Genomic DNA, 57123 nt, shown 5'->3' on the forward strand with positions numbered 1-57123 from the left:
AACCGGCAAGATCGTCGCGCCGCAGCTGTATATCGCGGTGGGCATCTCGGGTGCGATCCAGCATCTCGCTGGCATGAAGGACTCGAAGGTCATCGTCGCGATCAACAAGGACGAGGAAGCGCCGATCTTTGGCGTCGCCGATTACGGCCTCGTCGGCGATCTGTTTACCGTTGCGCCGGAGATGGTCGCCGCGCTCGGCTAAACCACGCAGCAAGGCGCAAGCCGCCTGCTCTATCCGCCCCGCCGCGCCGGCTGAACGCCCGCGCCGCGGGGCGTTTTTGATGGGTTCTGACACCGCACCGCACGCACATCGCCGCACCCGGTTATATTGCGCGTGGTACGTCGCGCAGCCTCGAGCGCGCCGCGCCTCATTCAATCGACACCACGCCGCACGAACCGCCCTCGCGATGGAGCACGCCTACGTCCAGTTGCTGCACCTGCTCGCCGATTACCCCGGCTGGACGCTCGCGTTCGTGGTGGTCGCCGCGTTCCTCGAATCGCTCGCGCTGATCGGCACGTTCTTCCCCGGCAGCACCGCCATGTTCATCGCGGGCGCCTTCGCGGGCACGGGCACGCTCAATCTGGGCTGGCTGTTCGTCTGCGCCATCGCGGGCGCGGTCGCCGGCGATGCATTGAGCTTCTGGATCGGCCATCGTTACCGCGACTCCATCGCACGCGTCTGGCCGTTCAGCAAACACCCCGCCATCCTCGAAAAAGCCCAGGCGTATTTCAAAAGCCACGGCACGCGCAGCGTGATCCTCGCGCGCTTCGTCGCGCCGCTGCGCGCCGTGGTGCCGCTCGTCGCAGGCATGGCGGGCATGGCGCCGTGGCGCTTCTTCGTGATGAACGTGATCTCCGCGCTGGTCTGGGCCCCGGCGCATATCCTGCCGGGCGTGGTGTTCGGCGCGTCGTTGCAACTGGCGGGCGCGGTGTCGTTCCGGCTCGTGGTCGCCATCGCCATCATCGTGCTGGTGTTCTGGCTCGTCTGGCGCTTCACGCACGTGCTGCTGGTCCATCTGGACAACTGGGCTGGCGACTCGCGGCGTGGCCTCGCGCGCTGGGCCGCGCAGCACGAAGGCCGGGCGGCGCGGCGTCTGGTGCGCCTGCTCGATCCGCAGCAGCCCGCGCTGGGCGCGGTGCTCGCGATCACGGCGCTGGTGCCGATGTGCGCGGCCGTATTCTCGTATGTGCTCGGCAATCTGCTGCGCGGCGATCCGCTCGTGCAGATCGACCAGTCGGTGCGCCAGTTCCTCCAGTCGATCCACACGACCTGGGCCGATACGGTGCTCGCGCACGTCGAAACCCTCGGCAGCAACTACACGCTGGCCGCGCTGGTGCTCACCATGACGGCGTGGATGGCGTTCGAGCGGCGCTGGCGCACCATCACTTACTGGATGCTCGCGGCGGCGCTCTCGCAGGTGCTCATTCTGGCGCTGCGCGTGGCGATCCACCACGGTTCGCCCGCTGCGGCGCACGTGGGCGCGTATGTGTTCCCGAGCGACCGCGTGGCGTCGATGGTGATCGTCTACGGCTTCGCAATGTTCCTGCTGGTGCGCCGCGTGACGATGATCGAGGCGGCCATCGTAGCGACGGTCGGCAATGGCATCGTCGTGGCGGTCACGTTTGCGGGGCTGTATTTCGATCGTTTCCTGTTCTCGGACGCCATCGGCGGCGCAGCCTTCGCGTCGATCTGGGTGGCGGCGGTCGTGCTGCTCTCGCTGTGGCGCTATCCCGCGCGGCCTTTGCAGCGCAACGTCATGCCCGCGATCGTGTTCGCCGTGCTGGCGCTCGCATTCGTGTTGCAGCGCGGCAGCGCCGAGCGCGAAGCGCAATACGAATCGCGCGCGACCGAAGCGCCCACGGTCGTCGCGCAGATGACGTGGACCGACACGCTCTGGCGCAACTTCGCCTGCTACCGCGTGGACATGAAGGGCGAACGGCGCGAGCCGATGACGCTGCAGTGGGCCGCCAGCGCCAACGACCTGAGCGCCGCGCTGCACGCTGCCGGCTGGACCGAGGGTGAGCAATTCTCGGCGAAAAGCGTGCTCTCGCTGATCGCGCCCAACGTGGACGCGCTCGCGCTGCCGCTCCTGCCCAAGCTGAACAACGGACTGCCCTCCCCGCTGGTGTTCGCGCGCGCGCATATCCCCGACGATCCCGAGCGGCCCGGCAGCCGCCGCGACGTGCTGCGCTTCTGGCCGACCGGCTACGCACTGCCCGCGCGCGCCGACTCCACGGCGGGGCAAGACGCGCGCAACGACTTGCAGGCGGATGCGCTCACGCCCGAGAACAAGGCGACCAGCGCCACCGCACCGAAAGGCCCGGAACTCACGCCGATCTGGGTAGGCTCGCTCGTGCACGAACGCCTGCGGCGCGCGTCCTGGCCGTTCAATGTACTCACCACCTACGTCGATCGCGACCGCAGAACGCCGCTCCTGCTCGACGAAAAAAACGGTGCCAAGGACGGCGAACCCGCGGGCTGGCGTGTCATCACGATGCCGGGCAGCGAAGGCTGCGAAGGCCGGCCCGTGTCGCTGGTGGTTTCCGGCGGCCGCTGAACGCCGCCGCAGGCAACCCGCGTCAGCCTTCCGGCCCGTCGCCCCAGCTTCCCGTCGTATGAAAGCGGTCGATGCGCTTGCGGGCGTCGGTATAGGCCGCGTCGAGCGCCGCATCGGGGCCGACATAGTTACGCATCAGATCGTGAAAGCGCACGCTGCGCCCTTCCAGATGGGCATCCGCGCCGTGGCGGCAGATATAGCCGCTGTAGTGAAACAACGGCTCAGGCGAGCGCGGCCCGAACGCCGCAATCGGCAACACCCAGATTTCGAAGCCCTCGTGCTCGGTGTGATCCCACATGGTGCGTCTCCTCTCTCGTCAGCACTCAACGCCGGTTTCGTATAAAGCTGCTTCCAGGGTAACGACTACAGCAACTATCCTCGCACGCCGTGACACTCGCCTGCAAACCGCTCGCTTTTACAAGTTTGGCTACACTATGCGGGCACACGGCCAGCCAAGGCCGCGCCTGCGGCACCCCGGCGAGATTTTTCAAAGCGAAAGTTTCGCGCCGCACGCGCCGGGCGACGTGCAACGCGCCAGCAACCCGCACACGACTATTCGAGCGATACCCCACATCATGACGCCGGCCTCATCTACGCAGGAACCGCAGTCCGTCTCCAGCGCCGTCACGCGCAGCGCCTTTTTCATCGTCGCAACCGTCAACGAAGATGCCACCAGCCGCGCCACCGTGCGCGCCTGGTGCGCCGACGTCGCCAATCTCGTGCGCGCAGTCGGCAAGCGCGTGCCAGGCGGCAATCTCTCGTGCGTGGTGGGCTTTTCGTCCGACGCATGGGACAAGCTGTTCGGCGAGCCGCGCCCCGCGGCGCTGCACCCGTTCCGCGAATTCGGCGCGGGCGAGCGCAAGGCCATCGCCACGCCCGGCGATCTGATCCTGCACATTCGCGCCGATCAGACCGACCTCTGTTTCGAACTGGCCACGCAGTTGATGAACCGCCTCGAAGGCGCGGTCAAGACCGTGGACGAAGTGCACGGTTTCCGCAACTTCGACATGCGCGCGATGATCGGCTTCGTGGACGGTACGGAAAATCCCGAAGGCAGCGAAGCCGTCCATTTCACGGTGATCCAGGACGAAGACCCCGAATTCGTGGGCGGCAGCTACGTGCTGGTGCAGAAGTACCTGCACGACATGAAGGGCTGGAACGCGCTGCCCGTGGAAGCCCAGGAACACATCATCGGCCGCACCAAGCTGCAGGACATCGAACTCGACGAAAGCGTGAAGCCGAGCTGGTCGCACAGCTCGCTCACCACGCTCGAAGACGCCGATGGCGACGAGATCAAGATCCTGCGCGACAACATGCCGTTCGGCCGCCCAGGCCAGGGCGAATTCGGCACCTACTTCATCGGCTACGCACGCACGCCGCAGCCCATCGAGCAGATGCTGGAGAACATGTTCGTCGGCCTGCCGCCGGGCAACTACGACCGCCTGCTCGACTTCAGCCGCGCCGTCACCGGCGGCCTGTTCTTCGTGCCGTCGCAGCCGCTGCTCGAAGCGCTCGCGCAACGCGTGCCGGGCGCCGCCACCACGGTCACCGTGGACAGCCACGACCAACCAGAATCCGAGCCCGCCGCCGCGCTCGCCACGGACGGCTCGCTCGCCATCGGATCACTCAAAGGAGCACCCCGGTATGAATAATCTCCATCGCGAACTCGCGCCCATTTCCACGGCGGCGTGGTCGCAGATCGAAGAGGAAGTCGCGCGCACTTTCAAGCGCTCGCTCGCGGGCCGTCGTGTCGTGGACGTGAAGGGCCCCGGCGGCGCGGATCTCGCCGGCATCGGCACTGGTCATCAGAACGGTATCGAAGCGCCGCTCGATGGTATTCGCGCGCGTCAGCGCCAGGTGAAGGCGCTAGTCGAATTGCGTGTGCCGTTCGAACTGTCGCGCGAGGGTATCGACGACGTGGAGCGCGGCGCGGAAGATTCCGACTGGCAGCCCGCCAAGGACGCCGCGACGCGTCTCGCCTTTGCCGAAGACCGCGCTATCTTCGACGGCTACAAGGCCGCGCAGATCACCGGCATCCGCGAAGGCACGTCGAACCCCGTTCTTCCGCTGCCCGCCGATATCGCCGATTACCCCACGGTAATCGCCAAGGCGCTCGAGCAACTGCGCCTGCAAGGCGTGGACGGTCCCTATGCGGTGCTGCTCGGCTCGGACGCTTATACGGCGGTGAGCGAAGCAAGCGATCAGGGCTACCCGATCCTCGAGCACATTCGCCGCCTCGTGAATGGCGAGATCATCTGGGCTCCGGCCATCGAAGGCGGCGCGATCGTCAGCACGCGCGGCGGCGATTTTGCGTTCCACCTCGGCCAGGATGTGTCGATCGGTTATTCCTCGCATGACGATAAGAGCGTGAAGCTCTATCTTCAGGAGAGCTTCACGTTTATGTTGTTGACCGCCGAGGCTTCGGTTGCGGTGACGGGCGAGGTTGCGGGCGAATAAACGCGCATCGACTCCGATCGCAAGTAAAAAGGGGCGTCCGACTCATCATCGGGCGCCCCTTGTGCGTTTACCGCAATTCCTGCTCGATCACTGATAGAAGTTCAACGTCACCACCGCCGAGCGACCCGGCGCCCACGTTGCGTAGATCGGATACGCGCTCTGGTAGTACTCCTTGTCGAAGATATTGTTCACGTTGAGCTGCAAATCAACCTTCTTCGAAACACGCCACGTAGCCGACGCATCGAAGCGCGCATACCCCGGCGTCCACTTGCGCGTGGTCGACGACACCGACGCATAAGTCAGGCTCGACACCGTCGCGCCCGCACCCAACGTGAGCTTGGGCAACACGTCATAGCTCGTCCACAGCGTGAAATTGTGCTTGGGCACCATCACCATCGGCAGGCCCGAGTTCTGCGGCGTGGTCGGACCCGCGTTGGTGGTAATCGCATCCAGATACGAATAGCCGCCGAACACCGCCCACTTGTTCGTCACGTTGCCCGCGAAGCCAAACTCGAAGCCGCGCACGCGCTGCGAACCCGCATTGATCATGCCGCCCAGGCCATCGCTCACACGCGCATTGGTCTTGTCGGTCTGGAACAGCGCCGTGGTGAGCGAAAGACGCTGGTCGAGCACGTCCCACTTCGCGCCCACCTCGATATTGCGCGAACGCTCCGGCGCGAGATCCTGGTTGGTTGCCGTGATCTGATCAGTGCCGCCGCCGAGGCCCGAGTTCGAACCCGGCGGATTCGACGAAGTTCCGTACGACGCGTACAGGCTCACCGTGCGGATCGGCTTGAATACAAGGCCGAACTGATAGCTGAAGAGGTTCGAAGTGTTGCTCAGATCGGCGACGCCGGCCTGCTCGGCGTTCACGTCATAGCGATCGAAGCGCATGCCCGCATTGAAGATCCAGCGCTCGGAGAGTTGCACGCTATCGAACAGGTACGCCGAGGCGATATTCGTGCGCGTATGCGTAGCCGCTCCCGGGAAGCTCTTGTCGCCGTTGAGCAGGATGCTGCCGGTCCACGGGTTATTCGGGTTCCAGCCGTTGACGGTGGTGCAGTTGTACGCGATCGAGCAAGGACCACCCGAGCGGATGTTGTTGCCCGCCGAATCCGTCACGAGATAGCCCTCGTAAAGATCCTGCTCGTGGCTGAACTCCACGCCTGCGGTCAAAGTGTGGCGCATGCCGTAGAGGTCGAACTTGCCATTCGCCTCGGTCTGGTTCGAGACGCTGTTGGTCGCGTACTTACCGCTCTTCGCCTGCAGGCTGAGGATGTTCGAGGTCGCGCTCGTGAGCTGCGGATTGGTCGCGATGTAGTCGAGCGTCGAGCGGCCGAACATCGTCGTGTTCTTGATCTTCCACGCGTCGTTGATGCGGTGCTCGACCTTCACTTCGCCGGTGTCGTTCTGGCCGCGGCGATAGTCGCGCGAATTCAGGCCGTAAAACTGGCTGCGATTGGACGAGATCGGCGTGCCGCCCGTCGAGCGGAACGGCACGCTGAAGTCGGGCATGTCGTAGCTGTTCAGGTGGTAGTAACTGAGCGTCACCGTGGTCGGCGAGTTCAGACCGAACGCGATCGACGGCGCCACGCCCCAGCGCTTGCTGTAGACGTTGGTGCGGCCCGCCACATCGGAATCGTGGCCCATCGCGTTCAGGCGGAATGCGGTGGTGTCGTTGAGCTTCTGGTTCCAGTCGATGGTCGCGCGGCGATAGCTGTCCGTGCCCAGGCCGACGCTGCCGTTGATGAAGTTATCGGCGGTGGGCGTCTTGGTGGTGATGTCAATGCTGCCGCCCACCGAGCCGCGCCCGGCGTACACCGAGTCCGGGCCCTTCACGACGCTGATGTTCTCCACGTCGAAGGTCTCGCGGTTCTGCACGCCCGAGTCGCGCATGCCGTCCACGAAGATCGAGTTGCGCGATTCGAAGCCGCGAATCACGGGACGATCCGCCGACGGGTTGGCCGCCGCATCGCCGCCGAGGAAAGTGATGCCGGGCACGGTGCGCAGCGCGTCCTCGAAGGTCGAGACGTTCTTCTCCTTGAGCACTTCCTGCGGGATCACGGTGACCGAGCGCGGCGTGTCGATCAGCGGCGAGGTGAACTTGTACGAGGACAGCGACTTCGTCTGCATGTCGGACGGCGCCGAGGAACTCACCTTCACGGCGGGCAACGTGGCATCGGCAGCGCCTTGCGACGCGGCGCTCGACGAGGCCGGCACAGCGGGAATAGCGGGCGCAGCTTGCGCGTGGGCCGCTGGAAAGGCGAAGAAACCGGAGCAATACAGGGCGGCTACGGACGCGACTGTGCGCATCCGCGTCGGGATGATGACGGACATGGTTGGGCGGCTTGATCGAAGGCGGACGCCTACACGCAGCTGTAAAACGGGCATCACACACCCGCCGCCGCGCCAGGGGAATCCATTGTTTTATCGTTTTTGCGAATGCGAATGTTTCTCATTCGCTTCAGCAATTGTAATTAATCGTCATATTTGTGTAAACACTGAATTTGCAATACGTAGGCTTTCGCTGACAGAATTCGGGGCTACGAAGCGGCGGTATCGGTGTTCCGGCGATATTGAGCGCTACGCCGCGCGAGCGCGGGCCGGTATGATGCTGGGCTCGCATTCATTCATGAACGACCCAGAGGAAGACAGCCATGACGGCCGCAACGCAATTCGACCAGGTTTCCGTGATCAAACGCGCCAACGTCTATTTCGACGGCAAGTGCGTGTCGCACACTGTGCTGTTCGCGGACGGCAGCCGCAAGACGCTGGGCGTGATCCTGCCGTGCCAGCTGAACTTCGGCACCGACGCGCCCGAACTGATGGAAGTGCAGGCGGGCAAGTGCCGCATCCGCCTCGACGGTAGCGACGAATGGCAAAGCTACGGCGCAGGCGAATCGTTCTCGGTGCCGGGCAAGAGCCGCTTCGACATCGAAGTGACCGAGACGCTCGACTACGTCTGCACGTACCTCTAAGCATTCGCTGACTCAAGCACGAACGTGCTGACGCGCCCGCCGTGCCCTGCGCACGGCGGGCGTTTTCTTTGGCGCTGCGCCAACCCTCGGCAACCTGGCCGCGACGCAGCGCGAACGCGTCTGAAAGGCGTCGTCGCTACAATAAACGCCTTGTTTCCCGCCTCTCCCATCGTTCCCGCCGTGCTGCCCATCGACCCTACTCCGCGCCCTCGCGCCCGTCCCGATTCCGAACGCCCGCCCGCGCGCAGTCCGCTCGTCACGCTTGCTGTGGTGACCGTGCTAACGGGCATTGGCGCGGGGCTGGGCGGCATGCTGCTCGCTCTTCTGCTGCATGCAATCCAGCATGTCGCCTATGGCTACAGCCAGGCGCATCTGATCAGCAGCGAGAGCTTTCTGCAGGGCGTGACCGGCACCGCGCCGCTGCGGCGCGTGGCCGTGCTGGTTGTGTGCGGGCTGATCGGCGGCGGCGGCTGGTGGGCGCTCTATCGCTACGGGCGGCCGCTCGTGAGCATCAACGCGGCGCTCAAACCCGGCGGGCCGCGCATGCCGATCGTCTCCACCACGGTGCATGCGTTGCTACAGATCGTGACCGTGGCGATGGGCTCGCCGCTCGGGCGCGAAGTCGCGCCGCGCGAGATCGGCGCCGTGGTCGCCAGCTGGCTGTCGCGACGCACCGGCCTGACCGCCGCCGAACGCCGCGTGATGGTCGCGTGCGGCGCGGGCGCGGGGCTTGCCGCCGTGTACAACGTGCCGCTGGGCGGCACCGTATTCGTGCTCGAAGTGCTGCTTGGCACCTTCGGCTGGTCGGCGGTAGTGCCGGCGCTCACGACGTCGGCGATTGGCGCCGTCATCGCGTGGATCGGTCTGGGCGACGAGCAGCAGTATCACGTGCCCGCCTACACGATCAATGCACAACTCGTGGTGTGTTCGGTGCTGTGCGGGCCGCTGTTCGGCGCGGCGGCGCACTTTTTCACACGCGTGACGAGCCGCGCGCGCGATGCATCGCCCAAGGACTGGCGACTGCCGCTCTACTCGCTTGTGAATTTTGCGGCCATCGGCGTGCTGGCCATGTGGTTTCCGCAGTTGCTCGGCAACGGCAAGGGACCGGCGGGATTGAGCTTCGACGACAACCTCGGCATCGGCCTCGCGGCCACGCTGCTCGTGCTCAAGGTGCTGATCACGACGACGACGCTGCGCGCGGGCGCCAAGGGCGGCTTGCTCACACCGGGGCTTGCGAATGGCGCATTGCTCTCGATCGTGATCGCGGGCCTGGTCAATCATGTGTGGCCGGGGCTCGCGGCGGGCGCGTTCGCGATCGTGGGGGCGGCGGCTTTTCTGGCCGCCTCGATGCAGATGCCGCTGACCGCCACGGTGCTGATGCTGGAGTTCACGCACGTGAACCACGACATCGCCATTCCTATGCTGCTGGCCGTGGCCGGTTCGGTGTCGACGCTGCGACTGCTCGCGCGTGCGCAGCGGCCCGCGCGCTCGGCGGCGGGCGGGCTGTCGGAGGAAGAACGTGCACGCCGCCTTGCGGCCCTGCGAGACCCAACGGCGGCACGCGAGGCGTCGGACTGACGCCTCAGGCCTTCAGACCGTCAAGCGCCGAGATCGGCAAGTGGGTGCGCCTGAGCACGCCACGGCGAACACAGGAAATGCTTGACGCGTTCCTCGCGCAGCTCGGCGAGCGACGCGGGCGCCCAACGCGGCTTGCGGTCCTTGTCGATCAGGTGCGCACGCACGCCTTCGCAGAAATCGCCCTCTTCGATTGCGCGCGCAACGATCCCGAGTTCCATGCGGAAACTCTCCGCGAGCGTCATCTGGCGGCCGCGCAGCAGGGCTTCCCGCGTGACTTCCAGCATCGTCGGCGAATAGTGCGTAAGCGCCTCGAGCGTCGCTTCGAGCCAGGCGCGCGCGGCGTCAGACGGATCGCGCTCAAGGTCTGCGCGCAGCGTATCGACGATCTCGCTCACCTGCATGCGGCGTTCGAAATGCCTCGCGATCAACGCATCGTGCGTTTCCAGCATGCCCGCAGTCGCTTCATGGCAAGGCGCATCGAACACGCGGCGCAGCGTACCCAGGACATTGCCATCGAAATGCGCCTGCGCGAGCCGCGTTTCGTAGCCATCGAGCCACTCGGCGGGCACGCATAGATCGGCCAGATTGCAGTGCAGCGCGTCCGCACCGCTGAGCATCGCGCCCGTGAGGCCCACGTAAAGCTCAGTGTGGACCGGCATCTTTGCCAGAAAATGCGTCGCGCCCACATCGGGCAGCAAGCCGATGCGCGTTTCCGGCATCGCGATCTTCGTGCGCGAGGTCGCCACACGCAGCGCCGCCGCCTGACCGAGCCCCATGCCGCCGCCCATCGTCACGCCATCGAGCAACGCCACGATCGGCTTCTCGAAGGTGTGCAACGCATAGTCGAGCCGGTATTCGTCGACGAAGAACTGCTGCCAGCCGTTATCGCCCAGGCGCTCGCCCACACGCGCGAGACGGTCGATGGCGCGCACGTCGCCGCCCGCGCAAAAGCCCTTCGGCCCCGCGCCTTCGAGCACGAGCGCGACGATTGCGTCGTCGCGGCGCACGCGTTCGAGCAAGGTGGCGATCTCGCGCACCATCGCGTGCGACAGCGCGTTGAGCGCGGCGGGACGGTTCAGCGTGATGATCCCGACGCGGTTGACCACGCGAAACAGCACATCCTGATCGGCTTGCGCTACAGGTTGCAGCGCAGCGGGTGTTGCATTCATTACTTAGCTCTCCGTTTCAATATGCCAGCGCGGTTTACGTTTTTCCAGAAACGCATTGACGCCTTCGCGCTGGTTAGGCGAATCGAACAGATCGACGAAGCGCTCGCGCTCCAGCGCCAGCGCCGCGCCGCGCGGCACGCCATTGCGCGCCTGATGGATCAGTGTCTTGCTCGATGTCACGGCCTGCGGGCTGAGCGTGGCCACGCGCGCGGCCATGACGAGCGCCGCTTCGCGCGCGCCGCCCTGCGGCACCATTTCCTCGACGAGACCAATGCGCAGCGCCGTGGCGGCATCCACGCGCTCGCCGGTGAGGATGATGCGCTTGGCCCAGCCTTCGCCAACGAGCCACGGCAAGGTCTGCGTGCCGCAGCCGCACGGCAGCAGGCCCACGGCGGGTTCGGGCAAGGCCATTTGCGCCTGTTCTTCCGCGATGCGGATATCGCAGGCGAGCGCGCATTCGAGGCCGCCGCCCATCGCATAGCCGTTGATCGCCGCGATCACCACTGGACGCGCGTTCTGCACGGCTTCGAACGCCGCGCCAAAGGCGCTGGCCGCCGTACGCGCCACTGCGCGGTCGCCTTCGGCGAAGGCGTTGAGGTCCGCCCCCGCGCTGAAAAACTTCGGTCCGCTGCCGGTGATGACGATGGCGCGCACCTGCGCTTCGCGGTCGAAGGCTTCGATCACCTGTTGGAGCTGGCGCAGGCCATCGACGGTAAATGCATTCGCGGACGGACGTGCAAGCGTGATGAGCGCCACTGCGCCTTCATGCATGTACTCGAATTCGATCATTCCGGACTCCATGAGAATATCAGCGCAGTTCCGGGAAATCTTCTTCCCAGTATTCGTCGGGCTGGCGCGCGGGTTCGGCCGTGCGCTCCATCTCGCGGCGGCGCAGTTCCACGCGGCGGATCTTGCCCGAGATCGTCTTGGGGAGATCGCTGAATTGCAGGCGGCGAATGCGCTTGTACGGCGCGAGCTTTTCGCGCGAGAAGCGGAACACTTCACGCGCAAGATCGGGCCCGGCCTCAAAGCCCTGGCGCACGATTACGAAGGCCTTGGGCACCGAGAGGCGCAACTCGTCAGGGCTCGGCACGACGGCGGCCTCGGCGATGGCCTCATGCTCGATCAGCACGCTTTCCAGTTCGAACGGGCTCAGGCGATAGTCGGACGACTTGAAGACGTCGTCGGCGCGGCCCACGTAGACGAAGTAGCCGTCGTCGCGACGCAGCGCCACATCGGAGGTGTGGTAGTAGCCGTTGCGCGTGGCGTATTCGCTGGCCTTCGCGTTGTTCGCGTAGCCCGTCATCAGACCGAGCGGGCGCTGCGCGAGCGGCAAGGCGATTTCGCCTTCACTCACGGGCTGATCGTCGGGATCGACGAGTTCGACGCGATAGCCCGGCAATGCCCGGCCCATCGACCCAGCCACCACGGGTTGCCCCGGCGAGTTGCCAATCTGGCAGGTGGTTTCGGTCTGACCATAACCATCGCGTATCGTGATGTCCCACGCGTGGCGCACGCGCTCGATAATCTCGGGATTGAGCGGCTCGCCCGCGCCGACGATCTCGCGCAGTTTCACCGCGTGACTCGCAAGCGGCTCCTGTACGAGCATGCGCCAAACCGTGGGCGGCGCGCACAGCGTGGTCACGCCGCATTGCACGAGCGCGGCGAGCGTGTCCTTCGGCACGAAACGCGCATAGTTGTAGACGAACACGCAGGCCTGCGCGTTCCACGGCGCGAAAAAGCAGCTCCACGCATGCTTGGCCCAGCCCGGCGAGCTGATGTTCCAGTGGATATCGCCAGGCATGAGGCCGATCCAGTACATCGTCGAGAGATGGCCGACCGGGTAGCTTTGATGCGTATGCTCGACCAGCTTGGGCTTCGACGTCGTGCCGGAGGTGAAGTACAGCAGCAGCGTGTCGGTCGCGCGCGTGGGGCCATCGGGCTCGAACGTGGCGCTGGCTTCATAGGCGCGCGACAGATCGATCCAGCCTTCGCGCGATGCGCCCACGGCGATACGCGTCACGTCTGCATCGAGCGCGTCGAACTTCGACAGTTCCGCCGCATCGACGACGACAAACCGCGCGCCGCCCGCTTCCACGCGCTCGCGCACGTCATCGGGCGAGAGTTGGGTGGTGGCGGGCAGCACCACCGCGCCCAGCTTCATCGCCGCCAGCATCACGTCCCAGAGTTCGACGCGGTTCGGCAGCATCAGCAGCAGACGGTCGCCGCGCCCCACGCCCTGCTCGCGCAGGAAGTTCGCCATGCGAGACGAACGTTCGGACATCTGAGCATACGAATACTTCGTGCCGCCGTGCGCGAGATCGTCGACGATCCAGAGCGCCGGCTGATCGTTGCCGCGTGCGATCACGTCGAAATAGTCGAGCGCCCAGTTGAACGTATCGAGCTGCGGCCACGCGAATTCGGCATAAGCGCGTTCGTAGTCGGTACGGTGGCGCTGCAGCAGATCGCGTGCGTCGATGAAGGCCTGCGCAGAAGCGGTAAACGTTGTCATTGCCGATGTCTCCTGTCGATCGGAGTTAGCGCTTCAGCGCTGACTCCGATCCCATGCAGTGCACGTGGGCCGCGCCAGGCGCGGCCCACGTGCGGAGCTGATATACGGCGCGATTGCGCCTTCGTTTTTATTCACTTCAAAGCTGCCGCGCAATCACCATCCGCTGCACTTCGCTCGTGCCTTCGTAAATCTGCGTAATACGCGCGTCGCGGTAATGCCGCTCGACCGGATAGTCGTTGAGGAAACCGTAGCCGCCGTGAATCTGGATGGCGTGCGAGCACACTTCCTCGGCCATTTCCGAGGCATAGAGCTTGGCCTGCGACGCCTCAGAAAGACAGGGCTTGCCGAGCGAGCGCAAGCGCGCCGCGTGATGCACCAGATGGCGCGCGGCATTGATGCACGTGTGCATATCCGCCAGCATGTTCGCCACGCTCTGATGGCCGATGATCGCCTCGCCGAATTGCACGCGCTCATGCGCATAGGTACGCGCCGCATCGAAAGCCGCGCGCGCGATACCCAGCGCCTGCGCGGCGATGCCGATGCGCCCGCCCTCCAGATTCGAGAGCGCGATCTTGAGGCCTTCGCCGCGCTGGCCGAGCAGATTCGCCTCGGGAATCGCGCAATCGACCAGCGAGATAGGACAGGTGTCCGAGGCGCGAATCCCCATCTTCTTTTCGGGCGGCCCGACGTTGAAGCCCGGCGTGTCGGTCGGCACCACGAAGGCCGAGAGGCCGCGCTTGCCTGCATCGGCATCGGTCACGGCGAACACGATCGCGAGACTCGCGCGCGAGCCGTTGGTCACGAACTGCTTGTTGCCGTTGAGCACCCACTTGCCGTCGCGCAGTTCGGCGCGGGTGCGCAGATTGTTGGCCTCGGAGCCCGCCTGCGGTTCAGTCAGGCAGAACGCGCCGATCATCTCGCCGCTCGCGAGCTTCGCGAGCCAGCGGTCCTTCTGCGCATCGGTGCCGTACTGGAGAATCGGGCCGCAGCCCACCGAGTTATGCACGCTCACGAGCGTCGCGCACGAGGCGCAGCCCGCGGCGATCTCTTCCATCGCGAGCGCATAGGCCACGTAATCGGTATAGGAGCCGCCCTGCTCCTGCGGCACGATCATGCCGAGAAAACCCAATTCGCCCAGCTGCGCGACGACCTCGTCGGGCAGTTTGCCCTCGCGGTCCCATTGCGCCGCGTTGGGCGCGAGGCGCTCAGTCGCGAAGTCGCGCGCGGCGTCGCGGATCATGCGCTGATCGTCGGTGTAGAACTCGTCCATCTCTGTCTCCCTCCTGACTGCCCTGGCTGTCGGCTTGCTGTCTGACTGCGCGCTCGCGGCGCTGCGACGTTCGAAGCGCGACCCGACTTCCACTGTCGCGCGGCGCGGCCGTCACCGCAAGGCTCATGAAAAGCGCCTGAAAAGTGTAGGCATGAGCGCGCCTGCATTCGATGCCCGCCACGCTCAAAAGCGCTGAGCGGATTTACCATAGTGGCTTCGACAAGCGCTACAGAGGCCGATCCGTGCAGCCAGGGAAAACCAGCAAGGTGAGCGAAAAAGGCACGATTGCCATGAGTCTCGTGCACGAGACGATTGCGCTCGCGCATGCGCGGGGCCTCGACGTCACGCCGATCGTGGAGGCTGCGGGCATCGCCCTCGACGCCCAGGCGCGCGTGAGCGCCGCGCAATACGGCGCGCTCTGGGCGGGCATCGCCCGCGCGCTCGACGACGAGTTCTTCGGCCAGGACTCGCACGCAATGAAGAGCGGCAGCTTCGTCGCCATGACGCACGCGGCGCTTGGCGCACGCACGGGCCGCCAGGCCTTGCAGCGCGCGGTGCACTTCATGCGGCTCGTGCTCGACGACATGGCGGGCGAGATCGACATCGACGCCACGCGCGTGCGCGTTGCGCTGCATCATCGCGCAGGCAAGCCAACGCCGACGATGTTCGCCTACGCAACCTGGTTCATCCTCGTCTACGGGCTGCTGAGCTGGCTCGTGGGGCGTCGCATTCCGGTGATCGGGGCGCGCTTTCGCTGCGCCGCGCCGGCCGCTGCGCAGGACTACCACTTGATGATTTGCGACGATCTCGCCTTCGCTCAGGACGATTCGTGGTTCGACCTCGCGCCTGCGTTTCTGGATCTGCCCGTGATTCAGACGGCTAGCTCGGCGCGTACTTTTCTGCGTAACGCGCCGGGGAATTTCGTCGTGAAGTATCGCAACCCCGGCTCGTTCGCGGCGCGCGTGCGGCGCGTGTTGCGCCCACTGCCCGCGCACGCGTGGCCAGACGCCGATGCCCTCGCGCAGAGCCTGAACGTCGCGCCCGCGACGCTGCGCCGGCGCCTGCATCAGGAGGGCCATAGCTGTCAGTCGATCAAGGACGAACTGCGTCGCGATCTGGCCGTGGCGGCCCTACAGGACACGCAGCGTTCGGTTGCCGATGTGGCGGCGGCCGTCGGGTTCGCGGAGCCTAGCGCGTTCCATCGCGCGTTCCGTAAGTGGACGGGACTGCGGCCAACCGAGTATCGCCAGATGCGCGAGCGGGCGGCGGCGAAGGTGCGCTGAATCGGCATTGACGCACCCGTAAGCGCGGCGCGGCGACGAAAACGCCTCATGCGTAATAAATCAAACCTTACCTTTTAGTTATCGAGATAGCGTCTATACTTTTAAGGGTTATCCCTAATACGAAAGGTCATGTCATGACTTCCCTTTCACGTATCGCGCTTGGCCTGTTCGCAGCGACTTGCTGCGTGGCATCGGTCTCGGCAGTGGCGCAGCCGTACGATCCCTCGGCCCCGATGACGCGCGCCCAGGTACGCGCCGATCTCGCCGAATGGCGCGCGGCGGGCTACGATCCGCTCGACTGGATCGACTACCCCGAAAACGCCCAGCGCGCCGGCGCGATCGTCGCAGCGCGACGCGCGGCCCACGCCGCGGGCGGCATGCCGCAGCCGATGCAGTAGCCGGGGCGCGCTCTCGCGCGCCATCTCCGCAGGAAGCGGAGGCAACGGTCTGCGCACTAAACCAGACCGCTTGCCCCGCTTTGCGACTTTTTCACTTGCTGATTAGATAGGCCCCTGGCGTGTCGCAAGGGCACTTGCTACGTCAAGCCGCCGCCACTTCTGCGGGCGCGCGCTTTACCTTCTTCGGGCCGTGCTGTCGCGCTTGCCACAGGTCGTAATCCATCTGCATGCCCAGCCAAAGGTCGGCACGACCTCCGCGTTCTACACCCAGCCACTGCTCGATGCGTAGCGCCATCTCAGGCGAGATACTCGCCCGTTCGTTGAGAATACGGGACAACTGGACGCGCGAAACACCCAGTTGCTCCGCCGCTTCCGTCACCGTCAGGTTCAGGGCGGGGAGTACATCTTCCCGAAGAATCGCCGCGGGATGCGGCGGATTGAACATCCTGGACATAGCTTTCGTCATTAGGAAGAAGCCTGCGAAACACAGTGGGACCCCTCAATGGTAGTCCCGATAATCGACGAGGATTGCGTCTTCGCCCTCAAACGCGAACGTCAACCGCCAGTTGCCGCTCACTTGCACCGACCAGATGCCGGCCTCATCCCCCTTCAACGGATGCAGACTCCATCCTGGTTGCCCCATATCGCCCGGATTCGTCGCCCGGTTCAGCGCCGTCAACTGTCGCTCCAATCGCCCCTTGTGGGCACTTTGAATACCCGATGTCGATCCTGTTTCGAAGAACCGCTCGATTCCTTTGTGGCGAAAGCTCTTGATCATAGAGAGTGCTCATATTTACGCCCCCAACCCGAACGTAAGTTAAACCTCGAAGCGAAATGTATCATGTAACGATACACGTTACATGCAAAAATCCGCGGAGCCATCGCTCACTAATTTGATCCAAAACCAAGTTTGCTAAAGCCTCTGTGGATAGCCCACCTTACTTTTCTTACATCATCTACTGTTGCGGCCCTTCCACGCGCTCACCCCGGCATTTCTGCGCTTGCCGGACAATTGTTTACAATCCCGCCCGTAGCGGCGTGAACCGGCATCCGCGACGCCTTCCGTCGCCCGCCCTCCGACGCCGATATCAACAACAAATCAACCCGCTCGACTCTCAAGGGCCCGATCTTCATGGACGCCATCAAACGCTATTTCGGCTTCGAGGAAGCAGGTACCAACCTGCGCACCGAAGTCCTCGCCGGTTTCACGACCTTCCTGACGATGGCCTACATCATCTTCGTGAATCCGTCGATTCTCGGCGATGCCGGCATGCCGAAGGAATCCGTCTTCGTCGCCACCTGTCTCGTCGCCGCACTGGCCTCGATCATCATGGGCCTCTACGCGAACTACCCGATCGCGCTCGCGCCCGGCATGGGCCTGAACGCGTACTTCGCGTACGCCGTGGTCAAGGGCATGGGCTTCACGTGGCAGGCAGCGCTTGGCGCGGTCTTCATCTCGGGCTGCCTGTTCTTCGTCGTCACGCTGCTGCGCGTGCGCGAGGCCATCATCAACGGCATTCCGCATTCGTTGCGGGTGGCGATCACGTCAGGTATCGGCCTGTTCCTCGCGATCATCTCGCTCAAGACCTCGGGCGTGATCGTCGGTAGCCCGGCCACGCTCGTCGAACTCGGCAATCTGCACGATCCGCACACGATCCTCGCGATCATCGGCTTCTTCGCGATCGTCACGCTCGACGTGCTGAAGGTGCGCGGCGCGATCCTGATCGGCATCGTGGCCGTCACCGTCCTGTCGTTCTTCTTCGGCGGCAACCAGTTCCACGGCATCTTCGCCGCCCCGCCGTCGATCGCGCCGACCTTCGGCCAACTCGACATCAAGGGCGCGCTCTCGGGCGGCATTCTGAACGTCGTGCTGGTGTTCTTCCTCGTCGAACTGTTCGACGCGACGGGCACGCTGATGGGCGTCGCGAACCGTGCGGGCCTGCTCGTGCACGGCAAGATGCACCGCCTGAACCGCGCCCTGCTGGCCGACAGCACCGCGATTCTCGCGGGCTCGGTGCTCGGCACCTCGTCGACCACGGCGTATATCGAAAGCGCCTCGGGCGTGCAGGCGGGCGGCCGCACCGGCATGACCGCGCTGACGGTTGCCGTGCTGTTCCTCGCGTGCCTGTTCATCGCGCCGCTCGCGGGCGTGGTGCCCGCCTACGCGACCGCGCCGGCGCTGCTGTACGTCTCGTGCCTGATGCTGCGCGAACTCGCCGATCTGCCCTGGGACGACGCCACCGAAGTCGTGCCCGCCGCGCTCACCGCGCTGGCGATGCCCTTCACGTACTCGATCGCCAACGGCGTGGCGTTCGGCTTCATCTCGTACGCAGGCCTGAAGCTGCTGACGGGCCGCGTGCGCCAGGTGCGCCTGATCGTCTGGATCATCGCGGCCGTGTTCCTGTTCCGCTACTTCTATCTGGGCGGCGGCTAAGCCTCGCGCAACGAATTGCGATCCGATGCAAAAGCGAACGGGCGACCTGCGGGTCGCCCGTTTTTTTTACTGAATCGTGGGTGCTGCGCGAGCGAGGTCAAGATTCCGCTCACGCGCACGCACAATGTCGCACGCGCTCCCTATCATACGAACACGCACAACAATTCCGAGCCAAGGAGCCGCCCAGTGGCCACATTCCCCGCCGCTTCAGAACGCTATTCGAAGCCTGCCATCTTTTTTCACTGGGCGATCTTTCTGCTCGTTGCGCTCGCGTATCTGGCGATCGAAGTACGCGGGCCGAAAGGAACCGACAGCCGCGCGTTCTGGAGCAACGTGCACTTCTGGGCCGGAACGCTGGTGCTCGCGCTGGCTGTGTTGCGTTTGATCTGGCGTCTCTGGCAAGGCGCGCCGCATGAGATCGATTCGAATCGCGTGCTCACCTTCCTCTCGCGGCTCGTCCATCTCGCGCTCTATGTGTTTATTTTCGTGCAGCCGCTGCTCGGCATCCTGATGATCAATACGGGCGGGCATCCCGTCACGCTCGCGGGACTCGATCTGCAAATCGTGATCGCGGACGCCGACCCGCTCGCGCGCAAGGTCCTCAAGGACGTGCACGAATTGATCGGCAATGCGTTCTATTGGGTGATCGGCATTCATGCGCTCGCGGCCATCGCACACCATCTGATCTTCCGCGACAACACGCTGCGGCGCATGATCTGAGTCTGGATCGCGCGCGAATCACATGCCGCGCATCCAATGAAACCGCCCCGCAGCGCATTGCGCGTTGCGGGGAATCGCAGGTCAATTCACGCGAAGAAAGCGACAGACAGGCTCAGGACGCCACGCCGTGCGCCTGCACGAAGCGCACATAGCCGCTGCGCAGCGTGAGGCACTGCGCGCGCGTCTCGAATAGCAGGCGGCGCGCAACCGCCTCGATGCGCTCGCGATGATGATCGAAGGCGTCGAGCATGTCTTCGGCGCGCGGCGACGCCGCACCGAAATGGTCCTCTAGCGCAGCCGCTGTGATCGTACACTCCACCCTCTCTCCATCGATCATCGCCGGGAACGCCAAGGTCAGTTCGCGCCCTGAGTATTCAGGGACTTCGTTCGGAAACAGGATCTGCATGGGAGTGGCCTTTGGGTAGAGGGGTGAACGGGCCGCGCCTTTCGATGCACCTCCTTCGGCATGCGCGCGGTTCAAAACACCGACCGCCGCACGTCTCGCTTCGCGAATACGTTGCAGCGGTCGATTGGATTCACTTTAGGACACTTCGCGCGGCTGGCAAGGGCGAGTTTGTCACACGGGCGAAATGATCTTCGCGTCCCTCTTTTTCAGCGTCTGTTGAAGCAGCCGTTGCGCGCACACGCGCAGTCGAGGCGGCTGCATGGGTGTCATCGCCTGCAAAAGCATGACGCAGTGCAGCGACGATCGAACGCGCCGCTGACGCAAGTGGACTCAGGATTCGCGATGCTGGTGATGTTCGATTTCGACGTCCTTAGGATGGACAGTCAGCATCAAGACGAATGACGCGATACCGCCCGCCACGATCGCAAGGCCATAGTCCACATAGTTCTGCTCATCGAAGAGCAAGCCGTGGATCGCTAGCGCGAGACCCGCCAGCGCGGCAAAGACGGCGATCGCCGCCACGAGGATCCTCAATTCGCCATGAACCATGATGCACTCCACCAGGGAGCCGCGACGGCCCTGAAAACCCCGTGCTGCCTGCGCCGCCGCCAGCGCGCACATGCCGTGCGCGCCTGACTCCATCCTGGCACTCGCGCCTGGAAAGGCAAGGCGTACTTGTTCGATGCGAGGCCCACGCTTGCCACGTACTTGCCCCGCAGTTGCCCGAATGCAGCGCGCGCCTGGCTTCCTGTACCATGATCCGACACCTGCGAGGGACGAGTCGCGAGTTCGCCATGCTGCAACGCAGCGGCAAACCGCACGCCTGCAAGCAGATACGAGCAGCCGGCGCGCGAATCTGCGCCAGCCGGCCCGAACCGGAGACACGTGTGACCCGACGCCCTTCCGTCACCGTCAAGGCACCCGACGCGGCCCGTGCGGACGCCATCGCGCAGGCGCATGCCCGTTCGCGCGCTCTCGGCCTGCGCGCCTCGGCGACGCCCGAATTCGACGCACTCGCGGCCACCGACCTGCGCGAGCTGATCGACGCGAACCGCACGCTCTACCATCAGGCGCGGCCGGTGATGGACGCGCTGCACGCGCAGATCGTCGATACCGAAAGCATGGTCCTCCTCACCGACCGCAACGGCGTGATCCTGCACAGCCTGGGCGACACCGATTTCGTCGAGAAGGCGCGCCGCGTGGCGCTGCGTCCCGGCGTTTCGTGGGCCGAGCGCGACCGCGGCACCAATGCGATCGGCACCGCGCTCGTCGAGGGGCAGCCCACCACCATCCACGCTGGCGAACACTTCCTGCGCGCCAATCACATCCTCACCTGCTCGTGCGCGCCGATCGCCGATCCGTGGGGCCGCCCACTCGGCGCGCTCGACGTGAGCGGCGAATCGCACGGCTTTCACAAGCACACGCTCGCGCTCGTGCGCATGTCCGCGCAGATGATCGAGAACCATCTGTTCAACACCGAATTCGCCGATGCCGTGCGCCTGCAATTTCACGCGCGCGCGGAGTTTATCGGTACGCTCTACGAAGGACTCGCGGCGTTCGCACCCGATGGCACGCTGCTGTGCGCGAACCGCAGCGCGCTGTTCCAGTTCGGCGCGCCGCTCGCGACCTTGCAGCAGCGCGGTTTCGATGCGCTGTTCGGCGTGCCGTTCGCGGCCTTCATGCAACGGCTCATGCAGGCACAGGCGAATCCCGGCTCGCCGTTCACCCTCACGCTGCCGAGCGGCGTGCGCGTGGTCGCGCGCGCCACGCCAGGCGCGGTCGTGACGGGTGCGCAGGCGGCGTGGCCCGCACCTGCGTCAGCGCCAAAGGCAACGGAACGCAGCGAGCGCAAAAGCCCGCGCGAGAGCGCGTCGGCCAACTGGCAGCCGACGCTCGCCGATCTCGACACCGGCGACGCGCGCGTGAGCGCCGTGCTGGAGCGCGTCGCGCGTGTGCGTGGGCGCGACATCCCCGTGCTCGTGCTGGGCCGCACCGGCACCGGCAAGGAATGGCTCGCGCGCGCGCTGCACCAGGATTCGCCGCGCCGCGATGCACCCTTCATCGCACTCAACTGCGCAGCGCTGCCCGACTCCCTGATCGAAGCCGAATTGTTCGGTTATGAAGACGGCGCGTTCACGGGCGCCAAGCGGCGCGGCAGCCCCGGCAAGATTCAGCAGGCGCACGGCGGCACGCTCTTTCTCGACGAGATCGGCGATATGCCGCTCGCGCAGCAGGTCAGACTCATGCGCGTGCTACAGGAACGCGCGGTGATGCCGCTTGGCGGCGCGCGCGCCGTGCCGGTCGATTTGCGTATCGTGTGTGCGACGCACCGCGATCTGCGCGCGATGATCGCCGAAGGCACGTTCCGCGAAGACCTCTATTACCGCATCAACGGGCTCGCCGTGACGCTGCCGCCGCTGGCCGCGCGCACCGACCTGGATGCGCTCGTCGAGCGCGTGCTGGCGCTGGTGCGGCGCGAGATTCCGGACGCGCCCATGCGCATCGCTCCCGCGGTGCGCGCCTGCTTCATGCGTTGCCGCTGGCCCGGCAATCTGCGTCAGTTGGCCAACGTATTGCGCACCGCGGCAATCATGGCCGAAGGCGAAGATGCCATCGAACTGGCGCATCTGCCCGAGGATCTGATGCAGGACTGCGAGAATGCCGACGTCGAGGGCGACATCGACGCGACGCCGGAACTCGCCGCCGCTGCAACGTCGCTCGCGCAAGACACTTCGCCCGCGCGCCTCGCCGACTGGCAGGCGCGTCTGATCGACGACACGCTCACGCGCCACGGCGGCAATGTTTCGGCGGCCGCCCGCGAGCTGGGCCTCGCGCGCAATACGGTGTATCGGCATCTGCGGCGGCGATGAACGGCACGGCGCGAGCGTCGCCAGGTTAAGCTTCGCGGCGACGCTTCACTGACCTTGCCGCCCATGCCGTTTGCCCATAATCCGTTGCGCTGCCACTGCCTCTTCACCAGGCGGCTGGCCCATGCGCGCGCAACAACGCGAAGCGCCACGCGCACATGACAACCGACGCACCCGATCATCTCCCCGAAGACGCGGGCTCCAGCGTGCCCATCGTGCGCGTGGAACCGCTCGGCCGCAGCTTCGAGGCGCCGCCCGAACTCACGCTGCTCGAAGCCGCCGCATTCGCCGGCATCCGCCTGCCGCGGCTATGCCGTAACGGCACCTGCCGCACCTGTCTGTGCCGCGTCGTGAGCGGTGAAACCCGCTTCACAATCGAATGGCCAGGCCTCTCGCGCGAAGAAAAAGCAGAAGGGTACGTGCTGACCTGCGTGGCCGTCGCGCGCACGGATCTCGTGCTCGACGTGCCCGACGCGGAGTTGTCCTGACGCGGAAAACACCAAGGCCCGCGATCAGGGATCGCGGGCCTTGGTGGTGCGAGGACGGGCGTTCGACGCCCGCCCTGGAGCCTGCAGGGTGCTTATTGACCGCCGAAGTACACCGACTGCGGACCCTTGCGGGCGGCTTCGGACACGAAGCCGGCGCCAGCCGCCGACGTGCTGCTCACGCCGCCGTAGGCGCTGTCACCCTGAGTGACGGCCGCGCCTGCGCCTGCTGCGCTGACGTTCTGGTTACGACTCGATTGCTGGAATTCGACGAGTTGGGCACGCACCTGGTCACGCGTGAGACCCTGGTCGGACTGGGCGAAAGCGGCCAGCGGCGCGGCGCAAACGGTGGCGATGACAACGGCTTGAACGAGCGACTTCATGATGGTGACCTCCGGAATTGTTGGAATCGCCAGCCATGCAGCATCGCGATGCGCATGTGTGGCGTTGACTGAATTTTAGGCAAGCCCTTCATCCGGATATATGCCGAAGTCGGCGAATTCCAGTTGCGGATTTCGCAATAATCGCCGGCGTAGCAACTTCGAATAGTTTCACTTAAACGCCCCCGCGGAAGTTTCACTTAAGGCTTTGTAACCTCCCGCTCAACCAAGCTCAGTAAGGCTTAAGTGAAACTATTCAATCTGCCCCTCGCGCGCCTCAGAGCTCGGAATTTGTTGTGATTTTTCCCTCCGATTTCGCCTCTCGCGCGCCCCCTCGCGCACCCTCCTACCAGCCTTAAATCGCGCCCCATTTTTCGTCTAATCGCACCCTAAAATTCCTCGCTCCTCCCCTCCCGCGTCCGCCGTACTTTTGCAGAAACCTGGTTGATATCCCTCAAATACTGTATATATATACAGCATTCGTTCATCGTCGCGCCAAGCCCTCGAGGAGCGTCACTGTCCGCCTCGCGTTATCGAGCGCCCCTTCGATGCCGACTTCGGCGCTGCCGGGGTCGCTAAGTGTCTCGGCAAGCCTAGCCAGGCAGTAATTGATGAGCGAAACCGGCGCGCCCAGTTTTTCGTTCTCGTACCGCGAAAGTGTTGATTTGCTGACACCCGTGGCCTTAGCGAAGTCTGCTTGCGTATTGGTTCCGCGGGCCCAGCGGAGAAGCTCGCCCTGAGTTCGAGGTGGAAACATATGTCAAAAAATGCGTTAGTCGCAACAAAGTTGCCATAGTAGCAACTTTACGGCGGCTCGAAGTCTATACTTCGCTTTAAGACTTTTGAGGTTCAAATGGCCCGTTCAGACCAACTAAAAGCACTACTGCGCGCCTATGCTGGTGATAACCACGAGCATTTCTTCGCGGTGGCTATGCAGATGGCAGCGGATGAGGCGCATCGAGGGCACACCAAATTGGCGGCTGAGTTGCGCGACCTTGTCGACGCGGCGAAAGCTGGCAAGCCTGCTCTTAAAATCGGGGCACGAAGCAAGGCTTCTGCTCGCCCCATCCCTCTTGCCCAGCCGAAAGGCGAACTGTCCGAGCTGCTCACCGTGCAGTATCCAGAGGAGCACCTGCAACACATGGTGCTATCTGATGCTGTGCGGCAAAAACTCGACCGTGTCCTGCGCGAGCAACGACACCACGAGCAGTTGCGTCTTCACGGATTGAGCCCGCGGAGAAAGCTTCTTCTTGTGGGGCCGCCCGGAACGGGCAAGACCATGACGGCCGCGGCACTTGCTGGCGAGCTTCGCCTGCCGCTGTTCACTGCGCGGTTTGACAGCCTGATTACGAAGTTTATGGGTGAGAGCGCGTCTAAGCTGCGCCTCGTGTTTGAAGCGCTGAAAACCACGCGCGGCGTTTATTTCTTCGACGAGTTTGACTCGTTAGGCTTGCAGCGCGGCAGCCAGCATGACGTCGCAGAAATGCGCCGTACGCTGAACATGTTCCTACAGCTCATTGAGCAGGACACGTCCGACAGTCTGCTGATTGCGGCAACCAATCACGGAAAGGATTTGGATACGGCGTTGTTCCGCCGGTTCGACGACGTCATCAAGTACGACGCACCTGATGAGATTCAGATTGAAGCGTTGCTGAAAAACAGCCTCGGCACTTTTGTTACGTCGGAAATCAACTTTACAGCCCTTGCCAAAATTGCCCGAGGCGAGTCCCACGCCGATATTGTCAAGGCCTGCCTAGACTCTCTGAAAGACGCGATTATGGAAGGCGAGAAAGTGGTCAGCCACAATAGCGTAGCCCGCCATCTGGAAGAACGTACCCAAGGACGAGATTTAAGGTCGTAAATTACGGTAAAAACTGCTGTAGACTCTCAAGCTAATAAAACTAAACGCAGAACTTGAGAGCATGGCAGACGAACTGAAAGGTCACCTGTCTATCAACGGGCACGTGACAACGACCGAATTTCGTTCACCACTGACTGTTCATCGCGAGAAGGCACCACAAAGAGACCGGGGAGCACATGCGCGCCGGCTTCTTGGCCAGCTAAAAGCGCTGACGGACAGCATCGTTGACCTGGAACAAGCACGACGCGAATTGGGCCTCCCAGAGCGAAGGGGGATGACCATAGCGTTGGAATTCAAGCCTCGCGGTGCGTACGACTACACAAAGGTCGAGTGGAAACGCGAAGGTATTGAATTAGCCGCGGTTCACGAACATCCAGCCCATGATGTCGCGGTGCTTTACGTTCCCGACGGCAAATTAGCGGCTTTTGTGAAGCGCGTCACGGAGTACATGCGCGAAAACAATCCACAAGGAACGGGACCCAAACATGCTTCCCTTGTGAACGCGATTGAGAACATTCGCCGCGCTGCGTTCTCGGAATTGTGGAGCGATACGGCGAAGCCACCAGAAGACAATCGACCACGCTGGTTTCAAATTTGGCTGCGCCATACATCCGGTCAAATCAACGAACTGGTTGAAGAGTTCACAGCGCACGCAAAGCAGGTCGACATCGAGGTCGAACCTGGATATGTGAGATTCCCCGGGCGCGTTGTAGTAGCGGCGTACGGCACGCGCGAGAAGCTTGAGCTGACAGCTGAATTGCTGGACCTCGTTGCTGAAATTAGGCTTGTAGAGCCGAATGCAGAGTTTTACCTCAGCGACCTCACGCCGGCAGAGAGGGCGGAATGGGTCAATGAACTGCTCGACCGGACTACATACGTCGTTGGAGACGAGCCTCACGTATGCATATTGGATACCGGCGTAAATCTGGGGCATCCCCTTCTTGAACCCTCTCTGCATGTCGATGACGCACACACATATGACCCGGGCTGGGGCGAGCACGACCACGATGGCCACGGTAGCGAAATGGCCGGGATTGCGCTCTTCGGTGACCTCACTACCGCGCTGAACTCAGAAAATGAAATTGAGATTCCCCACCGGCTCGAATCAGTAAAGATTCTCCCGCCGCAGGGGAGCACTCCGCCGCACCTTTGGGGCTCTGTCACAAGCGAAGCCGTAAGTCGGGTAGAAGTCGACAACCCTGAGCGGAACCGGCTGTTCGCAATGATGACGACGTCAGTTGGCCATCTGGAAGGAAATCCATCAGAATGGTCAGCCTCAATTGACCAACTGGCCTTCGGAAAGCCGCCAATCGATGTCACGTCCATTGACGAAGCGGATGACACACCATGGATTCCTCGACTGTTCGTGCTGTCGGCAGGCAACGTACAGTGGACAGAGTGGACAGAATATCCCCGAAAGAATTTCCAGAGTCCGGTCCAGAACCCTGGACAATCGTGGAATGCGCTCACCGTTGGCGCTGCAACCAACCTTACTCATATCGACAGGCGCAAGCACCGGAGTCTTGAACCGATTGCGGAATCGGGTCAGCTTTCCCCAGCGTCTACCACATCAATTCTATGGGCAAAGTCGCAGTGGCCGTTTAAACCCGACGTGGTCGCGGAGGGTGGCAACGGCTCTCTCGACGATGGTGCCTTTCCCACTGTGGGGCCCGAGTCACTTCGCGTGCTTACCACCTCGAATGACCCCACCGGCGAACTCCTCGCGGCCTCTGGTGACACCAGCGGCGCTGCGGCCGAAGCAGCGCGCATTTGTGCGCACCTGCAGGCCCGCTACCCCTCCTACTGGCCGGAAACGATTCGGGCTTTGATTGTGCACGGCGCCGAATATACCGACGCAATGTACGCGACACTGCCCGAGCCCGCGCGCAAGAAAGAGAAAGAAGAACTCTTGCGGACTTACGGCTACGGCATGGTGATGCACGCCCAGTCCGAATATTCCACTGCTCATCGCCCGACGCTCGTTGTAGAGCGCGAATTCAAGCCGTACCGGAAAAGCGACGCTGGCGGCATCGTTCTCGGTGACATGCAACTCCATGACCTTCCCTGGCCCGCCGACGAGCTTGAACGCTTGGGCGGTGCCCGGGTTGAAATGCGGGTAACGCTTTCATACTTCGTCGAACCCAACCCAAGCTCCCGCGGCTGGCAGAGCAAATTCCGCTATCAGTCCTACGCATTGCGCTTCGCCGTGAGAGGTGCCTCTGAGGAGGAAGACCATTTCATGCGCCGAATCAATAAGCTTGAGCGGGATGAAGATGAGGATGCAGACTATGGCGACCCCGACAAGGACCAGTGGCGTTACGGCGCCCAGTTACGCACGCGTGGCTCACTGCATTCAGACACATGGTCAGGTACCGCCGCTCAGCTTGCTGCAAAAGCTCAGATTGCTGTGTTCCCGGTAGGCGGCTGGTGGAAGGACTGGAAGGAACTGCACCAATGGGACGAGACAGCGCGATACGCCCTACTCATCTCGCTTCGTGTGAGCGAAGACATCGATGCTGATATCTACACGCCCATCGCGACCATCATCGAACAAGACCTCGAAATCGACGTCGATACGAGTGATTTATAACGCGAACTTTCTTGAATGGACGCGGGATAGTGCATTCACTACCCCGCAGAAGCCTTCCATAAAGCTTTGCTTAAGTTATTTTTGCATCACCTGCAAATAGACCCGAAATCTGATAAGTTGGACAACCTGTGATTCTCGATTACCAATGCTCATTGGGGCACTACAAGTTAGTTGCCTCACGTCCTCGTCGCCCGAAAGGTGAGAACACATTCACTGTCATTGTTGGCAAGAATGGAACGGGAAAGAGCCGATTACTGAGAAGCATTGTTCAGTATCTTTTGCGACAAAGTGATAGAGATACGTTCGTAGTCGGCGACCGTGATAGGTTTGATTTGACGTCCAGCATTAATACGCTCATCGACTTCGAAAAGGTTATCTGCGTCTCCAGCAGCCCCTTCGACAGATTTCCGCTACCACGGCGTTCATCTGTTACCGAAGAGTACAACTATCTCGGAATTCGCGGTCTTTCCAGCACGAATCTCAGCTACGCCTATCTTTCGAAGACAGTTGCAACTCTGGTCGAATCGGCGGTGAAACACCGAGAGCGAACGCACGCTATTGCGGATGTGCTCGGGTATCTTGGTTACAAGCCTAAGATTACAATTGTGCTTCAAACGCTCCCCCTCTCGTTGCTGAAGGACCTTGCCTCGCACAGCAACCCACATGAAGTCTTGCACGCTAGGTTGACCGGCACACCAACAATTTTTGGGAGCGAAAGTGCCAATGCTATAAGGAGAATGTTGGGATTCCAGTCTTCTTTCATTAGAAAGATAGCGGAAAAACTCGTGAAACTCCCTCGCAACGCTCAGCTTCGAACAGCTCACATAACCATAGAACCTGGCGACTTGCTTATTCAATCTGCAGTCGAATTGAATGAGGGACCAGAGATACTCACTTATCTCGATTCTGGATTTTTGCGCCTAAAAGATGTAACTTTTCAGAAACATGGAAGTTCAGAAAATATCAAAATTAATGATGCAAGCTCTGGGGAACAGTCTGTGGTATTGAGCTTGCTCGGCATCGCCAGCCAGATTCGAGACAAGTCTGCCGTGTGCATCGACGAGCCAGAGCTATGTTTGCATCCTGAATGGCAAGAAAAATACATTCATCTCTTGCACAGTACATTTCGCCATGTCAAGGATTGTCATTTTTTGATTGCAACTCATTCACCTCAAATCGTTGCTCAGTTGCCGAGCGATAATTGCCACGTGATGTCGATGGAGACACGCGTCGCGACTACTGCAGCACGCTATTCGCGCAGGTCCATCGACTATCAGCTTGCCGAAGTGTTTGGGGCACCAGGCTATCGTAACGAGTATCTCAGTCGCACTGCGCTAAGCCTCTTTTCATCCGTCTCCAAGAACCGAGCCTTTGACTCCGAATCACTCGTCACACTCAAATCTCTCGAAGAAAAGATTGATTTACTGAACTTGGATGACCCTGTGCGTGACCTCATCCTTGCCTTGCAAGACCTCCGAATTCGCTATGAGTGATATTACTGAGCCCGTCATCTTCAGGGAGGAGCATCAAGCACTCATAGAGACGCGGATGAGTGTCCCTGGATATTCTCATGGCGACTGGAGCCATGCCGACCTTGAGCCGCTGCGCAGCTACGTTCGAGCACACTATCGGAAACAGCAAAGAGGGATTTGCGCGTTTTGTAGAGAACCCGTGTCACTCTACTCGGCCGAGAACTGTCAAGTCGAACATATCGCACCGAAGTCGCTGCATTTGCGATTCATGTTCGAACCCAAAAACTTGTGTGTTATATGCGCCGACTGCAATTTCATAAAACGGAATCAGGAGGTTACCGTAGAGGTACCTGATACGGTAGCGAAATCACGTGGACGACAACGGTATCCTCGAGCATCAAAGAGCTTCCTAATCGTTCACCCTCATTTCGACCGCTACGACGAGCACATTGTAGTCTACCGTGGTTTCTACTTTGACCGGACCGACAAGGGACACTTCACAATTGGAGCTTGCAAGCTGAATAGACGGCTTCGGCAGTTTGGATGGGACGAAGAAGCTATCGAAAATCCCGACTTGTTTGCAGCAGCAAAGCTATTACTAGAGGCAAAAGACCGGCCCGCTAAACTTGCCGCCCTTCAGGCTCTTAGGGAAGCGTGCCTACCCTAACTCAAAGCGAGATGGATGAAAGAAAACGCGACAGCATTGTCGCGTACCTGCAGCGCAGGATGAACGAATTTGGAATCACGCCGGAAGCGATTGCTGCGTCAGTCGCCGCGGACCAGCAGCGCCTCCTCGCGGTGAAGTATCGCGACGCCTTCGACAACAGCTGGGATGGCAAGGGCGCCGCCCTGCAGTGGGTCATTCAGGCGACCAGCGCCGGGCAATCCCTTGAGCACTTCTCGGTTCGCCAGGCGGGTGTCGCGCCGGCAAGTAAGCAATCCGGCGTCGATTGGCGCAATGACCCGTTCGCGGGTAGCCGTCTAGCGGCCATCAAGCCCGAGCATCAACAGGCTGCTTAAGGCCGGTGCTGCATACCCGATGCAGCAATGTTCCGTTAGTTAGTCGCCAACTGGCAACTATCGCGCAAGAGCACCATCGCACAATTAAAAGACAGCACTCTCACGCCTATCGCTTGCTGACGCGCACCCGCGCCTGCTGACTGAAGATGGTCATGATGACAAAGACGCAAACACGTCGAAGAGCGCGTCGGTGCGATTAGGATTTCATTTTCACATTATTTGACGTACTTTTCTCAGGAATTTTCCAACTCAGTTTTGGATATTTTTTCGCTGACACGTTGTTAAATTCTGGATTCGTCTGGAGAAACTCTTGGAGCAGTGCGGAGATGTGAGCGATGTCCGTCATGTCTGCGCATGGCCAAATGAATTTTTCGTTGCCCAACGCAAAGAGCCCTTTGAATGGCACTGAAACCAGCTTGCCACCACTTTCACTGCCCTCCCCTCCGCCACTCTTGCCTTCAGTTTCGATTTCTATAACGGCGTTCTGATAGTTCTCGACTAGATACTCTAGGTAGTGAGCCATTTGGCTCAAAGACAAACCATATTCAGCCCCACCCGAGTAAAGCAGCGATACAATGTCCGGGCCTGAATCCGACAACCTGTACGAGGCATTCTCCATGCTCTGAACAGCCGTAACGTACGGGGTCGTCTTGATTGTCGTGACCTTGACGGGAAGTGTCCATTTTTCATTCTCTTGCTTGCGTTCAGAGGCGGAAAATGCAAAATGGTGCCCCGCCCTCGAGTCATTTTCGAAATGTGACTTGGCGGTCCCATCCGTCGACTCACCAACTTTTTTCATCACCCTGGCCAGCGCTTTCTCGAACTCAGTGCCTCCTTCAGCCGCTGTGCTCTTGAATTCGAAAAGGAACAGACGGTCTTCGACGCTGAGAATTGCGTCGCCGAGGGCAGACTCTGCATTGCCTTCAAATACTGCTAGTCCTTGAGGAGCAGGGTGTTTCATTTCCATGGCTTTGTGCCATTGCAGGTCTCGAAGCGCAAGCAACATCGAGTTTTCCCAAAGCCCCCGGAAATGGGTTATCGATTTTTCGCACACGTCCATGTTCTATCCAATTGAAGTTGACGCAGATACATTATGCTCATCGTATAACGGAAGAAAAAACAACCCACAGCAAGATTCTTGAGAGTGCATCGGCGTTTTATCGCCCAGGAAAGCGCTCGAGCAAATCGAATGCACGGTTGATTTCCTTCGACTTAGCCTCAGCAAGTTCACGGAATTCGGGTGCCAGACTACTGACCTTATCTGGATGGTATTGCGACATCCGTTGACGGTAGGCGGCCCGCAATTGCTCGGTCGTGAACGGCCGAGTCAACTGGAGCACACTACATGCTTCTTCGATTGGGTCGACATCTGCCGGCTCCGACTGCGGATTGAATTCAGCTCCTTTCCCTGTATCGCGAGATGCAGTCGATGGCGCCGGCTTCTTCTGGAACTGTTCAACTATCGCTCCTACGACCCAAAATCCGATGAGCGCGGCAATAACGAGAATCGCGATTTTCATTCCAGATATCCCGCGAGGCGTGCATCTACTAGTGTCCTGAGATTTGCGAGGAAATGCAGCTTATCGGCGTCATCCGTCATGTCGACAACGTCATTGATATGCATCAGCAGACTGTGCAAATCCTCTGAAGCTAACACCACTTCGGACCGAAGGACGTCCACGAGCGGGACCGATAAGTTATAGCGTTCACTGAGCTTTCGACAAAGGTGCCCTCCGTACGGCAAGCAAAATAACGGCTCCAAAAGCGACTTCCATTGCCCGCGCAGACGCTCCCGGTCTCCGTGGTTTGCGGCGAACCACAGCACGACTACACCCAGCGAATAGAGAACGTACGCAATTGCAGCCAAAGCGAGGAACGTGATGTCTGCGCCTCGCAACATAACCCATGCGGGGATGACGAGAACGACAATGGCTGTCACCGCAAATAGAAAGGGCCGTGCCCCGCGCATCGGTCGGGCGAGTTGTTGAGCGGACGCAGCAAGTTCAGCCATGGCCCCATCACGGCTTTCTGCCAGCAGTTCTACTTCGGCCATGGGCCAGAATACGTGTATCGGCGAAACCACCATCGCGAGGCGCCGACCAAACGCTGCTCGCCAGGATGGGAAGCGCAATCGGGTCTTACCTGGCCCAAGATACGCCACCCCACTTCCTGGAGTCTTCAGTACCAATAGCCCACTCGCGAAGAAGAGCCAAATTGCAATCACGAGCAGGCGGTTGTAATCACCGAGGAATGTACTCACGCGCGGCGCCGCTTGAAAAGAGATTTCAAGCCGGCGAGCACAGCTACCACGCCCGCAGCAACGACCTTCCATCCAGCAGCGAGAATGCCGAGAATCCATTTCCACGCGCCGGTCTTGATTGCAGCAGCAGCGGCGCCACCGACAATCAATCCCGTCAGCCCATACTCAGCAATTTTGTCGCCATCACGAAACTCTGCGTATTGCTGGTCCGGATTGAAGGCAAATCCATCGAGCTGGGCCTTCAATTCAGCAACTGACTGGTCGAGCTTGTCCGGGTCTGTCACCAGAATTACCGTTGCCACTCCCGTTCTCGACAGGACTTTCGTGGTGTAGTTGACAACTTTCTCGCCATTGCTTTCGTTGAGGGTCGCCCACGAAAGCCGCCTCGTGTCAGGCTCGTAGTGAGGTTCAATCTGCCAACCTATTAGATGCAGCTCCGGCCAACCACGCTTGCGGCGTTCTTCGTTCGATAATTCTCCGCTCTTCTTCAGTTCTTCAAGGATTGCTGAAGGGTCGATTTTCTCATCGTCTTTGACGTGCCCCGTGTTGTCGTAGCTGATGACCGAGAACCACCGCTCCATCCCATCGGGTGCGTATAACCAGGTGTCTTCTACCCCTGGGTTCTGCATCTTCTCCATCAAGCGCGTCGTGTCAGCGGGGTCAAGAGACACATAACCTTTACCGACCTTCCAAGCCCCCACGGACGCAATTTGCTGAACGTAGGGACCGTAGTGCGGGTCTTTTACAACAGTCTCATCTGCTTGCGCCGCTGACAATACTATCGCTGCTGCTGCGGCCACCAGCGCGCGACGACCGAATCGTGCACGCGTAGCTTTCTGAGATGCGTTAACTGGTCTCTTCATCGCCCTCTCCCCTTTAATATTCTCAAACTTTTTATCAGGCAAACTTAAATAGAATCATCTTGAATCTATACATTTTTATCTTTTCAGACAAATGACGACATGCTGCCGTATGCGCAATGAATGTCGTCAACTGAAGAATCGCAGATAAAACGGAGTATGCACGAAACGCAATGGGCCGAAAAAGCACTGGATGGCCACTTTATGCGTGGTGGGTTAATATTGAATTAACAATGGTCTTGGACTGACCCCCTACTTCCCGCGGGTGAGCATCATGCCGAATGAAGGAAAAATTGCGACGCCATCAGTTGCCGATGCATTGGCACTCGCACATGAGCGGATGGAAGAATTATTCAAGGGTTTGGGAGCCAGTCTGCCCGCCGAGGTTCAACGGGAGGTCACCAACGGCGTGGAGGCAATACTCGTTGAAGTTCTGAGCCGATATACCGACTGGCAGCGAGTTGCTGGTGAATTCATGTCCATCGCTGAAGCAGCGACACTACTCTTCGTCTCTCGACCACACGTGATGAAACTGGTGGAACGAGGGCAATTGAAGCTTCACCATAAAACGGGGAACAATTGTTTTTTGACGAAGACATCAGTGCTCGAATATCACGCCGCTCGCCAAGATGCAGCAAAGGCCTATAACGCTTCGTCACTTCACGAAGAATGAGCCTGACTGACCGTTACGCTACTACTAGTAGCTTGCGCCCTTTGCATCACGAACGGGGGCGCTGTTCTCGCCCTGCATACCGAGGCGATACGCGGGCATAACTTGGTCGCGTGTGAGTCTTGACGATTGCTTCCGAGGCCTGGATTCGCTAGATTCCGCTATGCAGCATCTTTAGGGTTGGCGATAGCTTGGCCAACCGCCTCAGTCTCCAGGAGCATGCAGAAAATGGCAACAGGTACCGTGAAGTGGTTCAATGACGCAAAAGGCTTTGGCTTCATCACTCCAGATGACGGTGGCGAGGACCTCTTCGCTCACTTCTCCGAAGTGCAAGGGAAGGGATTCAAGTCGCTCCAGGAAGGCCAGAAAGTCACCTTTGAGGTGAAACAGGGTCCGAAGGGCAAGCAAGCTGCGAATATCCAGCCGGTATAACAAGTGCGTCAGCTCGACGCTGCGCATCGCCTAGTCGGCGCAGGAGAGCGCCGGCTTTAGTTCGAGAAGGGCTGCGTACCCAACTGATGAGCGCAGCCCGAACAGTGGGTCAGCTGGGGTGTCACCTGCGCTTCTGCCACGTGATTGGCCCGATTCTCTGCAACTCCTCCATCAAGCGCCGCCGCAGCCTGCCCAACGACCTGCGCGCGTCTGCAACCGTCGCGTGCTCTTTCTGCAAGTACCAGTAGCCCTCAGCGGCCATTGCCTCCAACTCCGATATTGCGTAGCGGCCGCACTGAACTTCGAGCGCGAGACGCCGGACGTCTTGCTCTGGGTGCTGCTTCCAGATATGTCGTAGCTCCGCGTCTAGTGGGGTGAAGAACGGCGGCAACCCGTAGCGCCGCCGTTCTGTACGCATGCGGCGCTCGCGGCGCCACGGCAGGTCGGGCGCCGGCGGGTCAACACCGGGTCCTGCGGCATGCATCCGGTCACGCTTCGTATGGTCGAGCCGATACACGCACATCTCGTAGGCGTACCAATCCCCTCGGGCCTCCTCGTCCGTCAACCAGATAGGCGTTGGCACGAAGCACGCCTTGACCTCGTCCCAAACCGCCCCTCGCCCATTGCCAATTGATAACGCATTCGGGCGAGCCAATCGGTGCACCCGCACTCTAGATTGACGCACGCCCGGTGATGGACTCATCTTGCGCACGTGTTTTAGCAGAATTGGCGCGCTCTTTGTGACGGCGTCGAGCTTCCGCAGAGCCATCGACCTTCGACAGTAACGCATTGCAAAGGGCTGCTGAATCGAGGGTACGCGTGCTGAATTTACGGTCAAACGCGGCTATCACTGCGGGCAAATTCTCCGGCGTGACCACGTTCGAGATGCCACCATCTATGGTCACCTCATTGTCGGACGTGATAACGACAATGGGAATGGGCGCAACACCAGGAGCCACAAACCGTTCGAACTGCTTGCACGTGTTCTTCACTTGCAGCAATGCGTTTCGCATACTGGACTCGCCGTGGCGGCTTTGAACTCTCCATACCGGGGCGTCTGCATTTACAAACACGGTTCCACTCTTGTACTTGGTCTCGAGCATAAAGACGTTTCGCTCAGTTATCAGTACATGGTCCATCTCCATCGAGAACTCCGACGATGTGCCTTTGTTCACGACAACGAGAAGGTTGTGGAAGTCCCGCCCCTTTGTAGCTCTCGCGATTTTCGAGACGAAGCCTTTCACTTTTCGTTCAGCTTTATACCCGGCGCCTAGCGCTTGACCGTCTGGCGATTCGCAATATCTTGTGACGCTTGCAACCAACTCAAGAGAAAACGACGCAGCGTATAGGACAATCCAGATTGAAATGAGTCGCGAGATGTGTGCGCCGTCGCGGATGAACGCAAAGAATGACAGCGTCAGTATCAGCACGAACATCAAGTACAGGAACGTCAACAGGGTGAGAAGTTTTTGCACCGAAGACACTATGCTACCGAGCCAGCGCCAATGAGGCACCAGTCCCTCCATAATCGCACGGCCTTTCTCGCCGCCTGCAACCACGCGTGTGCCTTTGACAACTGGCCAGCAAATCAAAGAGATAGAACGATATAAACCTTCAAACGAACTCATACTGCTCCTCTGTGCTTGATAGTTGTGCTCGCGTAACCTGCGCCTAGCAAGCCACCAGCTCATTTTTTTGAGCTCGCCGCGGCGGCGTTACATCCCATTAGAGCCTATCGAAATAACGGCAATCGCAATCGTATCTTTAGGAAACTACCGACCGACTGCCTCAACCGCTTGTGCTGTCGTACCAATGAATCGAACAGGCACGCTGATTTGGCGTCTCAGCCTTTCGAGGGCAAAATGCAAACGTGACTACTTCCACCCTATAGACATGAGAAAGAGCAATGTGAAACGTGCTGTCGCGGCCGCCGCGGTCCTGCTGAATATCTGCGCCTGCGCGCATGCAGAGCCATCTAAATTTCGGTGTTCCGCGGTAAAAAACACGGTACACCACAGCCTTGATGTCAGTGTCGACGGGGACAAGTTGACAGACTGGAGCTACTTCGCCGCCACGCCAGCAGGCGATTCCTCGCTGACCTGCTCTCTCGACTCCACGGACGGTAAGGAAACGAGTGCCTCAGCTGGCGTACAGACCTACGTGACCGACGCGGGCAACGTCACCGTAACGAAAAAGGGTAAGTCTTTCGTCTTCGACTTTTCCAAAACGCGCATAACCGACGTATGCGGGCAGTCCTCCGCCATGGCAAAGCACATCACTATTACCCCCGGTTCAAAGCACTGCACGAACGTTGCGAATGCGACCTGAAGTCCGGTTGGTGGTGCAAGGGCTCCTGATGGAGAGAATCGAAGCAATGTTGAAATGAGCACGCAAGCCATGAAAAATACAACTTCAGCTTTTTTGCTGTTCGCGAGCCTCTGCTCCGCTGCCGCACATGCCGAGCCCAAAGATTACTCTTGCGAAGTGGTCAAGAATACAGTGGAACATAGTCTTGACGTCACCCTCGACGGAGATAGACTGACTGAGTGGACCTACGCCGCCGCGACGCCCGGCGGCGACAATTCAACGACATGTTTGGTCGACTCCGCGCATGGGAAAGAGACCGATTCTCCGAGTCTGCAGTCATACATAACCCCTGCGGGGGAAATAACGGTCACAAAAAAGGGTAAATCCTTCGTTTTCGATTTTTCGCACCTTCGCATCACTGACGTATGTGGTCAGTCCTCCGCAATGGCAAAACACATCACTATTACGCCCGGCGCGAAGCGGTGCACAAACGTGGCGAACGCAACCTGAACCTCCACACACTGAACTTGGAATTCGGCTGCGAACAGACCCGGTTCGCAGCGCCAAAGCGCAACGGATATCTAACATTCACGGCACTTTGCAAGTGCTACAAAGCAATTGTCGTACGCCGCCAAGCTTCTCAGGAAGCCTTCGGCGAATGTCGTTTTGACAGCGTCTTGGGACTCAAAGCTCATAAGCTTGCATGCGGAGCCTGACGGATTGCCAAAGCGAACAGTGTTCTCGTGGTCAAAGTAGCCACTGGCGGTCGACACGTCGTCGAAGTGGGCAACGCAGCGCATACCGTAAAGCCGCCCCTGGTCCGTCACGTTGAATTCGATGTACGTGGGTTGCTGGTCGTGCGGAAGCTTCTCTCGGCTAGTGGAATACCCCATTCTTGCGAGCGCATCGGACTCCAACGTCATAACCATGTCGGACTGCGATGCTATGAGCTTTGGAGGCGGGCCGCATTTGCACAGGCACACGTCATTTTCCAGCGCGACCTGCTTGCCACTGCAAAACGTCATCGGCATGTAGGGCATCAAGTTTGCAATTTTGCCAGTCGAGTTACAGGCGGGGCAACTCACCTCTGCACCCACGTAGGCGAGCGGTTTTCTGCCGCTCATCATCGTCGCGTCGCCTGTCACCACCACACCATCCTTCGTATTTTTTCGCCCTCTACAATCATCTTTCTACGCATTTCCCGCCTCCGTTCAATCGACCAGACCGGTAGCCTGCACGGCCAATAGTTCGGGTTCGAGAGAGCGCCAAAAGTCACGCGCCAGACTTTTGCACTGCGAGCGCCAGAAATTATTGCCGATGCGATAAATAAGCGATGCGCTTCTGCGAGCCAACATACGGCTTACCAACTCGACAACTTCATCTGGGTCCCACATCAACCATACCTCTGGCGCAGGTGTCATCACCGCACCACTCAAGGCCGGTGCAACTTCATCAAACAGGGCCTCTTTGAGCATGTCCATTGACATGCTGGAGCAATGCCGGACGAGTTGCTCGGCTACGTAGCGGTAGTCGACAACGTTGTCGACATACATGAGCGCCATGGTACACCAGCACTCCTGACGCACCTCCTCGCTTACCGTATCTGCCATTTCATAAATTCCTCAAGCTCTTCTTGATACAGGTCGTTAGCTTGCTCCGCCGCCATAGAACCAGCCATACTTCAGAGCAGCACCAGTGCGAACGCACATACCGGGGCTCCCGGACCGCATAAGCTTGCGACAGCTGCATCGGCAAGCAGTCCACCGAACAGCGAACCGCCTCGCACAGCCTGACCTGTAGCTGCATGGACCGGCCAGTTAGGCGAGTGATTCTCCGCCACTGAAATGGGCTTGCGACCGTCTACCGCCTAACCGATAGCTGCAGACACGAGCCCCAGGCAGTTCTGTTCGGCCTACCCTCGCGAGGGACACGCATCAACTCACTGTTCAATTCGCGCGGTGTGGACCACGTGTAACTTCCTCTCTAAAGAACGCCAGAAAGTCACGCACTAGACTTCTTAGGTGCAAGCACCAAAGATAGTTGCATAGCTACGGCGCATCGACACCCCGATTAATAGAATTTCGCGCCGGGCCGTGTCCCGCAGCCGAATTTGTTTGACCACTGGACACCAGACCAGGAAGCCGTTAGCCTGAAAGTGTTTCGCGACCCGACGTTAAGGAGCTACACATGCAAGTGAGCACCGACACCCTGGTTGAAATGCTGCGCGAAGTCGAGGCCGAGGACCCCATAGACTATGCGGACTTACCGTTTGGCGAGGAAGAACTCAGGCGCCTCGTGATGAGTGCGCTCGTGGAACGGCACCACGTCGTCGAAGAGGGCATGCCGGCCTCCGATATCCATGCCCTGTATCTTCTCAGCACCGCGAAGCTAGTTTTGGAAAATACCGTTCTGCACGCGCGACTGCTCTTACTGCAAGGACAGCGCGTGGACGTTCAATCGCTTCTCGCACCGTTCACGCTAAAGGGTCGCAGGTAGTCCGTATCTCCGCGCTATAGCCGCTACTTATCACGGCAGTTACGCCCCTCCCTGCATATCTGTGAGCGACCGCTCCAGTGCATCCAGAAAAACCCGAATGCGTTGGGGAACGTATTTGCGCGTGGGCAGTAGCGCCCAAATGGAGAGTTCTTGTGGCTGCACGTCGCTCAGGCCTATTGAAACAAGCGTGCCGTCGCTGAGTTCGCGCTGGATGTCCCAGACGGTCAGTAGCGCAATACCGAGGCCTTGGACACAGGCAGTCCGTACGCCTTCAACACTACTGCACACAAATCGCCCGTCGACACGAACCGACCGTTCCTGCTTGCCATCGACGAACGGCCAATACGGCATATTTGAAAGCGCAAGACATTCGTGCTCGGTTAAATCTGACAGCAACTGCGGTGCCCTGTGTTCCGCGAGATAGCTTGGAGACGCGCAAAGCACCCGCGGATTAACAGCGAGCGGACGTGCGACGAGTTCAGAGTCACGCAGCGGTGCGATACGGATGGCTACGTCGATGCCTGCACTGTTCAGGTCAATGACCTCGTCGCTCATCAGCAACTCGATGCGAAGCTCAGGATGCCCGCGCATCAAGCTGGGTATCAGCGGCATGATGCCGAGGCGCCCAAACGCCGCCGGAGCTGTCACGCGAAGACGCCCCTGCGCACTGCGGCCGGTCGGAGCGAGGATACCGCGTGCCTCTTCGGCCGCGTCGAGCATGGTCCGTGCAAGAGGCAGAAAATCTTCGCCCTCTGGGGTCAATGAGGCGGCACGCGTCGTCCTGTGCATCAACCTCGCACCCAGCTCTTGTTCGAGTGACGCCAGCTTCCGGGAGGCCGCCATCGCTGTGATGCCGAGCTGCCGGGCGGCGCTAGCCAGACTCCCGCCTGCCTGGGCGGCAACAAAGACAGCAATGTCGTCGATATTCATAATGTAACGAAATTCGTTATACAGGCGCATCATAACCAGAGATATACGCCGGTTACACCCGTGATTATATTGACAATCGTTAAACACGATTGTGAGCCTACGATGGAACCGGATATCTCAACGCTTTTCCAGCAAACCAGCATCAGCAGCCTGCCTCTGGCCAACCGCCTGGCTGTGGCCCCGATGACGCGGGTGACCGCGACGTCCAACGGCGTGCCAACCGAGAAGATGGCGCGGTACTACAGTCGCTTCGCGCGCGGTGGTTTCGGCCTCGTCATTACCGAGGGCAGTTTCATCGACGATGCATGGTCGCAGACTTATGCCTATCAGCCGGGACTGGCGAATTCCGGGCAGGCGGAGGGCTGGCAGCAGGTAGTCGCTGCAGTCCACTCGGCGGGCACCAAGGTGATTGCGCAAATCCAGCACGCTGGCGCGCTATCGCAAGGCAACGCGTATCGGAATGGCACCATCGCGCCTTCTGCGGTCCGCCCGAAAGGTGAGCAAATGAAGTTCTATCGCGGAGAGGGGCAATACCCTGTCCCGCGCGAAATGTCGGATGAGGAAATAGCGGACGTCATCGAGAGCTTCGGTTCTGCAGCGTTGCGAGCGGTCAATAACGCTGGATTTGACGGCGTCGAGATTCACGGCGCAAACGGGTACTTGCTCGACCAGTTCATCACCGACTATACGAACCTCCGTACAGACCGCTGGGGAGGCGACATTGCAGCGCGAATGGGCGTCGTCGTCGAGGTGACGAAACGCGTGCGAGCAACGCTCGGCGATGGCGTGCCAGTTGGCGTGCGTATCTCACAGGGCAAGGTGAACGACTTCTTTCACAAGTGGCCTGAGCGTGAACAAGCGGCAGAGGTCATCTTTGGAAGCCTGGTCGACGCAGGCATGAGCTATATCCACGTCACCGAATACGAGGCCTGGAAGCCCGCGTTTGGCGGAGCGGGTATGTCACTCGCAGCCCTCGCACGCCGACTTGCGCCGGGCGTCTCCGTGATTGCAAACGGAAGCCTGCATGACGCAGCGCGCGCGGTTGATTTAGCGTCGACGGACGCCGACGTTATCGCCTTGGGTCGTGGCGCGCTATCCAACCCCGATTGGCCGCAAAAGTTGCGCGGAAATCATGCGATGGAGCCGTTTGCGCCGGAAATGCTCACACCGCTTGCCGACCTGAAGCAATACGAGTTCGTCGCGTAACCTCCTCGCCGACCCCACGCATTATCTCGGCAAATGCGAGAGCATCCTCGGCACAACTCGTATGTCCCGTCGCCAGGACATGCAGTGACGCCCCTTGGATGCCTCCAGCCAGCTCTTGTGCGTGCGCCAAGCTTCTCGCGACGTCATGTTGACCGTGCACGACGGCAACGGGCACGTCCGGAAGCTCGCCCAGTAACGGAAGCAGGTCGATTTCCATTTGGCTCTGGATTGCTTCCGCGACCGAGTGACTCTGCAGGCGCGCAGGGTATTCGCGAATCTCATCCAGCAACCGCTCGTCAGGCGTGGTGTGGAAACACCGACCGACGAATGCGTCCCACATCGGCTCGCCCCACTCCGCCTTTATGCGCCTGACGATGGCGCCGGCGTCTCCATGGCCCTTCGTGTTTGCACCGCTGTTCGATAGTACGAGGCCCTTCACAGCCACGCCCTCGCGCTGCGCTCCCGCTAGCGCCGTCAAAATTGCGAGCGGCGTACCTAGCGAGTGCCCGACAAGGATTACGTCGCCTTCGCCGGCAATCGCGTCAACGATACGATTCGCGATGGAATACAGGTCGAATGCACCTTCGTCCTCGAGCCATGCGAGTGCCTTGGCATTGAGACCCGAGGCTGCAGCACTTTGTGCATAGACGAGCGGACTACACATTGCACCCGGCAAACAAAACAACGTCGGGAATCGCGAATCACCGGTGGCAAGTGGAACGATGCGCATAGTTTGAAAATTCTCCGCCGTCAGTCGCGGTCACGATATCGGATTTGCGTGATATTCGCGCTGAGAACGGCAAGACGTAGGAATAGTGCAGCGCATTCGGGGGATTCTCGGGTCATCAACACACTGCAGAAGCGGACGCTTTTGCCCCGCTTCTCCTTGACGACTATGCTTATCAGGAAAGGCAGTCGAGGCACTCGCATGCAGCCAACGCCAACTGCCGTTCAACCGATGCAGAATCAATGCGCTCTCACACATCTCCCTCTGGTAGGCAGCCGCGCAGCGGCCCCTGAGAAGATACTCGATTGAGCGATGCCGGTTATTCCCGAGAGAGCAACTTTCGAGACATGCTTTGCGCGGAATAACCAGATATGTACGCCAAGGGCATGAAAAACCCCATCCTAAAGTAAACATATTTTTCTTTAGGTTTAAGCGTAGATTTTCTTGATTGAGCATAGGGTCCCTAGAGGCTAACGCCTCGAACCTTCCGCCATGACAGCTCCGCCAGACTATTTCGGGTCCCGCGCCTCTAGCTTCGCCAGCGCGTCCGTTTTCTCAGGACCCATCCCCGTAGTACGGATTTCCCCAGCGCGCTACCGGTCACACCTCGTCCGCGCTAGCGGTCACTCACCGGAGCCCTTCATTCGGTTGGGGCGGCTCTAACGTCGGTCGCGGTGTGCGCAGTCGACGTGTGACAAGAACATTTATAACACCCCAAACAGACTTGCGAAGCCAGCTCCCTATGTGATTTTGAATTTAGAGGAAATCATAGAAAAAATGCCTCTATTTACTGATGGATATTTAAATCACATCAGCCCTATCAAATCCCCACGAGTTCAAAGGTTTTTGTATAGAGATATTCGAGTCCGATTCGCAACAATGCGAGTCAATCTGTCGACATCCTGTCTCTTCAACCTCGTACCCCACCGGCCAGTGCCTTTTGAGGTCGCAACGGAAATCGTTGCGACCTCAATTTTTACATCTGCAATAGCGCTGTGCATAACAGAGCGTTAGCGATGCTTCGCCTTGGAGCGCAAGACGCCAGCTCGCTCGCGCCTGCCGCCACCACCATCTGCAGGTCGAGTTTCGGCACGCTCAGCCTGATGCACCCCCGCTTTTGAGGCGCTACCGAACCAGATTCCCTCGGGTTCGTCGCTGGTTCCCACAATGAGCATCACGATACAGTTCAGGTCATGCTTCGACTTAGCGTAGATGCCCTCTATTTTTTCGATATCGTCGGACGACGGCTCCGGGTACGGTTCGGGATGCGAATGCCAGTCTCCGACGTAATGAAGCCCCTCAGCATACAAGGACTCTATCTCCCGCTGCTCGTCGCGCCTCGATGGCCAAAAATATGTCCTGCCTCGACGCGACTTCAACGTCGGCTCAGTCGCTCGCAGAATTCTCATCCTGTCGGCCTCGAAGCGAGCAAAGAGCTGGCCGCCGGCTTCGGGCGAAATGCTCTCCAATTGCCGATGGCGATTGAGCGTCTCGAGGACTTCGTCAGCCAACTCGACTACGCCGAACTCGGTCTGATAGCACTTACTCATTGAACCTGCCCTGCCTCGTTCGAAGGGGCGACAAGCTGGTTGCGATACACCTTCTGGAAACCGTCTCCATCAAACACATGCGGGCGCCAGATTGGAAGAATCTCAGCACCGGCACGCAGAAGGTTTTCGTACGCACCAATCCACGTCCATGTTTGCCCAGTCGTTACTTCCCCCGTTGCAACGGCCAACGCAAGACGGACGGTCATCGCTGCGACCTCAGCTGACGCAGCAGATGAAAACGGTTGATAGAACGCGCCGCATGCAGCTTCCCGCGGCATATCGCCGGTGATTTTCGCAACTTGCCGAGTGGCCTCTCCATATTCATTCAATGCCCACAGCAGGGATGCGTTTGCAGAGACGAATGTCGCATGCCCCGCAACTCCAAAGCGTTCAAGCCACGTGAAGATGGTCGGTGGAACATCGCCCTTCTCCAGCAGGTCATTGAGTTCCGCCTCGGAAAGCCAGTCTCCGGTCGCGCTGATGATGAGGTCTGCATGCTCGAAAAAACGGGCATTTTCACGAACTGCATGCTGCCATCGGCATGGCGATGCGTGCACCTTATAGTCCACGTACCTCGCACTGATTTCGTGGCGCAGCGCTTCCGCTTTGTTCCAGCCGATGTAATGCGCGCCCAACGAATGCCGACCGATGTTCTGGTAGGTCAACAGGTCGCCATCCACCAAGGTCAGCTCGCGCACGCCTGCCTGCGCGAGCAAGAGCGCGGTCGCTGCGCCCAGTGCTCCGCAACCAATGACGACAACCTTGAGCGTGCGAACAGCGCCATCGACCTTCCCCGTCGTACGCTCGACGAGGAAGTCGCTATCTGCCCGCACGACCGTAGCGCGAGAGGTTGGAAACCTCGCCTCTACTAGCCGAGCATGTAGCAATTCCATGGGTACCCGAAAACGATGTCGTCCTGACAAGAATGCCTGCCCGCGGTTGAGAGGGTGCGGAAATCGCCGCAACACCGGCGTTAAGGTCGCGCCCATCACGGGTTGGCCATCATGCTCAAAACACCACACGATTAGGGTATCTTCGCCCATACGAATTGACGAAAGCACCAGTTCCAGAGCTTCGGGACAACGGTCGCGAAGTAGGCCCAGCAACTCCGCGGAGTTCGACGGATAGTCATCAGGATAGAGCGGCTCACGCAGGCGCACAAATGTCGCCTTGCGGATGTCCCTACGTTTAACCGGGCTGCCTCGCTTCTTGAACCAGTCCTCGATTCCATCGGCGGAGTCGGCGACCATCACGCTCTTCCCCATATTCGCCGTGTAGATAGTCCTCGTCTGCGTGAAGTCGCCCAGCCACGCGAAGACATCGCGCATGGCTGAGTTACCCAACGTCCAATATGTCTGGAACTCGTCGAGGAAGTCCTTATGGTTAGCCCCAGCCTGGGCATCAAGATATGCCCGGACTGCCTGCTCCACCAGGTGAACGGCAAGCTCGCCGGTAACGGGGAGCCGCACTGGCGTAGACGACGGCAACAAGCAAAACACCCCATCAGATTCCAGATGGGGCATTTCGCAAGGCTCGGGCCGTCTGCCGACCGCGACTCGCGGCAGTTCGAAAGCATGCTCGCGCTCCAGCGCCACGATGAGCGGCTCAGGCAGCCCCAGCTCAGTGGCAGGAATGCGCCAGCCGCACGAGAAGCGTCGGCCCGGATACAGGCGTGCAAGCGTGGCGCTATCCACCTCAAGAGTGCCTGGCCATCGACCGACGAGGAGCCCGAAGGTTGGAGACGGAATAACGGCCGGAGCAATCGGCTCCGTCACGGCTTCATGCATACCGTCCTTCACCGCCCGATTTGACAACGGGACCTGCCGGCTGCCGGGACTCAGTGGAGACGAACTGCGCCTTCGCCTTCTCTTTCTCTGCCTTCTCGAGGTCTTCGATTTCTTCGTCGAAGAACTCGGTGCAGAAGAACCATTTCAACGCCTTGAGGGCCTCGAGGTCGGAAGCCTGACTGTCGTTCAGCGGTGCGAGGCGGTCGACTGCTTCATCGAGTTTCTCGTACAGGCTGACCATGTTCGGGTCCGCCGCCGACTTCGTGACGGCTTCATACTGAGGGACCGGTCGATAGACCGTCTTGTTATAGCGAAGACGGTTACGCATGGACTGCACCGTCTGGAAGAGCGCATGGTCTTCGCGGTCGGGATACCCGCCGCGCGGATACACCTCGTTTGTGAGAATCGACAGAACGAAGCCGCTGGGCAACGCCCAAGACGAGCGGCTCTTCGACCATGCTTTCAACAGGCGAACCATGCGACGCATCTGTCGTCCATCGACGGTATCAGGGCTCTTTTGCACAACGTTGTTCTGGAACCATTCGGTGACTGCCTCCGGGTCAGAATGCTTCCAATCGGCCGCGGCAAGGTCATATTTCGCAGAGTCACCTTCGCCAGTTTCACGGTAGACGGGCATGTCGATGGTGAAGCCATCCGCGTAGTACACGCGCACGCAGTTTTTGAGGACTTCGGGCGCACGCACGAACGAGTTGTCATAGTTCAACGCATCGCGCACCATGCATTTCGCATCATAGGCCGAATACTTGCCGCCGCGCTCGCCGACGAGCTTGTCTTCATGAAAGACCACGCCATTGTCGATATCAGACGTGATGGAGTTCGACTCGACCATCGTGTGCATGGCATACGACCCCTGCTTGACGTATCGGTCGACCGTCGGCTTCTTGTTCCGCTCCAGACCGCGCTCAAGGCGGTTTTCGCAGCTATGGCGGCGCTTGCGCATGTCCGACTTCGTCGCCTCGGTCAGCGCGACTTCCGACTTGAAAAAGGCAAGCAGTTGCTTATTGACGTTCGCCATTATTGTTCTCCAGACTCGGTTGCGTTCGATTCGCTATTAGGTTGGCTCGGTTCGCTAGTAGGCTGAATTCCACGAAAGAATTCGCGAATGAGCGGGTGCGTAGGATTTTTTTGCGCAGTGGCTGCAGAGATATTCTTGTCTGCAGCGTCATGAGCCAAGCGCGTCAGCAGCTCAAGGGTCGCCTTGCTGGGATTGTCCAGACCAAGATGCTTTGCCTGCTCGACGGGAACGTCGGCGTCCAGCAGCCTCACGTATTCCACCGGGCGGTTTGCTGTATCCGCAACGGCTTGCGTGACGTAGTGGTAGGCGAAGGACTGTGCGTCAAGCGCGACCTCAACAATGCCAAGGCCACCCCTCCACCCCAGCAACCCGCGCCCCCCGCCATTCCCATTGAGCGTCTTGCCCTTGAAAGGCGGGCAAGTGCTGACGGACATCAGCTGAATCGACCGGCCAGGCTCCGCCATCGTCAGCGCCTCGGTCAGCGCGACGAGAGCAGGGTTGTTCGCCCACAGGCCACCATCGGTGAACCAGTTCGTCTGGTTTTCGTCACCCGGCTTCGAGATGGGTTTCAGCGGAAATACGATAGGCGCAGCCGCGGACGCCATGCAGACGTCGACGAGCTTGTAGTTGTCGTCGCGATGCAACCGCTCTGCATGGGGCGTCTTGAACACCCAGGCCTTGTTCGTCTCGACGTTCAAAGTAGGGATGCAAACGGCAATGCCCCGGCGGTCGTACATCTGCTTCACCGTCTCGTCGCCAAGCACCTCCTTGAGCGCAGCTTGCAGCGCCTCGGGAGTATTGGCCGGCTTGCAGAGATGTCTGGAAATCCATCCCATCAACCCCAACTTGCCCTCGGGAACCGGATGTTGAAAGATGCCCGCGGCCTTTTCGCGGAACAGCTTCGCAACCTTCGTCAGCGACACGCCCGACGCCAGCGCTACGGCGAGAATCGCGCCGGTGCTCGTGCCGACAATCATGTCGAACTGCGCACCCAAGTCGAAATCCGGCGATTCGGGTGCGCCATCCTGCGCCGCGAAACGGCGTGAGAGTTCGGCCAGAAGCACCGCGCTGTACAAGCCACGCACGCCTCCCCCGTCGAGCGACAGCACACGGTAAGGTTTACTCTCAGTCATCGTTGTTGTAAGGAAAAAGGTAGTTTTGACTGCAATCACTTTAAGCTGAAGAATCAACGAGTGTCAATTAATAACTTTTTCTACGCCAAATATGGCGTGTTATCATCGCGATACATGGTTATCCACAGGAATGGAAATGAATACCTATGAGATAGCTGGATTCGATAGTATGAGTGATAGTGAAATCGTTCATGAGATTGGCGACCGTTTGCGGGCTGAGCGCATTCGCCAGAACAAGTCGCAAGCGGAGTTCGCCGCGGCGGCCGATATCCCGCTACGGACCTACCAGCGGTTCGAGCGTGACGGCTCAGGGACCATCGAAACGCTTGTCGCGGCGCTTCGTGCTTGCCAGCGATTGAGAGGGTTGCAGGTTGCGCTGCCGCAGCCGACGCTGCCGGAACGTCAGACGCCTTTATCGCGACTGACACCACCCCGGGTCCGGCGCAAGAGCACGCCGGATATCGAACAAGATTGACGCGGGCGGAATACCGCGCGGCGAAGAAGGAAAACCGGAAGTGCAACAAAGATAAGGAACAACTCAATGCTCCAAATCAGCACGGGGAAATTTTTCAACACCGACGACACGCGGGAGACAATTCACCGCGGCGTGTTGTATTCGAACTTCCGGGTTTTTCGTGATGACTGCATGACCACGCCAGCCGGCACGCTGTCGGCCGCCGTGCAGTGGAGGGACGTCCAGACTCTCGTTTGCGAAGTCGTCGAACGCCAGCCCAATGTGTGGGCAGCCGGCGCCATTTTGTCGGTCGGCCCGGATACGTTCGTCAATGACTTCGCGGCGGTCGCATCCTTCTCCCTCGAACGGCTGTTCACACCGGACCACGACCTAGCGGTGAGACTGCTCACCTCGCAGCGCCCTCCTCTCGGCATCCGCCGGCTACCGCGAAACTATGTGTCGAAGACATTCGATATTGAGGCCAGCTACGACCCGGAAGCAGAGTCTCGCCTGGCGAACTTCTTCACTGACCTACTTAGCCTGGAGCGCAAATCGTTTTCGGCTGCGATGAGCGCGATTCGACGATACGTCACGGCTCTTCACCGGCTATCCGACGATTTAGACCTTGCGTACACGCTCTTCATCGCCGCGATAGAGTCTCTTGTCCAGAAGTTCCACGGCACCGCTCCTGTATGGGAAGACCTCGACCAGCGGAAGCGCAAGCCAGTCGACGAGGCGCTGAAAGACGCTGACTTTGATACAGCGAACGCTGTACGAAGCGCGATTCTCAGCGGCGAACACGTGGCACTGAGCCGACGGTTTCGAGAGTTCACTTTGGACCACGTGGGCGCCAAGTTCTTTCGTGATGACGCAGCGAAGTCAAGCTCTCCGCCGGGAAAGAGCGACCTGACAATTGCGCTAAAGAACGCGTACGACATTCGCTCCGGTTACATACATACCCTCAAAGCAATCCCTGGATTGCTCGCCTCTCCCCACTCGCTCGCAGAAGTAGCGCACGTCGACGGCAGCCCACATCTGACCTTCGAAGGTTTGGCGCGAGTAGCACGCGCCGTAATTCATGAGTTCGTCAGGCGCGCGCCGAGGAGCGAGCGCGAAGAATACGACTACCAGAGTGATTTTCCAAATCTACTAAGGATGCCGCTGGTGCCGAGTATGTGGATTCACAATCCGGTTCCTCTTACTACCGACGGGGCGTATGCATATCTGAATGCATTTCTCCTTGAAGTGGAACAGCAGCTGCTCCATCCCGATAAGCTAATCACAGACATCCGCAAGGTCACCGAGAAAATTGACAGCCTGCTGCCAGGCCTAGCGAAGCCCGACCAACGTCGTCCGTTGGTCACGCTTCACTACTGGTTTTCGCATTACCTTCCTCGCAACGAAAGAGAAAAGGCAATCAGCAGGCTCGGCACATTTTTGGGCGACCTAGAGGCAGAGTCTGCAGAGGCTTTGTTCCTGTACGTGTATGAAGGTCGACAGCCACCGTGGTCAGCAGAGACCTGCGAAGCCTTGTTCGACACGTATTCCAAGTTCCGTTACCGAGACAAGCGCCTGAATGTCGGAAGCCTCTTAGGTGCAGCTGGACTTCTCACCATTGCGGAGGCGTTCAGACAGGCTGGCGACGACCACGAGGCGCGCCGTCTCATCGCACGCGCAGTCGAAGAATTGCCGGGGTTGACTAGGCTGCGAGAATTCGAAGCGCAACTCGGAGAAGAACTGTCGGAAATTAAATGCTGGAAGATATTGCTGCCGGAAGTAGCAACCAGCGAAGATTCGGGAGTTGCTGCGCCAAGGAAGAAGCTGACCAGGTTGAATGCTCGGCTACAGCCCGAAACGCGACCTCGCGCACCAGTGCGCCTTCGTTCTGCGCGGCGAAGACAAAGCAAGAGCTGACGAACTGCACTGCCGAAGCCCACTTATCATAGGAACCAGCTATGGACACGATACTGAAAAACGCTGTTCAATCAATTCAGATTGGTGTTGAGGACTTCGAGTCTACCGACCCGCGTCGGATGCTCTCCGCAACGCGGAACATAACGGCTGGAGTGCTGCTGCTTTTCAAAGAGAAGCTCCGGCTGCTGTCCTCGCCTGGCTCAGAAGAAGCGCTCATCAAGCAAAAACTTTCTCCTCATCTGTCTCCCAGCGGAGCTGTCTTCTTCAAGGGAGAAGGCAAGAAAACCGTCGACGTTCAGCAGATAAAGGAGAGATTTAAGTCGCTTGGTATCGAAGTCGACATGGTGACTTTCGAGAAAGTGAACACGATAAGAAATAACGTTGAGCACTATCTGACGACCGAGTCGCCCGGCGCAATCAAGGAGCTAGTCGCTGGGTCATTCCTAATAATTCGTGACTTTCTAACGAACGAGCTGTCCCACGACCCAGCGGACCTCCTCGGCATTAAGACGTGGAACGTTCTTCTCGCAACTGCTGACGTCTACGAAAAGGAGCGCGATGAATGCAAACAGGCCATCGAAGACATCGACTGGGGTAGCGATGCGATGCACGGCATGGCTGCGGAGTTACGCTGTCCGACATGTGAATCCGCCCTTCTAAAACCTGTCGACCCAGAGTTCGAGCCAGTTCTGGAGATGGAATTCAAATGCATGGTCTGTGGCGAAATATCTACAGTCGACGACATGTTGGATAAAGCGCTTGAAGAGCACTTTTCCTATGAGACTTACCTCTCAGTGAAAGACGGCGCCGACGCTCCGCTTGCCACGTGCTGGGAATGCGGTCGCGAGACTTATATGGTTGAAGAGGGGGTGTGCCTTGCTTGCGGTACGAGCCCGGAGCATGAGCGTTGCGCGGTCTGCAGCGCTCATCTCGGACCTGAGGAACAGGAGTATAACGGTCTGTGCGGAAATCATTACCATCAGTTGGGAAAGGACGACTGACGACTATGCAGCGTTGATGCCACCGCAACAAGCAGTGGCCACAGCTCGTTAGGATGGTCGATGCCTTCGTGCGTACCTAGCCTGAAGCTCAATGTCGAGATAAGGTCGAATGGATGCCATAGAGCTGTGCCCCATGAGGTCCATGAGCTGCACAAGGATGTTTTCTTCCCGAATTTCGCGAAGACTTCCCTTCTTTTCTATCTCAATATCGACAAGCGCCTTGACCGCCTCCGTCGCGGAATCTCGTACCCGCTGGTAAGCCAATCGTCGTACTTTCTTCGCACCGCGAAATAGCCTGCTGAGGCGCGGGTACGTCGCAGTCGTTCGCACACTCGATTAAAACCACACTAGGGGTGCTCGTGAACGAGTAGGCCTGTCGGCCTCTCTGAAAGCATTCGCTGCCAGCGATGCGTCGAGGCGGACAGTTCCGAATCAGCGATGCACTTCGACAAGCCATTCTGCGATGCGCTGAAGTGCCGCGTCATCGCTCAATCCTCGCAGCGGATTAAGCAAAAGAAAGTGCTCGTCTACCTCGCCGCGCTTACGCCCGAATTCATCTGCGCCATAGACTGCATCGTCGACAGCAAGCCAGTGCTTAAGCCGCTTGCCACACGCGTACTTCCAGATGACGTAAGTTCGGTCCGTCCCATTGAGAATGTAGCTCAAGCGTGATGGGACAAATTGCGTCGTACCCACCACGCGTCGGCCAAGCTCACTCGGCATAAGTGCGACCACCTCTTCCTGCGTCAGGGTCATCAGCCACGAAGTTGTCAGCACCAATCGAACAGAGGGATACGGCTTGAGCAACTCTATAAGCAAGGGGGCGAATTCGAATAAGGGGCGGCCGGTGTCGAGTGTAATCACGCGATGCTCGTCCATGGATGCCCTCCCGACATGCATTGAGCCGTCGAAATCGAGAAACATCGTCGCTGCTACCTCGGCAGAGCGATTCGCGTCGAACTTGGCCGTCGCACGAGAAGAGTTTTGCGCCACGACATCACCCCGCTTTAGTTCGGAATGCTTAACTAATTAGCAGAAAAAGAAGACGCCTACCGACCCATTCAAGTTCATCGGACGATAGCCACCTTTGGGCGCATACCGCCGACTTCACGCGTTCAACTGTCTGCTCCGTAGAATGCTCCGGATGCGCGCGGGCGTCTTTTTTAGCAACAGTTGCGAGTTGCCGCGTCAGGGATTCACAGATAATCCAGCGTTCGCGGCGCTCCTCGTTCGACAAAGCAGCCGTGTAGATTCCGTCGACCAATCGAACACATAGCTTTGGTCCGGCGCCAGACACCACTGCCGTTGAATTGTCCCGAGGAAAATCATCGGGCACATCGTTCGCTGCCATGCGCCGCCCTCCTGGCTCGCCTTCCGCTTCCCACAGACGCTCCGGCTCATTCAGGAGCGTCGTCGACAGCGCCAAGCAGGAGCTGCTTCGTGACATCAGAGAAGGACTTCACCTGGTTTACCGCGCACCACTCCTGCCACACGTAGTCGGCGTTATCCGCGTGGCCAGGGTCCCCCACGAGCTGATAGACGCGGTTCGAGAGCGTCTTCCCGCGTTGCGTTGCCAAATCGAATGCGACGATGGCCGAACTGACGCGGCCGGTGAAATTACGGTCGTCAAGCCCAACAAAGTGCCTAGTACCGTCGTCTATCTCAAGAACGCGCCATCGGAGGAGAGACACCTCGGGCTCAGTCGCAACGGAGGCAATGTTCCAAATAGGCATGGCACGCTCCTTCGGACCCGCAAGCCAGGTCCATCCCCGCTGAGCCAGAGCTTGCGTGCAGAGGCGTCAGGCGAGGCTCATAGAAAGCAGTAAAAATCGCTGATTTTTATTCTAGGAGAGCACACCAAAAGAGCAAGGAACAATGCGGTGACGGGACTAGGAAAGGGACGTGACAGACGTCATTCGCGCGACAGCAACCAGGTCTTCGAAATCGACGAAGCCTTCCAGACTCCGGCTATTCAGCGCGACGAGGCTCTGCAGAAATTCGGGAAGCGAAATCGTACCGGCTCGCAAATGCGTGACCAGCGTCTTCTCGGATAAGTCAGCGCCGAGAACAATCATCCGTCGCGCCAACTCCTCAACAGTGACGATGGGATTGCACGACAGCTCAGCAGCACAGACCGCACTGGCACGGCTTTCCCACGGACCAGAGAGCGCACACGCCTGCGCCCAAAGCGGAGGTACCTTCGCGCTGGTAACTTCGAAAATCTGAAGCAAGAGGCTCAGCTTGATACGCCCACGTGAGACCCGGGACGCGAGGCCTCGCTCACTCTCCACGACGCCGAGCGCAGCCAATCCCTCAGAGAGCTGTGCGTAGCCAACATCCTTCCTCGCAAGAACGCTACGAACGACACGCGCTGCAATGCTGGACCAGGCCGTTGCTTCTTCGCTCACAGCGCTCCTTGCCTTTTCAAAGAAAATTTCTAAAATAAATGACAGTAAAACTTGCCAATTACTGACGAGCAAACACGCCAGCAAATCGCGAAACGACGCAAGCAACGGTCGCATGTACAGACGATTGTACCCATGGCACGTGCGACGGAAGCAAGACGCATGTTTACGAGTCGAAGTGCGCGATGCCAAAGATGGCCGCAAACTTACCGCACGAGAACGGGACGGAGGAACAGCAGGAGGGGAAATGAAAGGCGTGCGCAGACAACTTGCGCAAAATGCAAATCTAGGGCACAATATCCGAACCTAAGTATACTCCAAACCACCACTTTGTCAAGTGGCGCGCAATTTTTGTGTGACAAAAATTTGTGCGTCCAAGCAACCGCAACTGAGGAAGACACACACCCAGAGCAAGTGAGAGAAGAAAACCCCGCTCCGAAATGAAAAACGGCAGCTAAGGCTCCTACACCCTAGCTGCCGCCTGATGGTACCCCCGAGGAGGTCCCCACCGCTTTACGCGCGCGTAGGGTCTCACAAAAGGGGCACCAGGTCAACCCCTGCCCGTAAGTTAGCGAAGGGGTGACAGGAGCGAAGTCGTCCCTGCAATTTGTGAGAAAGCCATGCAACAGCCTATCCCCCAAGGCACAACAGAGGTTCTTCCGGCCTCGCCCCCCGCTGCTTCACGCCGCTCGGAAGTCGCCGTCGACTCGCCCTTCGGCGAACTCGCACATATGGCCCCAAAAATCGTCGCGCTGCCAGGCGAAAATCCTGCCCTGCGTGGACTGCCTACGTTTGCCAACACTAGGCAAGCGCTAAAAGCAATGGAATACCTGCCGCCCGCTGCCAACGGTGGCATGTCGGCCGACGAGCAAATCATCGTTGGCACCCCAATGCATGGCAGCTTGATGCTTGACATCTCGGCGTCTGCACGCGCAAGCGCAAACGAGCGCAATCTGGCGAATGAAGAGTTCCGGGCGAAGGTAATGACAGCGCACCAGGTTGCGCTCCAGAGAGATACGCGCCGGGACTCCGTGGTCCCAGCGACGGTAGCGCTGCCAGGTGTTCAGGCAAGAGTTCACTTTGCGGTGGTCGGACACGGGCTTGGGCAACGTGCGCTCATCCACGCCTGCCAACGCGTATTCGGGAAGCATAATCGCCCGGTCGATGTACCTATCGCCGACGGCGGAGGATGGATTCGCTTCTTCAGAGTGGAGACACTGGTCCACGAATTCCCGTCCACTGGAAGCGCACGAAGCTTTTATCAGACGCTAGCGCGTAAAGTCGACGGTATGCTCCGCACTGGTTTTCGCTATGGCCGATTTAGCTCCCCGAAAATCAGCGATGAAGAAGCCGCCACTGCAACTCAGGCAATGCTCCTGTCCATCAATCTCCGTATCCTGATTATTGGACCAGTCTCAACGCGCGAATCGGACCCAAGTCGCGCAGCGTCCATGTGGCGTCTGCTAGCGACAGTAGCCGCGGAAACGGGTATCCCCATTCTCATTGTGGCGACGGCAGGCGCCGCCGTGAATCTCATTGAGCACAGCGGAGCACAACCGGACCTCTCGCGAGGCGGTGTGTACAACATTGCGCCCTTTGAAATGTCATCAAAAGCATGGCGGAACATCATACTTATGCTTTGGCTTAAGTACCTCAAAGCCTTCGCGCAAACTCCGCCTGAGTGGGTCTATTCAGCAATGTCGGCACAAACGCTTGGCCGCATCGAACTCGCGACAAAAGTGGCGTCGCACATCGGGCGCTGCTGGGCGTCCTCTAATTTCGAAAAAGTGTCGTTGACCAAGGCTGAGTTCGAGGAACACGCAAAAACTGCGCTTGCTCTCGAAGCCCCTCGCCTTAAAGCCATTCGCAGCGCTGCTCGAGGCGGTAACTTCTCGCGAGCACAGGTGATGCGCAATGCGGATTGGCTGTCGTTGCAGTTGACCATTGAATCGCTGCCTGACCTTGAGGCGCCAGACGACTGGTTCACGAAAAAGCACTATCAGTCGGGCAGGCTGGCCAAAGGCAAGACCTCGCCTTCAGTTGATAGTGGCACTTCGGCTCATGTGCATCCTGAGCAGCAAGCGCCCGGAGCCGAGTCATGACAAGCCGTACCTATTTCCCCGCAATGCGCGGCGAAACAGCCGCGTCTATCCTCGCGATGGTGGCCAAAACCACGGGCTCTGACGACGCCCGACGGCTGTATTGCGCTTACCAGCAACGAGCTAATCCGCTGGCGAATTCCCTGCCCTGCCGCGCACAACGCTTTTGCACCTGTACAGAGAACGCGTATGGCGATGCCACGCGCGTACTGTGCGAGCACTGCTTGATGCATTGGTGCGCAGTCGGCATGACGCCAACCGACGCAGATGGTCTCGCGCTATCGCTCACCGACGGTAATCTACGTACATCCTGCCCGCGGTTTGACGTTTTCCTGCGATGTGGCAATCGCACAGCCCTGCTGTGCCCCGAATGCGCGGCTCAAGACTGGTACAAATACGGGCGAACAGCGAATCGTTGCCTTCACTGCGTGGATTACGTTACGCGATGCGCACATCACGAAGCACTGCTTCAACTCGACGGCGATGCAAGCAGATTAGAGGCGCAATTCGTCCGGCCCGAATCGGCAGTGGCACGCGCGAACTCACTACGTTACGCACAACTCGCTGCCAACCTGGCCAGCACGTATCCACGAAAGCCCGCTCTTTCGGAGCTTGTTGGCCTGCTAACGCTGAAGAACTTCATCTCCGAGTCGGGACGCGTCCACTTCTCAGCGCTCGCCCGCGAGTTCCAAAGCTATTTCAAGGCAGGATTCGAAGACCCGCGGTTGACCCACATCGCTGCGCACGAATGCTTCGTCGGGTTCGCGATGGACGCCATCCGTCAATCACGTCCCGTGCATCCGACGCTCGTGACACTATTGCTCATATTCGCGCGTGAGGCGGCCCCCATCCCGGCCCAGTGCCCCCAACCTCGACCGAGCAGCACAAGCGCGCCGCCTGAGACGACGCTGACCAGGAAACGGGCTGCTTGGCTCGCTGTGCGTGCTCGCGCTATGGAAGTTTCGCGCAGCGAGACGAGGAGACGAGCTCCGTCCTTGTGGACATGGCTCTACCGCCACGATAGGCCGTGGCTGGAGGCCAACCAGATGCCCGTTCGCGTCGCAAAAGTCACGCGAAAGCCGAGAGCATCACGGTCAGCAGCGGTTGAATCGATTATCAAGGCGAGCGTTCTCGACAGTGGGTCGAACGGATACGCTCCGCGCCGAGAATCTGCGTATGAAACGAGGCTCACGTTCGGTATTCGTGAATACGCGCTCAGCAGGATGAAGAGCACGCTGCTCGAAGCACCCCGCCCTTAACGCCCGCCCCCTTTTCCACGGAGATATCGCGACCTAGCGAGGAGCAGCCACGTCCCAAGCTTTTCCTCCAATGTTCGCGCGTCTCCGTGACGGAATTTGAATTCTCCGCTCACAAGCCTGCCGTCGATGTCGCAGGTTAATAATTTCGCATGACGAAAC

At 59.8% G+C, this 57123-nt stretch carries 55 protein-coding genes and 1 pseudogene; 27 read left to right on the forward strand and 29 right to left on the reverse strand.

Going from position 1 to position 57123, the window contains the following annotated elements; all coding sequences use genetic code 11:
* Positions 1-202: electron transfer flavoprotein subunit alpha/FixB family protein (locus U5782_RS25110; protein ID WP_322046597.1), on the forward strand; the 202-nt coding region annotated here is incomplete at its 5' end.
* 205 nt (positions 203-407) lie between these two features.
* Positions 408-2558, forward strand: a complete 2151-nt coding sequence (locus tag U5782_RS25115; RefSeq protein ID WP_322046598.1) for a VTT domain-containing protein — start codon at positions 408-410, stop codon at positions 2556-2558.
* A 22-nt stretch (positions 2559-2580) separates the two neighbouring features.
* On the opposite strand, the gene U5782_RS25120 is transcribed toward U5782_RS25115, so the two are convergent.
* Positions 2581-2856, reverse strand: coding sequence for a hypothetical protein (locus tag U5782_RS25120; RefSeq protein ID WP_322046599.1), 276 nt, complete (start codon positions 2854-2856; stop codon positions 2581-2583).
* Positions 2857-3133: 277 nt separating this feature from the next.
* Between U5782_RS25120 and U5782_RS25125 the strand changes: the two genes are divergently transcribed.
* Both U5782_RS25125 and U5782_RS25130 read left to right on the forward strand, forming a co-directional pair.
* Positions 3134-4210: a Dyp-type peroxidase gene (locus tag U5782_RS25125; protein WP_322046600.1), complete on the forward strand. Its 1077-nt coding sequence runs from the start codon at positions 3134-3136 to the stop codon at positions 4208-4210.
* Positions 4203-5015 carry a family 1 encapsulin nanocompartment shell protein gene (locus U5782_RS25130; RefSeq protein WP_322046601.1) on the forward strand — a complete coding sequence of 271 codons (813 nt, stop codon included), beginning with the start codon at positions 4203-4205 and terminating at the stop codon, positions 5013-5015. The genes U5782_RS25125 and U5782_RS25130 overlap by 8 nt, the downstream gene beginning before the upstream one ends.
* Positions 5016-5102: 87 nt before the next feature.
* Here the strand turns inward: U5782_RS25130 and U5782_RS25135 are convergent, their stop codons facing one another.
* A complete protein-coding gene (locus U5782_RS25135) occupies positions 5103-7352 on the reverse strand; it encodes a TonB-dependent siderophore receptor (RefSeq protein WP_322046602.1) in 2250 nt (749 codons plus the stop codon).
* A gap of 320 nt (positions 7353-7672) precedes the next feature.
* Between U5782_RS25135 and U5782_RS25140 the strand changes: the two genes are divergently transcribed.
* Positions 7673-7993, forward strand: coding sequence for a pyrimidine/purine nucleoside phosphorylase (locus U5782_RS25140; RefSeq protein WP_322046603.1), 321 nt, complete (start codon positions 7673-7675; stop codon positions 7991-7993).
* 150 nt (positions 7994-8143) lie between these two features.
* Positions 8144-9571, forward strand: coding sequence for a chloride channel protein (locus U5782_RS25145; protein WP_415914405.1), 1428 nt, complete (start codon positions 8144-8146; stop codon positions 9569-9571).
* Between the two features lie 20 nt (positions 9572-9591).
* On the opposite strand, the gene U5782_RS25150 is transcribed toward U5782_RS25145, so the two are convergent.
* The 4 genes from U5782_RS25150 to U5782_RS25165 form a co-directional block, all read right to left on the reverse strand.
* A complete protein-coding gene (locus tag U5782_RS25150; RefSeq protein ID WP_322046604.1) occupies positions 9592-10740 on the reverse strand; it encodes an enoyl-CoA hydratase/isomerase family protein in 1149 nt (382 codons plus the stop codon).
* Between the two features lie 3 nt (positions 10741-10743).
* Positions 10744-11529 carry an enoyl-CoA hydratase gene (locus U5782_RS25155; RefSeq protein WP_322046605.1) on the reverse strand — a complete coding sequence of 262 codons (786 nt, stop codon included), beginning with the start codon at positions 11527-11529 and terminating at the stop codon, positions 10744-10746.
* A 19-nt stretch (positions 11530-11548) separates the two neighbouring features.
* Positions 11549-13252 (reverse strand): AMP-binding protein, encoded by a 1704-nt coding sequence (locus tag U5782_RS25160; protein WP_322046606.1) that lies wholly within the window; start codon positions 13250-13252, stop codon positions 11549-11551.
* Between the two features lie 136 nt (positions 13253-13388).
* Complete coding sequence (locus U5782_RS25165; RefSeq protein ID WP_322046607.1) at positions 13389-14522, reverse strand: acyl-CoA dehydrogenase family protein; 1134 nt, start codon at positions 14520-14522, stop codon at positions 13389-13391.
* Positions 14523-14812: 290 nt separating this feature from the next.
* Between U5782_RS25165 and U5782_RS25170 the strand changes: the two genes are divergently transcribed.
* Together U5782_RS25170 and U5782_RS25175 are read left to right on the forward strand one after the other, a co-directional pair.
* Positions 14813-15805, forward strand: a complete 993-nt coding sequence (locus U5782_RS25170; RefSeq protein ID WP_322046751.1) for an AraC family transcriptional regulator — start codon at positions 14813-14815, stop codon at positions 15803-15805.
* Positions 15806-15939: 134 nt separating this feature from the next.
* Positions 15940-16203: a DUF4148 domain-containing protein gene (locus tag U5782_RS25175; protein ID WP_322046608.1), complete on the forward strand. Its 264-nt coding sequence runs from the start codon at positions 15940-15942 to the stop codon at positions 16201-16203.
* A 142-nt stretch (positions 16204-16345) separates the two neighbouring features.
* On the opposite strand, the gene U5782_RS25180 is transcribed toward U5782_RS25175, so the two are convergent.
* Positions 16346-16657: a HigA family addiction module antitoxin gene (locus U5782_RS25180; RefSeq protein WP_322046609.1), complete on the reverse strand. Its 312-nt coding sequence runs from the start codon at positions 16655-16657 to the stop codon at positions 16346-16348.
* A gap of 45 nt (positions 16658-16702) precedes the next feature.
* On the reverse strand, positions 16703-16981 hold the full coding sequence (locus tag U5782_RS25185; RefSeq protein WP_322046610.1) for a type II toxin-antitoxin system RelE/ParE family toxin: 279 nt from the start codon (positions 16979-16981) through the stop codon (positions 16703-16705).
* Positions 16982-17335: 354 nt separating this feature from the next.
* Here U5782_RS25185 and U5782_RS25190 point away from each other — a divergent pair, with 354 nt between their 5' ends.
* Positions 17336-18637, forward strand: a complete 1302-nt coding sequence (locus U5782_RS25190) for an NCS2 family permease (protein ID WP_322046611.1) — start codon at positions 17336-17338, stop codon at positions 18635-18637.
* Between the two features lie 186 nt (positions 18638-18823).
* Entirely contained in the window at positions 18824-19357 is a 534-nt protein-coding gene (locus U5782_RS25195; RefSeq protein WP_322046612.1) for a cytochrome b, read from the forward strand.
* A 112-nt stretch (positions 19358-19469) separates the two neighbouring features.
* Here the strand turns inward: U5782_RS25195 and U5782_RS25200 are convergent, their stop codons facing one another.
* Positions 19470-19763 (reverse strand): DUF1488 domain-containing protein, encoded by a 294-nt coding sequence (locus tag U5782_RS25200; protein ID WP_322046613.1) that lies wholly within the window; start codon positions 19761-19763, stop codon positions 19470-19472.
* A 330-nt stretch (positions 19764-20093) separates the two neighbouring features.
* Positions 20094-20384, reverse strand: a complete 291-nt coding sequence (locus U5782_RS25205) for a DUF2964 family protein (RefSeq protein WP_415914406.1) — start codon at positions 20382-20384, stop codon at positions 20094-20096.
* Positions 20385-20650: 266 nt separating this feature from the next.
* Here U5782_RS25205 and U5782_RS25210 point away from each other — a divergent pair, with 266 nt between their 5' ends.
* Together U5782_RS25210 and U5782_RS25215 are read left to right on the forward strand one after the other, a co-directional pair.
* Positions 20651-22633 (forward strand): sigma-54-dependent Fis family transcriptional regulator, encoded by a 1983-nt coding sequence (locus U5782_RS25210; protein WP_322046614.1) that lies wholly within the window; start codon positions 20651-20653, stop codon positions 22631-22633.
* A gap of 155 nt (positions 22634-22788) precedes the next feature.
* Complete coding sequence (locus tag U5782_RS25215) at positions 22789-23118, forward strand: 2Fe-2S iron-sulfur cluster-binding protein (RefSeq protein ID WP_322046615.1); 330 nt, start codon at positions 22789-22791, stop codon at positions 23116-23118.
* A 92-nt stretch (positions 23119-23210) separates the two neighbouring features.
* Here the strand turns inward: U5782_RS25215 and U5782_RS25220 are convergent, their stop codons facing one another.
* Both U5782_RS25220 and U5782_RS25225 read right to left on the reverse strand, forming a co-directional pair.
* Positions 23211-23498: a DUF4148 domain-containing protein gene (locus U5782_RS25220; RefSeq protein WP_322046616.1), complete on the reverse strand. Its 288-nt coding sequence runs from the start codon at positions 23496-23498 to the stop codon at positions 23211-23213.
* A 481-nt stretch (positions 23499-23979) separates the two neighbouring features.
* Complete coding sequence (locus U5782_RS25225; RefSeq protein WP_322046617.1) at positions 23980-24252, reverse strand: helix-turn-helix transcriptional regulator; 273 nt, start codon at positions 24250-24252, stop codon at positions 23980-23982.
* Between the two features lie 96 nt (positions 24253-24348).
* Between U5782_RS25225 and U5782_RS25230 the strand changes: the two genes are divergently transcribed.
* From U5782_RS25230 to U5782_RS25245, 4 genes are all read left to right on the forward strand, one after another.
* Positions 24349-25356 carry an AAA family ATPase gene (locus U5782_RS25230; RefSeq protein WP_322046618.1) on the forward strand — a complete coding sequence of 336 codons (1008 nt, stop codon included), beginning with the start codon at positions 24349-24351 and terminating at the stop codon, positions 25354-25356.
* A gap of 61 nt (positions 25357-25417) precedes the next feature.
* Complete coding sequence (locus tag U5782_RS25235) at positions 25418-27946, forward strand: S8 family peptidase (RefSeq protein WP_322046619.1); 2529 nt, start codon at positions 25418-25420, stop codon at positions 27944-27946.
* 128 nt (positions 27947-28074) lie between these two features.
* Complete coding sequence (locus tag U5782_RS25240) at positions 28075-29439, forward strand: ATP-binding protein (RefSeq protein WP_322046620.1); 1365 nt, start codon at positions 28075-28077, stop codon at positions 29437-29439.
* 657 nt (positions 29440-30096) lie between these two features.
* Positions 30097-30438, forward strand: a complete 342-nt coding sequence (locus U5782_RS25245) for an H-NS family nucleoid-associated regulatory protein (RefSeq protein ID WP_322046621.1) — start codon at positions 30097-30099, stop codon at positions 30436-30438.
* A gap of 196 nt (positions 30439-30634) precedes the next feature.
* Here U5782_RS25245 and U5782_RS25250 read toward each other — a convergent pair whose 3' ends face one another.
* The 4 genes from U5782_RS25250 to U5782_RS25265 all read right to left on the reverse strand — a co-directional run bounded on the left by U5782_RS25250 (position 30635) and on the right by U5782_RS25265 (position 33561).
* Complete coding sequence (locus U5782_RS25250; RefSeq protein WP_322046622.1) at positions 30635-31498, reverse strand: hypothetical protein; 864 nt, start codon at positions 31496-31498, stop codon at positions 30635-30637.
* Positions 31499-31595: 97 nt separating this feature from the next.
* Positions 31596-31958, reverse strand: a complete 363-nt coding sequence (locus tag U5782_RS25255) for a J domain-containing protein (RefSeq protein ID WP_322046623.1) — start codon at positions 31956-31958, stop codon at positions 31596-31598.
* Positions 31955-32698 carry a hypothetical protein gene (locus U5782_RS25260; protein ID WP_322046624.1) on the reverse strand — a complete coding sequence of 248 codons (744 nt, stop codon included), beginning with the start codon at positions 32696-32698 and terminating at the stop codon, positions 31955-31957. Before U5782_RS25260 ends, U5782_RS25255 begins: the two co-directional genes overlap by 4 nt.
* On the reverse strand, positions 32695-33561 hold the full coding sequence (locus U5782_RS25265; protein ID WP_322046625.1) for a DUF2167 domain-containing protein: 867 nt from the start codon (positions 33559-33561) through the stop codon (positions 32695-32697). The genes U5782_RS25260 and U5782_RS25265 overlap by 4 nt, the downstream gene beginning before the upstream one ends.
* A gap of 271 nt (positions 33562-33832) precedes the next feature.
* Here U5782_RS25265 and U5782_RS25270 point away from each other — a divergent pair, with 271 nt between their 5' ends.
* Positions 33833-34231, forward strand: a complete 399-nt coding sequence (locus U5782_RS25270) for a helix-turn-helix domain-containing protein (protein ID WP_322046626.1) — start codon at positions 33833-33835, stop codon at positions 34229-34231.
* A 225-nt stretch (positions 34232-34456) separates the two neighbouring features.
* On the forward strand, positions 34457-34660 hold the full coding sequence (locus U5782_RS25275) for a cold-shock protein (protein WP_322046627.1): 204 nt from the start codon (positions 34457-34459) through the stop codon (positions 34658-34660).
* 671 nt (positions 34661-35331) lie between these two features.
* Here the strand turns inward: U5782_RS25275 and U5782_RS25280 are convergent.
* Positions 35332-36288: a nuclease-related domain-containing protein gene (locus tag U5782_RS25280; protein ID WP_322046628.1), complete on the reverse strand. Its 957-nt coding sequence runs from the start codon at positions 36286-36288 to the stop codon at positions 35332-35334.
* Positions 36289-36553: 265 nt separating this feature from the next.
* Between U5782_RS25280 and U5782_RS25285 the strand changes: the two genes are divergently transcribed.
* Positions 36554-36988 carry a hypothetical protein gene (locus U5782_RS25285; protein ID WP_322046629.1) on the forward strand — a complete coding sequence of 145 codons (435 nt, stop codon included), beginning with the start codon at positions 36554-36556 and terminating at the stop codon, positions 36986-36988.
* A gap of 54 nt (positions 36989-37042) precedes the next feature.
* A complete protein-coding gene (locus U5782_RS25290; protein WP_322046630.1) occupies positions 37043-37477 on the forward strand; it encodes a hypothetical protein in 435 nt (144 codons plus the stop codon).
* 71 nt (positions 37478-37548) lie between these two features.
* Here U5782_RS25290 and U5782_RS25295 read toward each other — a convergent pair.
* Together U5782_RS25295 and U5782_RS25300 are read right to left on the reverse strand one after the other, a co-directional pair.
* Positions 37549-38130 (reverse strand): annotated as a pseudogene (locus U5782_RS25295) (PAAR domain-containing protein); the annotation flags it as partial.
* Positions 38131-38178: 48 nt separating this feature from the next.
* The gene (locus U5782_RS25300) at positions 38179-38577 is read right to left on the reverse strand and encodes a hypothetical protein (protein WP_322046632.1); all 399 of its coding nucleotides are present in this window, start codon (positions 38575-38577) and stop codon (positions 38179-38181) included.
* Positions 38578-39154: 577 nt separating this feature from the next.
* Between U5782_RS25300 and U5782_RS25305 the strand changes: the two genes are divergently transcribed.
* Positions 39155-39463: a hypothetical protein gene (locus U5782_RS25305; protein ID WP_322046633.1), complete on the forward strand. Its 309-nt coding sequence runs from the start codon at positions 39155-39157 to the stop codon at positions 39461-39463.
* A 39-nt stretch (positions 39464-39502) separates the two neighbouring features.
* Here the strand turns inward: U5782_RS25305 and U5782_RS25310 are convergent, their stop codons facing one another.
* Positions 39503-40393 (reverse strand): LysR family transcriptional regulator, encoded by an 891-nt coding sequence (locus U5782_RS25310; protein ID WP_322046634.1) that lies wholly within the window; start codon positions 40391-40393, stop codon positions 39503-39505.
* 102 nt (positions 40394-40495) lie between these two features.
* On the opposite strand from U5782_RS25310, the gene U5782_RS25315 reads away from it, so the two are divergent.
* Complete coding sequence (locus tag U5782_RS25315; RefSeq protein ID WP_322046635.1) at positions 40496-41599, forward strand: NADH:flavin oxidoreductase; 1104 nt, start codon at positions 40496-40498, stop codon at positions 41597-41599.
* Here U5782_RS25315 and U5782_RS25320 read toward each other — a convergent pair.
* The 5 genes from U5782_RS25320 to U5782_RS25340 form a co-directional block, all read right to left on the reverse strand.
* Entirely contained in the window at positions 41556-42329 is a 774-nt protein-coding gene (locus U5782_RS25320) for an alpha/beta hydrolase (RefSeq protein ID WP_322046636.1), read from the reverse strand. The two genes, U5782_RS25315 and U5782_RS25320, sit on opposite strands and share 44 nt — an antisense overlap.
* A 1007-nt stretch (positions 42330-43336) precedes the next feature.
* A complete protein-coding gene (locus U5782_RS25325) occupies positions 43337-43876 on the reverse strand; it encodes a Mov34/MPN/PAD-1 family protein (RefSeq protein WP_322046637.1) in 540 nt (179 codons plus the stop codon).
* Positions 43873-45663 carry a ThiF family adenylyltransferase gene (locus U5782_RS25330; protein ID WP_322046638.1) on the reverse strand — a complete coding sequence of 597 codons (1791 nt, stop codon included), beginning with the start codon at positions 45661-45663 and terminating at the stop codon, positions 43873-43875. Before U5782_RS25330 ends, U5782_RS25325 begins: the two co-directional genes overlap by 4 nt.
* On the reverse strand, positions 45656-46699 hold the full coding sequence (locus tag U5782_RS25335; protein WP_322046639.1) for a cyclic GMP-AMP synthase DncV-like nucleotidyltransferase: 1044 nt from the start codon (positions 46697-46699) through the stop codon (positions 45656-45658). Before U5782_RS25335 ends, U5782_RS25330 begins: the two co-directional genes overlap by 8 nt.
* On the reverse strand, positions 46699-47889 hold the full coding sequence (locus tag U5782_RS25340; RefSeq protein ID WP_322046640.1) for a CBASS cGAMP-activated phospholipase: 1191 nt from the start codon (positions 47887-47889) through the stop codon (positions 46699-46701). Before U5782_RS25340 ends, U5782_RS25335 begins: the two co-directional genes overlap by 1 nt.
* A gap of 79 nt (positions 47890-47968) precedes the next feature.
* On the opposite strand from U5782_RS25340, the gene U5782_RS25345 reads away from it, so the two are divergent.
* The 3 genes from U5782_RS25345 to U5782_RS25355 all read left to right on the forward strand — a co-directional run bounded on the left by U5782_RS25345 (position 47969) and on the right by U5782_RS25355 (position 51201).
* A complete protein-coding gene (locus U5782_RS25345; RefSeq protein WP_322046641.1) occupies positions 47969-48307 on the forward strand; it encodes a helix-turn-helix transcriptional regulator in 339 nt (112 codons plus the stop codon).
* Positions 48308-48373: 66 nt separating this feature from the next.
* A complete protein-coding gene (locus U5782_RS25350; protein ID WP_322046642.1) occupies positions 48374-50200 on the forward strand; it encodes a hypothetical protein in 1827 nt (608 codons plus the stop codon).
* A 41-nt stretch (positions 50201-50241) separates the two neighbouring features.
* Positions 50242-51201, forward strand: a complete 960-nt coding sequence (locus U5782_RS25355; RefSeq protein ID WP_322046643.1) for a hypothetical protein — start codon at positions 50242-50244, stop codon at positions 51199-51201.
* Positions 51202-51633: 432 nt separating this feature from the next.
* Here the strand turns inward: U5782_RS25355 and U5782_RS25360 are convergent, their stop codons facing one another.
* The 4 genes from U5782_RS25360 to U5782_RS25375 all read right to left on the reverse strand — a co-directional run bounded on the left by U5782_RS25360 (position 51634) and on the right by U5782_RS25375 (position 53723).
* Positions 51634-52194 (reverse strand): HAD domain-containing protein, encoded by a 561-nt coding sequence (locus tag U5782_RS25360; RefSeq protein ID WP_322046644.1) that lies wholly within the window; start codon positions 52192-52194, stop codon positions 51634-51636.
* A gap of 28 nt (positions 52195-52222) precedes the next feature.
* The gene (locus U5782_RS25365; RefSeq protein ID WP_322046645.1) at positions 52223-52552 is read right to left on the reverse strand and encodes a hypothetical protein; all 330 of its coding nucleotides are present in this window, start codon (positions 52550-52552) and stop codon (positions 52223-52225) included.
* Between the two features lie 46 nt (positions 52553-52598).
* Complete coding sequence (locus U5782_RS25370) at positions 52599-52934, reverse strand: hypothetical protein (RefSeq protein WP_322046646.1); 336 nt, start codon at positions 52932-52934, stop codon at positions 52599-52601.
* 156 nt (positions 52935-53090) lie between these two features.
* The gene (locus U5782_RS25375; protein ID WP_322046647.1) at positions 53091-53723 is read right to left on the reverse strand and encodes a DUF6471 domain-containing protein; all 633 of its coding nucleotides are present in this window, start codon (positions 53721-53723) and stop codon (positions 53091-53093) included.
* A gap of 503 nt (positions 53724-54226) precedes the next feature.
* Between U5782_RS25375 and U5782_RS25380 the strand changes: the two genes are divergently transcribed.
* A complete protein-coding gene (locus tag U5782_RS25380) occupies positions 54227-55708 on the forward strand; it encodes a hypothetical protein (RefSeq protein ID WP_322046648.1) in 1482 nt (493 codons plus the stop codon).
* Complete coding sequence (locus U5782_RS25385) at positions 55705-56964, forward strand: TnsD family Tn7-like transposition protein (protein ID WP_322046649.1); 1260 nt, start codon at positions 55705-55707, stop codon at positions 56962-56964. Before U5782_RS25380 ends, U5782_RS25385 begins: the two co-directional genes overlap by 4 nt.
* The last annotated feature ends 159 nt before the right edge of the window (positions 56965-57123 follow it).

Source organism: Paraburkholderia sp. J67 (assembly GCF_905220265.1).
Lineage (GTDB): Bacteria > Pseudomonadota > Gammaproteobacteria > Burkholderiales > Burkholderiaceae > Paraburkholderia.

Coding starts and splice junctions, on each gene's coding strand:
- U5782_RS25115 (WP_322046598.1), top strand. CDS start 408: ATGGAGCACGCCTACGTCCAGTTGCTGCACCTGCTCGCCGATTACCCC.
- U5782_RS25120 (WP_322046599.1), bottom strand. CDS start 2,856: ATGTGGGATCACACCGAGCACGAGGGCTTCGAAATCTGGGTGTTGCCG.
- U5782_RS25125 (WP_322046600.1), top strand. CDS start 3,134: ATGACGCCGGCCTCATCTACGCAGGAACCGCAGTCCGTCTCCAGCGCC.
- U5782_RS25130 (WP_322046601.1), top strand. CDS start 4,203: ATGAATAATCTCCATCGCGAACTCGCGCCCATTTCCACGGCGGCGTGG.
- U5782_RS25135 (WP_322046602.1), bottom strand. CDS start 7,352: ATGTCCGTCATCATCCCGACGCGGATGCGCACAGTCGCGTCCGTAGCC.
- U5782_RS25140 (WP_322046603.1), top strand. CDS start 7,673: ATGACGGCCGCAACGCAATTCGACCAGGTTTCCGTGATCAAACGCGCC.
- U5782_RS25150 (WP_322046604.1), bottom strand. CDS start 10,740: ATGAATGCAACACCCGCTGCGCTGCAACCTGTAGCGCAAGCCGATCAG.
- U5782_RS25155 (WP_322046605.1), bottom strand. CDS start 11,529: ATGATCGAATTCGAGTACATGCATGAAGGCGCAGTGGCGCTCATCACG.
- U5782_RS25160 (WP_322046606.1), bottom strand. CDS start 13,252: ATGACAACGTTTACCGCTTCTGCGCAGGCCTTCATCGACGCACGCGAT.
- U5782_RS25165 (WP_322046607.1), bottom strand. CDS start 14,522: ATGGACGAGTTCTACACCGACGATCAGCGCATGATCCGCGACGCCGCG.
- U5782_RS25170 (WP_322046751.1), top strand. CDS start 14,813: ATGAGTCTCGTGCACGAGACGATTGCGCTCGCGCATGCGCGGGGCCTC.
- U5782_RS25175 (WP_322046608.1), top strand. CDS start 15,940: ATGACTTCCCTTTCACGTATCGCGCTTGGCCTGTTCGCAGCGACTTGC.
- U5782_RS25180 (WP_322046609.1), bottom strand. CDS start 16,657: ATGTCCAGGATGTTCAATCCGCCGCATCCCGCGGCGATTCTTCGGGAA.
- U5782_RS25185 (WP_322046610.1), bottom strand. CDS start 16,981: ATGATCAAGAGCTTTCGCCACAAAGGAATCGAGCGGTTCTTCGAAACA.
- U5782_RS25190 (WP_322046611.1), top strand. CDS start 17,336: ATGGACGCCATCAAACGCTATTTCGGCTTCGAGGAAGCAGGTACCAAC.
- U5782_RS25200 (WP_322046613.1), bottom strand. CDS start 19,763: ATGCAGATCCTGTTTCCGAACGAAGTCCCTGAATACTCAGGGCGCGAA.
- U5782_RS25205 (WP_415914406.1), bottom strand. CDS start 20,384: ATGTGCGCGCTGGCGGCGGCGCAGGCAGCACGGGGTTTTCAGGGCCGT.
- U5782_RS25215 (WP_322046615.1), top strand. CDS start 22,789: ATGACAACCGACGCACCCGATCATCTCCCCGAAGACGCGGGCTCCAGC.
- U5782_RS25220 (WP_322046616.1), bottom strand. CDS start 23,498: ATGAAGTCGCTCGTTCAAGCCGTTGTCATCGCCACCGTTTGCGCCGCG.
- U5782_RS25225 (WP_322046617.1), bottom strand. CDS start 24,252: ATGTTTCCACCTCGAACTCAGGGCGAGCTTCTCCGCTGGGCCCGCGGA.
- U5782_RS25230 (WP_322046618.1), top strand. CDS start 24,349: ATGGCCCGTTCAGACCAACTAAAAGCACTACTGCGCGCCTATGCTGGT.
- U5782_RS25235 (WP_322046619.1), top strand. CDS start 25,418: ATGGCAGACGAACTGAAAGGTCACCTGTCTATCAACGGGCACGTGACA.
- U5782_RS25245 (WP_322046621.1), top strand. CDS start 30,097: ATGGATGAAAGAAAACGCGACAGCATTGTCGCGTACCTGCAGCGCAGG.
- U5782_RS25250 (WP_322046622.1), bottom strand. CDS start 31,498: ATGGACGTGTGCGAAAAATCGATAACCCATTTCCGGGGGCTTTGGGAA.
- U5782_RS25255 (WP_322046623.1), bottom strand. CDS start 31,958: ATGAAAATCGCGATTCTCGTTATTGCCGCGCTCATCGGATTTTGGGTC.
- U5782_RS25265 (WP_322046625.1), bottom strand. CDS start 33,561: ATGAAGAGACCAGTTAACGCATCTCAGAAAGCTACGCGTGCACGATTC.
- U5782_RS25270 (WP_322046626.1), top strand. CDS start 33,833: ATGCCGAATGAAGGAAAAATTGCGACGCCATCAGTTGCCGATGCATTG.
- U5782_RS25275 (WP_322046627.1), top strand. CDS start 34,457: ATGGCAACAGGTACCGTGAAGTGGTTCAATGACGCAAAAGGCTTTGGC.
- U5782_RS25280 (WP_322046628.1), bottom strand. CDS start 36,288: ATGAGTTCGTTTGAAGGTTTATATCGTTCTATCTCTTTGATTTGCTGG.
- U5782_RS25285 (WP_322046629.1), top strand. CDS start 36,554: ATGAGAAAGAGCAATGTGAAACGTGCTGTCGCGGCCGCCGCGGTCCTG.
- U5782_RS25290 (WP_322046630.1), top strand. CDS start 37,043: ATGAGCACGCAAGCCATGAAAAATACAACTTCAGCTTTTTTGCTGTTC.
- U5782_RS25300 (WP_322046632.1), bottom strand. CDS start 38,577: ATGGCAGATACGGTAAGCGAGGAGGTGCGTCAGGAGTGCTGGTGTACC.
- U5782_RS25305 (WP_322046633.1), top strand. CDS start 39,155: ATGCAAGTGAGCACCGACACCCTGGTTGAAATGCTGCGCGAAGTCGAG.
- U5782_RS25310 (WP_322046634.1), bottom strand. CDS start 40,393: ATGAATATCGACGACATTGCTGTCTTTGTTGCCGCCCAGGCAGGCGGG.
- U5782_RS25315 (WP_322046635.1), top strand. CDS start 40,496: ATGGAACCGGATATCTCAACGCTTTTCCAGCAAACCAGCATCAGCAGC.
- U5782_RS25320 (WP_322046636.1), bottom strand. CDS start 42,329: ATGCGCATCGTTCCACTTGCCACCGGTGATTCGCGATTCCCGACGTTG.
- U5782_RS25325 (WP_322046637.1), bottom strand. CDS start 43,876: ATGAGTAAGTGCTATCAGACCGAGTTCGGCGTAGTCGAGTTGGCTGAC.
- U5782_RS25330 (WP_322046638.1), bottom strand. CDS start 45,663: ATGCATGAAGCCGTGACGGAGCCGATTGCTCCGGCCGTTATTCCGTCT.
- U5782_RS25335 (WP_322046639.1), bottom strand. CDS start 46,699: ATGGCGAACGTCAATAAGCAACTGCTTGCCTTTTTCAAGTCGGAAGTC.
- U5782_RS25345 (WP_322046641.1), top strand. CDS start 47,969: ATGAATACCTATGAGATAGCTGGATTCGATAGTATGAGTGATAGTGAA.
- U5782_RS25350 (WP_322046642.1), top strand. CDS start 48,374: ATGCTCCAAATCAGCACGGGGAAATTTTTCAACACCGACGACACGCGG.
- U5782_RS25355 (WP_322046643.1), top strand. CDS start 50,242: ATGGACACGATACTGAAAAACGCTGTTCAATCAATTCAGATTGGTGTT.
- U5782_RS25365 (WP_322046645.1), bottom strand. CDS start 52,552: ATGGCAGCGAACGATGTGCCCGATGATTTTCCTCGGGACAATTCAACG.
- U5782_RS25370 (WP_322046646.1), bottom strand. CDS start 52,934: ATGCCTATTTGGAACATTGCCTCCGTTGCGACTGAGCCCGAGGTGTCT.
- U5782_RS25375 (WP_322046647.1), bottom strand. CDS start 53,723: ATGCGACCGTTGCTTGCGTCGTTTCGCGATTTGCTGGCGTGTTTGCTC.
- U5782_RS25380 (WP_322046648.1), top strand. CDS start 54,227: ATGCAACAGCCTATCCCCCAAGGCACAACAGAGGTTCTTCCGGCCTCG.
- U5782_RS25385 (WP_322046649.1), top strand. CDS start 55,705: ATGACAAGCCGTACCTATTTCCCCGCAATGCGCGGCGAAACAGCCGCG.